Consider the following 57,671-nt stretch of genomic DNA (forward strand, 5'->3'; position numbering starts at 1 on the left):
TGAAACGCGGTAGCGGCGAAGATACTTGGCGGGCAACCGCCTGGGAAAATAGCTCGGTGCCAGGAGTCTTCTTTTTTATTGTTGCTACAGATTGCCCCCTATGATTCCTTTTGTTTATTTCTTATCAAGGGGGATAATTTTTATGGAGCTGTGGTGCGAGTAGCGGTAGCTAGGGGAGCTTGCTTTTGTGCTAGTTCTCGGAATAAGGCGTACATATCGCTAGCAAATTGTTTGGGGTTCCAGATGGGGGCTAGGGATTCTGGTTGTTGGGAGCGTTCTAGTTGTTGAGATATTGCTTTTCTAGCTTGGATGTCTTTGCCCAGCCAGATGGCTTTTTGGATGTATTCTTCCCAATTCCAGGCGATTCCGGCTTGCAAACCAACGTTGTGTAGTAAGGAATATCCCATGCGGGCGAAAGATTGCTGACCTACGTGGGTAATGACGGGAAGATGCAGCCAAAGGGCTTCTAGGGTATGGGTGGCACCGTTGTAGGGATAGGAGTCTAACAAGACATCGGCAATTTTATAAAGGAGACGGTGTTCTTCTTCGGTGCGAGTGCGGGGCATAAATTTGATTCGGTTGTAACTGATCCCATATTTTTCGCAGGTACGCCAATATATCTGCTGCATCATTTTGGTATCGCCAACGCGCGCTTTGTATAGAAGAATGCTGTTGGGAACTGCCTGCAGAATTTGGATTTGCGCTTCTACCATCTCGACGGAAAGTTTAAAACTAGGAGCAGCACATAAGTAGGCTACTTGCTCTTTTCCTATGCGCATGCCCCGACGGATGGTTTCTCGAGCGCCAGGGGCGCATTGCAATCCAGAAATAGCTGTGAAGGAGTTAGGCATTCGGATGATTTTTTCTATGTAATGTGGTTCTACACCGGGGGGATGGGTGAAGCGATCGCTTAGATAATAGTTACGATCGCAAATGTATGGGGCATCGTAGCCCAGCCAAGTAAGGCATACAGGAGCTGGTCGTGCTCGTAAAATCGCAATATGGGACAGTACGGTGAGAGAATCCAAATCTACCAGTACATCAATGCCATCCCGAGAGACTTGTTCGATAATTTCTTGAGCATCGGCATTGCCCTTAGAACGCTGGCTGCGGTAAAATTTCGTAGCTGCTTTCTCAAACAACGCCGTGCGGTCGTCAGCCTTCATTTCTCCAGTAACGTAGAGATAAATTTCTGTATGTAGCTGGGAAAGTTCTTGGAGAATATCAGCACTACACCAACCTACAGAGTGACGGCGGAAATGACGGGAAAGGAACCCAATGCGTAGGGGCCTGCGTTGGTCAAAGGTGGGATACACCCGCGGCGAATTTCCCAAAGCTGCTTGAATTTGCCGGTCGAGGTGCGCCCCATAGTAGTTGCCTACATACCGCGACAGCTTGCCGTTTTCAGCCACACCATCACGCAGGTGGTGCATGTCGAACAGGACATTGAGGTACACCTTGGTGAGTTCGTGAGGCTGTAGCTGGCTGCATTGCTGGTAAACGAGCGGTTCTAACTTTTGAAACTGAGCTGCTGCCACTTGACTCAATCCCGATTTGAGATGGGTTTTGATAAAAATTGCCTTGGCTAAAATTTCTCCCGTACCCGTGCATTCTTGGCAAGCTCGTTCAGCAGCTTCCCTGGCCTCGCTCAGATCTGATTTGCTTCCCAGTAATTCGCACAAGTCCCAATGAGCGATCGCTGCTTCTGGCTGCTGGTCAATTGCTTTTTTTAAATAGAAAATCCCCTCTTCTTTTTTGCCTAAATTTACCAAACGGGAAGCTAAATGGTAGTAAGACTTACCATCAAAAGCTTGAGGCTGGTGTTCGATCGCGCGTTTCCAAGCTGGAATCGCCTTATCCAGTCTTCCCTGTCGTTCCCAAACTTTCCCTAAATTCCAATATACCTCATGCAAATTGGGATTTAACCCCAGGGCTTTTTCATAATAAGCGATCGCGCGTTGCAGCTGATTGTGTTTGGATAGCAAACTGCCGATATTGGAAAAAGCTTCGGCAAAATCTGGTTGGTATTGCACTGCTTTCACATAAGCACGATACGCCGCTTCATCCTGACCGCGCGCCAGCAAACAATTCCCCAATAATTTATAAGCCAAAGCCGATTGTGGTTGGCATTGAATGGCACGATAGCAAGCTGCGATCGCTTGTGGGATATTTTTCTGTTGCAAGTATAATTTGGCCAAACACTCGTAACCCCGTTCGTTGTCCGGCTGGAGTTCCAAAGCACGCCGGTAGGACCGTTCTGCCGCCACATATGCTTCCACCTCCTGCCACAAATCCCCAGCATCCCTTGCCATTTGCGCCGCTTCCGATCCATTGCCCAACCGGAAATGCCATCGCTCCATATCCTCGTAGTATACCAACAAACGATCGACACTGCGCTGGCGATTTTTCTGAATTTCCTCACGCTCTCCTGGCGTAGATGGTCCTAAAACCAGTGCCTTTTGAAAATGTTGTACCGCTTCCAAAAGAGAACCGCGCGCGTGCAGAGCCAGTCCCAGATTGTTATAAAAAATAACCTTACCCGGCTCTAGCTCGATCGATTTTTCCAAAAGCGGAATCGCCGCCTTGAATTGACCGCGTTGGTACGCCACCACCCCCAGCCAATGTAGTGCTTCCGCGTTGTAAGGCTCGTGTTGGAGGAGATGTTTGTAGATTTTTTCGGCTGCCGATAGCTTACCCGAACGGAGGTATCGCAGTGCATTTTTTAAAGCGATTGAACTTGCCATATCTAACTTTAGCTGCTGGAACCAATAAAATGAGCGAAAAAAACCTCGATGATTTATCCTTGGGAAGAAACCAGTTCTTTGCGATCGCCTGTGGCCAATTGCGGACTGGTCACCGTTGGCGTTTTACCGCTTGCCACTTCCTCAATTAACTGTAAATGTTTGGGCAACAAAACAGCATGGGAATATTGCTCCACAATCGTTTGCCTTGCTTCCTCCCGGAGTTCGGCCATGCGGGTGGGATGATCCAAAACTTCACAAACCCGGTCAGCAATTTGCTTGGGAGAGAAGAAATCCACCAACAAACCATTTTCTCCATCGCGAATGACCTCTCGCACTGGTGCTGTATCGGACCCAACGACCAGACAGCCAGAAGCCATAGCTTCCATCATCGACCAAGACAAAACAAAAGGTCGCGTCAAATAAATATGCACATCCGACGCCTGCAAAACTTGCTTGTACAAGCCATAAGGGAGTGTCCCCACAAAATGAACCCGGGACATATCCAAGGGAATCTTCTCTAGCATGTGCTGCTTGTAGCTTTTACCGTTGGGAAGGGATTTGCCGTAGCAAACTCGTTCCGCCGCCACAATCACAACATGGCAATTGGGGCGTTTTTCCTGCAAGTAAGCAATGGACTCAATAAATTCCGGAAAACCGCGGTAGGGCTCCATCCCCCGCGATACATAAGTTACGATCTCATCTGCACCGGATAAATCCAAGTCCGGCAAAACCAATTTCGCTTCCCGGTTGGGTTGAAAATATTCCGTATCTACCCCATCGTGGAGAACCGTAATTTTATCTTGAAACTCCGTCGGAAACTGGGCCTTTTGCCAATAAGTTGGCGATAGCCCCCAATCGCTGCTGTACAAATCCAGCAACATGGGGGCATTTTTAGTACGAATGCGGCATAAATCGTCCGGTTTCAACGGGTCCGCCGGGTCGAAATCCGCATCTGCTCCCCGCGCGCGATAGAACCATTCAAAATAACACATCAAAGGCGTATCGGGAAACGCATCTTTCATAAACAGGGTCGGACCCCAACCCGAATGTCCGTAAACAAGGTCAGGAACGAATCCTTTGGCTTTTAGCTGTTCTGCGATGCGATAGACCGCCTGTCCGTAGAGAACCCCACTTTCCAAAGGACGAACGTAGTGGTGGGTACTGGGATGGGGATTGCGGCTGGGTTTGAATAGTGCCTTGGTAACGCCAGGAATTTTCCATTCCGGACGTTCGTTTTTGGTGCCAAAAACCACCTGGTTGTTGGGGTCTTTGCCTAAAGCCGCCGCTACGTGGCGGAATTGCGCGGGAAAATTCGGATGGAGAAATAAAACTCGCATGGTCGGTCTCGTTTGATTTGCGTCGTAAAAAAACTATCTGTCAGAATAAATAACTGGTTTGCGATCTTCTCAGAGCGATGGCATCAATCGACCTTTGGTGCTCGGCACACCCAAATGCAATCTCTGGGAACCAAGGTTGTATTTTTAACAAGTATCTCATACTGTAGGTGCGTTAGAAATTTTTCCATAATGGCATCGGTCATCACCGAAAAGGCAGTTCCTTGCCGCTTGCCGAGCAAATTGTTTTGCCATTCGCTGAGGAATTTGCGCCATCCCAACTCGCTCAAAACATTGGTATGGTGGAAAATACACAATCGCCGACCGCGCATAACCCGAGGAATCAGCGTCAGGTAGTTAAAAATATCCCGTGGTTCCAGATGCACCATGGTGTCGTAACAAAAGCAAACATCCACCGAGTGGGAATCGATGCCGGCTAGCGACAAACCATCGAGTTTGATATAGCGGACTCGGTCGTTTCCCAACCGCTTTTGGGTGGCTTGGAGCATTTGTGCTGAAATATCGGCACACAGGAGTTTTTGGCAAAATTTCAACAGCAAAGCCGCGGTTTTGCCGCCACCAACACCAATTTCGAGCACTATATCTTCTGGTTTGATATAGGGTTGAATCAGATGCTGCTCAATGAGTGTATTGTACGTTGCGATGGAATCGGCAGCGCCAGCACCTTTGCCTTGCCATTCATCGCCGATGTATTGTAGGTCTGGGTGCAGTTTCTGCCAAGATTTGGCATATCGGTTCCAAGCACCTTCGTAATCAATTCCTTTCCCCATAATGGCATCCTCAACGATTGGCAACTGTGACTTTCCAGCGGACATCTTTGTTCCTAATTTATATCGAAACGACGTTTTTGTTTATCCCCAAGAAAAATTTTTTTGTAAAAAAGCTTCTAGCCGTTGGTTGGGTTCTTTAAAATAACGTGCTAACGGTTGGCGAACTTGCCAACGCGCGAAGCGTTGGCATACGTTTTTAGGATATTCACCGCGATTGTAACGGGAACCTGTGGATATTTTACAGGTGGGAAGTTGCAAAAAAGAAAAAACGCGATCGAGGGTCGCTTGGGGATTTTGAAAAAACCTTTCGCTTTGGAGAATGCAAAATTGCGATCGCGGAAAATATTGCAGCCATCGCTGGATTTGTTCCAAATACAGACCGCGGGATAGGTAGCTATAATGCTGGTGGTTGTAGCTGGCATAATAGTGGCAGGCAATCATTTTTTCCACTTCTCCTTGCAAGCGTTGGGATTCCTGTGCGATCGCATCTGGTAGGGACAATTGTTCGAATCCCAAACGCACTTCGTGGTAGTATTGAGAGATGGCTCGTTCCACCGGATTGCGAAGCAAAACAATGAGTTTCATACGCGGATAACATTGAAAAACCCGTTCGGGAACCAAAGGATGAAATAAATAGTAAGGCGTTGCTTCCCCCGAAATGGTCTGCGCCGGGAAATGATTCGGCGGAAAAAAGGCCTCGTACCAATCTACACCCAAATGGAAAGCCAAATCGAAAAAATGAATTTCCTTCTCTTTTGCCGGTAGAATTTGGGGATGCTGTACCAGATATTGGTATAGAGAAGTCGTTCCCCCTTTTTGCGTACCAATAATTAAAAAATCGGGCATTGCCTACCAGATTTTGCCAAGCTTGCCTCTTATACCATGCCAAGTCCCTACCAGGCAAGCCCTTATAGATAAATATTTGCGATCGCTTTCAAAAAGCCACAGCAAAATTATAGTATGGAGTGCGTATTTACAGCGGCGAAGTATCGCCAAAAATACCAACCATTTTCCCGGCGCATATTGAATTGCCAAATATGTATGGTTGCGGCAAATATAATAGTGGCGCAAGGGAGGATAGTGTTGCAAAAAAATATCGCGCTTCAATAATTTTCGATGGATGGGATAGCCAAAGCAGTGGGTTAAAATAGCCTGGGGAACAATAAAATTGCGATAGCCGGCGCGAACCAACCGCCATCCGTAATCCATATCAATGCCATCAATAAACAAATCAGCGTTAGGGAGGGCAATTTTGGCAGCAGCTTGTAAATCGAGCAAACTCCCAGAAGTAATCGGCGCATCGCAGGGATAAGGTTTGGTAGAATGGATAGACCGGTGGCGGGGTAAAAAGCGATCGCGATCGAAATAAGCACCTTCAATGACCGTATTATTTCTCGGATCGATGGCAGTAGGCGCTACAATTCCAATAGAATAAAAACAACAATATTCTTGATAAACCTGTAGCAATTTTTCCAAACAGTCTGGTGCTGGAATGCTATCTTGATCCAACATCCATAAAAAATCGTATCCTTTCGCGATCGCCCATTGCAAACCCAAACACAATCCCCCACCCACCCCAATATTTTCCGGATGGTGAAAAATCGACATTTGCGAACCATCGGCATTGCCAACAATGGGAGTTTGGGAATTATCCACCACCAAAATATGTTCCACCGCCAGCGACTGTTGGCGAATGCCAGCAATACATGCCGCAACCGCCGCCGCATCCTCGTAAGCCGTAATATAAGCAGCAACGCGCATGCTTCGATATTGCTTAGCAAACCTTCCCAACATGTTTATACCGCTGCTTGGTAGTCGCTAGCCGTGATTTTCTGACCCAAAAAGCGAATTCCCAACACCCCATCCCTACGACAGGTGTATTGTTGGTTGGTAATATCGAATAAAAATAGATTCAAAATCTCAGGCAAAGCCGGTTCTATATTTGCTGTATCCATTACAGATAGCCAGCGATTTATATTTCCTTGGACGCTAACATGGAACATATTGGTAGCTTGCAACACCCGAAAGCCATTATCGGCAAACAAGCGATACAAATCTGCAAAAGCAAATCCCGGAAGATAGTGCTGGAAATTTTCCCATTCTTGCTGGCATAAATCTGGGTCTTGCTGTTCTTGTTTCGAGGCAAAAGGAACCGAGATGTACAAATATTTCCCTGGTTTTACCTTCGCTGCCATCTGTTGAAAAGCGCGTTCGTAATTTTGAATGTGTTCCAAACATTCAATCGACATGACCAGGTCGTATTCTGGTGTCGGATCGATTTGTAAAATATCCCGTTCGTAAAACTGTAAATTGGCAAAAGAATTGCGATTAACCTGGGATTCTGCTATAGAAATATCAGTGGCATCGATGCGAACCTGGGGAAGCCTGCCAGCCAAAAAAGATTCTTGATAAGCTTCCCCGCAGCCAACCGATAAAATTTTTTCTACGCCTTCTGTTTTCCCCAACCCATCGGCTAAATGGGCCAACCTCAAAAAATAAAGACCTTTCCGAGCAACACATTCCCAAAGAATGCGATGTAACTTTTCTTCTGTTTCTAGGTCGATAGATGGCTTGTGTTCTTTGTGGGGAAACAAAAACCCATCCAGTTGATAAGCAGTGGCTTGACGGTAGCAACAGGAAAAACAAATGGCTGCCGCTAGGGGGTCTTGATTTCGCCAACAAATATCGGTAAAATTATGATTTGTCCATAGAGTAATAGCATTTCCTGGCAAGCTATCGCTGGTAATATCAAACCAATAAATTTTATTGTTGCTATCTAAAATAGGGTCAAAATAAAAAGATTGCCAGCTATTATCAGCAAAGGAACGGGTAGATTGAGAAATCTGGCGTAATTTTTCCGTGCGATCGCGATTCCAAATGGTGACATAAACTGTGGCATCAATTTGCTGGCAATAGGTAGCCACCAACAGAGAGATTCCGTTGAGGCGATTGTTCGTTGCGCGGAATTTTTGCGACAGGTGAACTTGGGAAGTAATTTCTCCTACGTGGGTTTGGGTAGAATCTAAAATGGCCGATACGGAACTGTTAGCGTTTGACATAATTTTTGCGAGCAGTTTGAGTGTTACGAACGATGGTTTGAATAGCATCGCGCCACTGCCAAGCAGTATGCTGGAGGGTACGCTGGGAAAATACGTATTCCTTGGCTCGATTGGCTATGGTTTGGCGTTGGGAATGGTTTACCATCATGAAATCCAATGCCTCAACCCAGGCATCGGGATGGTTGTCAGTTAAATATCCAGTTTCCCAATGGCGTACAGTATTTTGATAGGCAGGAACGTTACTGCAAATACAGGGAATTCCCAAAGCACTGTAATCCAAAAATTTGATATCCGACTTACAATTGCTAAAAGGATTGTTTTCTAAAGGCGCGATCGCTAAATCCCAATGGAGATTTTGTTGCATCCAACGGACAAAATTGGGATACTCGCCGTGTTTTCCCACATCCAAAATTTGCCAAGGCATCCCCGCGAAGGCTTCCAGAACTGAAGACTCGGAAATCCCCCCCACCAACTGCAATTCCCAAGTATCTCGATGTTTGTACAAAACTTCCCGCAACGCCTGCAAAACCATCATCATATCCCCATCGTGGGTATAGGTTCCCATGTACCCCAAAACCAGCTTTTGGGAAGGATTTCTTGGCTGCGCCGCCGCTTTTTTGCCTAACAATTGTTCGTCAATAGCATTGGGAACCACAAAAACATTGGCATTCATTCCTAACAAACGCTGCTGGAGATTTTCCGTAGAAACCAACACCCCATCCGCTTCGCGAACCAGATAGCGGATCGTCATTTTTTGTTCTAGCGTCAATCCCTTTTGGGAAGGTCGGTGTTTGGGTAAATCAAGTAAATTATCATCGAGACTGTAAATCAAACAAGTATTATCGCGGCGGATTTGTTCCACCAAAGCCTCCACTTTTTCTAGAGAGACCGTTTGAGGTTGCCAAAGCCGTTCTACAATCGCAACATCGGCCGAACGATACTGAGTATCGTAGCTCAGCCGAAACGAATTCGCGATGCTGGGATGCTGCAGCGGTCGCAACAAGCGAATATGGGAGGTACTGTGGGGTTCGTGGGGGTGGGTATGTTCGTAGATAACGTGGACTTTCATGAAAATATCTGGCTGGTGGGGGTCAATACAATTCGCCAACAGTTGGTCGGGAATTAAACCATTTCTTCAGTGGTTGGTAAATGCAGAAACTTCTTCATTTTCAACCAGGAACTGCGCAGCCGCCAAAATTTGCTGCTTTTCATGGCAGCAATCATGGCTTGTTGGTGTAGTAATTCCGCTTGCAATTGGGTAATGGAATTCTGTAAGTGTTTGACTTGCTGTTCCGTGGCAGAAATTTGGCTGGATTCGCGTTTTCTGGCCCAACCCATGCGACCGCCGTGGGTAATGGCAAAATCGGTAAAATCGGGATGCTGTTTGACCAGCAATTCGTAGACCATTTCTACTTGGGGAGTATCCAATTCGCGATCGCTTAAATGGCCAAATTCTTCTCGCCAGTTGGGAATACAGCCACGCAAAACAAAATTCAAATCGTCAAAAACGATCCATCCCCCCGGTTTTAGCAATTTCGCCACCAACGCAAAAGCCAACCCATCGGTTTCCCATTGATGCGCGCCATCCAAAAAACAAAAATCAAAAATGGGAGTACAAATATTGTCTTGGGTCTGTTTGGCAATTAAATCGGCCAAATACCAATTGTATCCCAACGGTTCGATCGCCACTTCCAAGGTATCGCCAACTTGGGTATGTTCTTGCAAACGGTAGGGATTGACCGATTCGTATAGCTGGCGATCGCAAGCCACCACTTTGCCACCGCCATTCGCTGCCACCGCCGCCGCCATCACGCAGCTGGTGGTTCCGAAACCGCATCCCAATTCCAACCCCCAATGCAACTGATGGCTAGCAACAAACTCGTAAATATCGGCGATCGCATCTTCGGGAAGTAAAAAAATCGATTCCGGCCAAAAACCGCCAATTTCGTAACTTTGTAGCCGTTGCCAAATGGTTGCAAAATCCATAACCTATTCAAAATACAGGACCCAAGGCTGCAACGCAGTTCAATAGAAGACCATCCCAAATCAAAGCAACGCACATTTGTCAGTGCGGTGAATTGTACCACGTACCCAGCGATTTGCTAGCGAGCCACATAGAATTACGCGCCATCAAACAAAACCTCTAGCATATTGTACGCCGATCGCTGCGGGAAATACTGGCAAGCGTCTGCCATGGCTTGACGAACCAAACCATCGCGCAAATAGCGATCGCCAACCAAACGACTCACCGCCGCCACACAATCTTCGTGGGATTCGCTATCTACCACCAACCCATTTTCTCCATCGCGGACAAAACTCACCGAACCACCGCGGCGGGGAACCACAACAGCCGTTCCGCAAAGCATCGCTTCCAACGCCGTCACCCCCAAAGCTTGAAATTTAGAAAAATCCACAAAAATATCCGCTTCGTTCATCAAAGCAGCTACTTGGCGGCGTTTTAACATGCCAGCATGGCGCCAGGTAAAATCGTGGGGAAGTTCTTGGAAACGGGGGTCTTCCGAAAGGCAGCCAAACAAAACAATATCCACATCGCCACCAAAGCGACGGTCGATTTCCCGCAAGACTTCCATCGTAAACCGCGGATTGCGTCGTGGGGTACTGGGACGAATCATCGCTGCAATGCGTACTTTGGCCGATCCATGTCGAAGCAGGGAATTTTCCTGCCGCAGCTGTTGGAAAGGTCGCGGACGAAACAAGTCTACATTGGCGCTGGGACCAATTAACGCACAATCTACGCCGATATGTTTTTTTACCTCATCGCGATTCCACGGCGTTTTGGTAATGCGGACCAAATCCCGGTAGCGGGTGTAGGAATTCCAGGCGCGTTTGTATTCGGCAGACCCAGGAGAAAAGAAATAAGGCTCAAAATCCAGGATGTAATAAGCTTTCACCGTTTGATTGGGAAAGCGATCGAGTGCATCCATCCACTCCACAGAAGCATATAAAGTGGCAACCACTGCATCAAACTTGGGAAGAATCTTCCCCAACTCCTGCGGACCTTCCGCATAAACCACCGGAACCGGCAGGTCGGGATATCCCCGTTCAAAACCAGCTTGCATATGCGTCCAATTGGCAATTCTGGCGTCTACTCCCATTTCTTGCATGGCTTGCGCCGCTTGCAGGACCAAATTGCCACCACCGCCAGGTTCGGAAATTGGTAGTAAAAAGAGAACTCGCTTGCCTTCCCATTTCGCCATCCCTTTCTCGATGAGTTCCCGCTGTTGCCACAAATTGCGGACACGGACCCGGATGCCTTCTAACACCCGGTTTTCCCGGCATTGGCTAACGCCAAAGGTAATGAGGTCTTGACCGTGTTTGCTGGCTAAAAGGCGATCGGCATTTTCGCAGAGGCGGCGACGGCGATCGCTGGTGTAACTGCGCGCCTGGTGGTGGTAAACGTAGGCATCGTCAGCAACCGCCAATTGCCATCCCGCCTGACGGGTTCGTAGGCAATAATCGTTCTCTTCTCCATATCCGGCAGCAAAGGTTTCTTCGTCGAAAATGCCAATATCTTCAATTAGCCGTCGCCGAATCAACAAACAGAACCCATTGAGAAACGGAATGCGGGGGTACAACCGCGCCGATACCTGCGCGATCGCATTGGCTACTTCTGCAGTATCCATTCCCTCTGGCAGAAAATTATCGGCCCAATCGCCGCGTTCGTCAAAAATTTCCGGAACCGACTGCCAAGAAGCTTTATTGGAAAGCGGTCCCACCAAACCAATGGTAGGGTCGGATTCGGCACATTGAACCATGCGATCGAGCCAATTGGGTGTCACAATGGTATCGCTGTTCAACAGCAAAGCATAATCGCCGCTGGATTGTCGCAATCCCTGGTTGGCCGCTAGGGTGTAGCCGCGCGCGTTTTCATTGCGTAGTAGGGTGGCGTTTTGGGAAGTGGCAAAGCGTTCTAAATAGGTTTTGGTTTCCACCTTGCTGCCGTCGTCTACCAAAATTAGGTGGTATGGCATGGAGGTGTAGCGAATCACAGACGCCAAACACCGTTTGACATCTGCCAAAGCGTTGTGAACGCAAACAATAATATCTACCGTTGCTGTATGAGGTTGTAGTGGTGGTGGGTAGGGAACTTCCTCAAAAAAAGCTTGCGATTGGGAATCTGGTGGCGTTGTGGTTGCTGGTGTCGGCTGCGATTGGGGAATCGGTGGCATTCCCACTTCTACCGTTGGCGCTTTCAGGTAGTCGGGATTTCTGGTGAAGAGAAATTTCAGGCGGTTTTTCAAGCGAAACCAGGCATTGCGCAGCTGCCAAAACTTGCTGGTTTCCATGGCCGTGATGGTTAAATTGGCGCGATCGAGTTGCCATTGGGTGGTGGATAGTTCTTGTTGGGTTTTTTGTAGCTGCGATTGCCACTGAGATTGCGCTTGCGCCTGGTCTGCTTCTTGTTGCTGCAGTTTTTGTTCGTATTGCTGGCGAATTTCTTCGCGTTCTTGATGGAGTTTTTGGGATTTTTCGGCAAATTCTTGTTCTTTTTGCCAGAGTTTTTGCTGCCACTGGCGTTCGGTTTGCTGCAATTTGGCTTGCAGGGGTTCTACTTGCGATCGCAACTGTTGTAGCTGTGTTTGCGATCGCTGTAACTGTCGGGACAAATCTTCTTGTTTTTTTAGCGATCGCTCTAATTGTAATTCAATTTCACGGCGTTTTTCCTGTTCCGATAAATAGCGAAATTCTGCCTCTGCAAATACGTTGGCAAAATGCGCTGTATACAAACGCAAATGCTTTTGACTGATGTATCGAACCAGCTGGCGGCGGTTTTCTGGCAAGTTACAAGCACTCACCATAGAGTTGTGGCGGCAGCGATAGTCAAACAAAACTTCCGGAAGGCGATAAAACTGCCATTGGTTTTCCAAAGCTGACAGCCAAAAATCCCAATCTTCATATCCCAACTGTTTGGGAATATGGGGATCGTAACCACCACAGTCTTGCCAAACCCGCTTGCGAATCACTGCACAAGCATCGATTTGATTGCCATTGAGAATTTGACTTAAATCCACTTCGGGAAATTCCCAAGTTCCCGTTTTCTCGCCAAACAGTTCCGCATAGCCGTGAACCACACCCACTTGGGGATAGGTATCCAAAATTTCCGCACCTTTGGTAATATAATTGGCGCGAATGCGATTGTCCGCATCCAAAGGTAAAAAATAGCGACCCTGCGCTGCTTTTACACCTGTATTTCTCGCCGCTGCCAAACCAGCATTTTCTTGGTGTTCGATAACTCGATAGCCTCGTTCTTTTAAATAAGTAAGGGTCTTTTGGGTAAGTTCCTCTGTAGAAGCATCGTCAATAATAAGAATTTCGTAAATCGGTTGCTGGCAGGTTTCCACGCTGGCAATGGCCTCTAGAAGAAATTCCCCGTGGTTGTAACAGGGAATAATGACTGAAACGGCAATATCTGTTTTCTCGTCAGGGGTTTTGGCAATTTGGCTGTCTGGTTCTTCCCAGATTTGCGGCTGGTTCATAGCAACGTCTCCTCGAAATGCTTTCCTATTTTACCGGAAAAACCATCCCCATACCTGCTTTTTGAAATTGTGCCAACCTTGATAGACCGGCCAAAATTTGGAAGCTTGGATGGTGGCTAGTTGCGATCGCAATTGTTGGAGTTCCCACAGGTATTTTTGTTGTTGCTGCATCGATTGCAGGCTATCTCGATACATTTGCAAAACCAATTCCGCCGCCTCGCTATTTTCCGAGTTTGATAAATTACCCGAAAAACCGCTAGGCAAATCGGCAACACTATCCAAATTTGCCAAAAGTTGCAGGCTTTCCGGATACAAGCGTTCCAGCAAACCCACCAGAGGATGGTTTCTAGGTAACTGGCGAAACATTTGCGCGTCGAAAATAGAAGCAGCTTCTGGTTTGGCTTGCCAATGGGGGGGGGACGAAAATTGAAATTTCTCCCGCAATAATTGTACGAGTTTTTCTGGTTCCTCCCACAAACGATTGACATTGCATAAAATACAGCGGTGGGGATGGCGGCGATAAAAGTCCCACAGGTGGCGATTGTAATACTGCCAAATTTTTAGGGGATAGTCGGGGTTTTCTAAAAAAATGGGTGCGTTCAAACGGAAAATGGAATCCACCACATCCCAAGGATAGCGATAGACCAATATGTAATTGGTTTCTGGTAGCAATTCCTGCCAAAAATCAAGTAAAAGGGTGGTGCGCGGATCTTTCCATCCCCACCAGCGATGTTTCTGGCGTTTGCGGAGAAGTTCTTTGGCAGCTTCTGTATAGTTGGAAAATTTTTGGCGGTCTAATTGTTCGTTTTCTGTCCATCCCCAATCGACCCAACCGCCATCGTCTTGCGGACAGCAATCCGCTAATAGCGATCGCTGAAATTGCAAAAAATCAATATCTTCAAAATAGCCTTTGGCATTGTGTCGATCTGCCTGCCAAAATTCTTCCCCCAAATCGACTCCCAACGCCTGCAAAAAAGCTGCTGTCAGTGACGTACCGGAACGATGCATTCCCGCGATCGCAAGTGGTGGATGTAGCATTTCTATGTCTCCCACATTTCCTGCCACTGGGGTTTGGGAAAATTATATAAATGGGAGGACGTTTTTACCCGCGTTGGCGTTCCTTTGATTGCTACAAATGTAGCGCGATCGGCTTGTTTTTGCTGTCGCATAACTTCATATTTTGGTACCAAAGGTTGGTGGCATTCGTAAACAGATGTAAACCCAACGCGATCGCAAAAATTCAATAGCGAAGCGCGCGTTAGCCAGAAACTTTGCACGTTATCCAAAGAAGACCAAAGCACGTTTTTTCTTTCTTTCAAACTCGATTTAGGACTATGTTCGCTGTAAATACGTCCCCAATAAGTTTGCTGCTGGTACTGATAGGAAATTTCGGCATTCAAAGCAACATGGGTGTCCAAAATTACCAAACCGCGGCAAGCGTGAGCAATATTTTCCAAAAAAGAAAATACATCGGGAACGTCTAAATGGTAAAGAATTCCCAAACAAAGAATCACGTCAAAATAACCGTATTTTTCCGCAGAAAAATAGCGCACATCATCTTGACAAAAAGAGATATTTTTGGTACCCAAAACCTTTTTAGCAAACCGCGCCTTTTCCAAATTGGCTGAGCGCGCCTCAATTCCTACCACATCCGCCCCTTGCAAAGCCATTTCCAGTCCGTACAATCCTTCCAAACAAGCCAAATCCAACACCCGCAAATTTTCCCAAGAATTGGGCATCCAATCGGCAACAATTTGCAAAATTCGCTGTACCTTTACTTCCGACCCCACCAAACGATGGGAATCAATGGTGTACAAATCCTCTTGCAAACAAATATTGTGATTGGTCCATTCGCCAAAAGCATCAACAATCTCTTGCCGGCGACGTTCAATGTCATCGCGTTTCATAAAACCAACCTCAGCAGAAATCCAAAAGAATCAAAAATTGGGGAACAAAGCATTTACTTCACTTTCACGGAAAATCTTCGATACGTTAACCAAATTTGACATGGAAATCTCCGTCAAACGGGGAATGTTTTCCTCGCCAATGTTTTTAGGACTGGTGGGGCTAACGGCACTGCCTTCCCCTGTTAGGGCAGTTTAACCGTTAACGGCAGGGCGACCAACACCGAAAGCATTTGTAGGTACCATGACCTGAAAAACGTAGTCAGTTCGTTAAGATTTAAGCCGATCAGCTACCTGAAGCTGGAGGCATGAAACCCCCGTGCTTCAGCCGGGGGGGCTGACTTGATGGATTTTGGATGGAGATTTGTTCGCGGGAAGTCAGCTGCGGTTCGATCAGCAGATCCACAATACCGCTGCTGAAGGAGTCGTTGTTAGGAAGAACGCGAAACATCGCCACATCAATGCGCCGGTCCATATAGGTAAACTGACCATCGACCACGCCGGAAACCCCAGCATTGAGAAAATAAACCCCAGGATTGAGCACGCATTTAAAATGAAATTGTACCGTTAGCAAGGTACCCGCCTCGATATGGCTTTCGGTTTGCGAAGCCGTCACAAAAGAAGCGCCACCTAACTCCAATCCCCGTACGGTTTTGATTAGCATCCCCAAACGAACGTTGTTAGCCGACTTTTGAAAGCGAATGGCATAGGTGTAAATATAGTCGCGACGGCTAATCAGATTGTTAACCACCATCCCCTCGGGGGTCGTCACCTGGGGGTCGATAATGGTGGCACCGCGGGAAATATACGAAGTGGTGGAATCGGGAACCAAATTGGGGTCAAAAAACTCCTCCATCGCCGTTGCTTCGCTGGTTTCCCTGTCGTGACCGTTGCGACTGGTTTTTAACTCCAGCGCGGTGGAGGTCTCCTTTTGGGGGGTCAAAGCAGTCAGGGAAGATTGCTGACTATGGCAAATTTCCTGGCGCAGGAAGGGATATTGCTCGCTGGGTGCATAAATGAGCTTGTGGTATTTGTCCAAAACCACCTTGGGATGGTGGCGCAGCAGCAGTTCCCCGTGGTCCATCAAAACGGCTTCATCGCACAGTTCCAACACCTGGGAAGCGGAGTGGGAGACGAACAAAATAATGCCTCCCCTTTCCCGAATCTCGCGAATGCGTGCGAAACACTTGCGCTGGAAAGCTTCATCGCCAACGGAAAGTGCCTCATCGACCACCAGAATATCCGGTTCCACGTTAATGGCGACAGCAAACGCCAGCCGCATGAACATACCGCTGGAGTAAGTTTTTACCGGTCGGTCGATAAAATCGCCAATATCGGCAAAACCGGCAATATCGTTGAATTTGGCGTCGATTTGTGCGGGGGTGAGGCCGAGCAACTGGCCGTTAAAAAAAACGTTTTGCCGCCCGGTAAATTCTGGGTTAAAACCGCTTCCCAATTCTAGCAATGCGGAAATTTTTCCCCCTACCGAAACCTCTCCGGTGGTTGGCAGCAGGGTACCGGCAATAATTTGTAAGAGGGTACTTTTGCCAGATCCATTGCGTCCGACAATGCCGAGGGTTTCTCCCCAGGCGACTTCTAAATTAATGTTTTGTAGCGCCCAAAATTCTTCAGCACGGCTTTTTCCTGGCAGCAGGAGTTCCTTGAGGCGATCGACCGGATGGTGGTATCGCTTGAAGCACTTGCATACATTTTGGAGCGAAATGGCAATCTCACTCATTGGATTCGTGAAGGTGGTTTCGATAGGTGCTCTTCAGGCGTTCGGTGAAAGCAGGTTATAAGACATCGGCAAAGGCACCCCGCAGGCGACGGTAGCAGCTAAACCCGAGATAGGCAACGACCACGGAGACGGCGGCAGCTACCGACCAAGGCAACAGGTGCCGCACCTGTCCCACTAGGGTGAGGTCGCGATAGACTTGGGAAAAGGCGGCCATGGGGTTTAACAGCAATACCCACTGCTGCCACTGTTCGGGAATGAGGCTGACCGGATAGACGATGGGGGTGAGGTAAAACCACAGGCTCATGAGGACGTTGAGGGTTTGGGGAATGTCCCGCAAAAAGACGGTTAACCCGGCGGATAGATATCCCAAGCCTGCGGTGAAGAGAAAGTGGGGAATGGCGACTAGGGGTAACAACCAAATGGTGTGGGGGAGTTGTTGGGTCGCGATCGCGATTAAAAGCAGCAGCACCAACAATCCCATTAAGCTTTCAATAAATGTAGAGAAAATCGGTATGATGGGCAGCAGGGAGAGGGGAAAGACGACTTTTTTGACCAGATTGGGTTGGTTGACCACTGCACTGGTGGACTGTATGAAACCGGTGACAAAGGTGGTCCAAGGCAACAAACCGGCAAACAGCCACAACCCAAATCCCACGTTGGTTTGGGGGAGGTCTTCTAGATTGAGTTTTAGGTTGAGAACTACCGAAAATACGTAGGTGTAAATTAAAAGTTGGGCCAGTTGGTTGAGTAGCGGCCAGAAGTTGCCTAAAACCGATCCTTTGTATTTGGCTTCCAAATCCCGACGTACTAAGGTTTTTAACAAATCCAACTTAAAGCGCCATTGCGGATTCAAGGAAAACAGCCGGGATTTGACGTTGCTTCCTCGCGATCGCGTTTCTTTCAGAAAGCTCATTCAGTGGGTTGCTCCTCGTTCACTACCTACACACCGGGTTTGGTTTTCGGAAGACGGTCACACTGACAACAGGACCCCATGTCCCCGCAGCGATCGCGTCTAGCCGATCTTGGTCGTCCCGTGCCAGTGGCTACCACCAGCAGCACAATACGTTAAATTCTACTAATCTTAACCGATAAAGGAAATGGGGCTGGAAATTTTAGGTTTGCGGTTGTTTTGGCACCAAGGGGTGCAAGGCTTGTTGGATGGCTTGCCGTTGCTCGCTGTCGTATCCCCAGCGTTGGTAAAAGGAATGGTAGCTGCCAGTTTCGTCGGTGGCGCTTTGGTACATTTCGGCGGCGATTTGAGGAATTTGCGGTAGGGAGAGTTTTTGTAGCAGCTGTCGCGATCGCTTTTGTACCCGTTCGGATGCTGCGGCATGGCTCGACCCAAGTTCTTGATTGCTTTGGCGGCGGTGGGAAATGGCTGTGGCGGTGGACATGGCTAGGTTTTTGACCAAAATGTCCGCCACCCACTCGCTGCCGGATTGCAATCCCTGCAAAATACTATCGTCCGGTTGGTCGGCTATGGCGCGTTCGTCGGTGAGGTAGGCAACGAAAAAGCCTCTGGTACCTGCTTTGGTTTGTACCAGCCGCGCGATCGCTTCTCGTACTTCGCTATCGGTAAGATGGCTTTGTTCTTTTTGAGAAAGCAAGGATTGGGTACAAGCGATCGCATCTTCAAAGGATACGGATTCGGGAATGGAAGATACAAAAGAATGGGTCATGGCTCAACGGACCTTCAAAAACAAACCACTCTGTTCTCTGGAATCATCCTAGCAACAAGGACCGACAGTGCTTGAGCGATTTGGCAGGATCTGTCGGTTGTCTGGGGAAAACGGTTTTTCCTGCATGCTTGCTGCGCTACGGTAGAATTTGACCAACGTGGGTGGACGGTTGTCGGTAGTGCTAACCTGCGGTTGGTCCGCAACTGTACCATCCCCGAGCGACATTTTCCTTGACCTAGAAACAGGGACAATAGCAGAGGAAAGATGGGAAAAAACACGCAGCGAGCGATTCCCTGATGGCTAGACCCAAGTACTTGTAGCCAGTCCAAACGTCATTCTGTTACCTTTTCCTAAATTCTGGCGTCCTATTTGCCTCTCCAGGAACCATTCTGGAAATCGTTGTTGTCCGGTCAGCCCCACCTACCACCCCCAATGACCTGGTAGAATGAATTTTTACCATCTAAGTGGTTTGATTTTCCTATTCATAATTTTTAACGATCGATGTAGCTATTGTTGGTGAGAAAGTAAAGATTGGTAGCCAAAACACCAAAAACTCTGCCATTGGTGGTTTCACCAACCGACAACCAAGCAGCAATTGGGTTGTCCCCTTGCCACCCCAAATCCCCGATCGAGCCAGCATATTTCTAGGTACCATCCAAGTCTCCATGACGATCCATAAAGTTTAAAGTTTGAAAGAGTACATTCATGTCTATATTTGATTGGTTTGCAAATCGTAGGAAGTCGGCTCCCATCAGCCAGCAGCGGCAAGAACGCGAAATTGCAGATGGTTTGTGGACGAAATGTCCTGCCTGTGGGGTCTTAACCTATACCAAAGACCTGCGGAACAATCTACAGGTATGTGCGGAATGCAACCATCACATGCTGGTTCCCAGCCACGAACGCATTCAGCAATTGATCGATGCCAATAGCTGGGTTCCCCTGGACGAACATCTCAAACCCACCGATCCGCTCTACTTTCGCGATCGCAAAACCTACAGCGATCGCCTCAACGAATACCAAGAAAAAACCCAACTCGCTGATGCCGTACAGACGGGATGGGGACGTTTGGAGAACATTCCCGTGGCCTTGGGAGTTATGGAATTTCGCTTTCTCGGCGGTAGCATGGGGTCGGTGGTTGGTGAAAGACTCACCCGCTTGGTGGAACGCGCCACCCAAGAAGGACTCCCCCTCATCATTGTCTGTGCCTCTGGTGGTGCCAGAATGCAAGAAGGCATGCTGAGTTTGATGCAAATGGCCAAAATTTCTGGCGCTTTGCAGCAGCATCGCCAAGCCGGTTGTTTGTACATTCCCATCCTTACCCACCCCACCACGGGCGGCGTGACCGCTAGCTTTGCCATGCTGGGGGATATTATCCTCGCCGAACCCAAAGCCACCATTGGGTTTGCCGGACGTCGGGTGATCGAACAAACCATTCGCCAGAAACTCCCCGATAATTTCCAAACCGCCGAAGATCTCCTGGAACACGGATTTGTGGATTCCATTGTTCCCCGTACCCAGTTGAAGAAAACCCTGGCGCAATTGCTTAGCCTGCATCAACCCCAGCCAAGCAAGAATTATCTGGTTCCTCTACCGGAAAAAGTGGAGTTGGAAAGTTTGCAACAAGAACACACCTAAAATGCTTCCAGTTGGTACCAGCCACTGAGACCATCGAAATTTTCGGAGTATGAAATGGTTTTTGATGGTTTCTGGGATGTTTTCAAATTCTGGTAAACTTTCAACGGAGATAGCTGTCATGGGCATGGGGCCCCAGCTCGACTTTCCCTAGAATCCTGTTGCTTGGCAGTCAGGATCGGACAGTTGAAGCCAGGAGAAAAGATAGCCCCACTGCTCGCTGGTTCCCGTTTTTTCCCGAACCGAAAAACTGGATAGAAAATTCCTGGCAACGGCAGTTGGGAATCTAAGACCAAAGTCCCAACCGTTTCGACCAAGCGATCGGCAGCGATCGCGATATCAAAAAACGCGCCATTGGGCAAGAGAATTTTTGCTTATTTTGGTTGGTGCGAGGTCGCTATCTCCTACTTGTTTATTGCCTATTTTTTGATTTTGACTCTCCAGGAAAGCAGCAAATAAGCTTGCTTTAGCCAAGAGTTCCTTCAGTAAATGTTGTTGTCTGCAACCCTTTCGTTAATCCACGATATTTTTTGAGGATAAACCATGAAAAGATACATCGCTCTGGCGGTAGCCACTGTATTTTTCGCCTTCCACGTTCTGGTAGGCAGCGCCATAGCCATTGACCTAGATCCCGAGGTACGTACGGTCAAACTCAACCCAGAAGGGGAGAATATTACGCTGACCAACAAACAAGCAGAACGAGGGAAACGTTTGTTTAACGACGTTTGCGCTCAGTGCCACAACGGCGGGGAAACCAAAACCAATCCCAATGTGAATTTAAGCCAGAGCAGTTTGGAAAGAGCCAACCCTGCTCGCGACAATTTGGAAGCTTTGGTGGACTACATGAAAAACCCCACCACCTACGATGGTTTTGAAGAAATTCCCGAACTGCATCCCAACACCCAGCGTAGCGATTTGTATCCCGAAATGCGCAATCTGACGGAGTCGGAACTGCGCGATATTGCCGGTCATATCCTCATCCAACAGCAGGTTCTCGGTCCCCGGTGGGGTGGCGGGAAGGTTTACTTCTAACCTTTCCACGGGTAACTTCCCACTTCAACCTTCCGTGGGGGGAAATGGATTTTTCCCACCTATGTTTTCTAGGAACGGTTCTTCCGGGTATCTGATGGATCTCCCAAAACCTGCCATCGTTGCTTGTTGGCACTTTGTCTGGGGAAAGGTTCTTCAGTTTCCCTGAGACCGTTCCTAGTTTTTCCCTGTTGCCGTCAAGCATTGTTTTCCCAACGAGCCATATCGGTTGTATGTTTTTCCAAAAAATATCCGTTCCCACAGGCTGGTCAAGCGCGATCGCTGTCAAACTATCGATTTTCGTCGGTACAGCGGTTGCATTTTTTTTAACGGCTTTGCCAGCACAAGCCGCTTCTATAGACGCCTACGTTAAGCAATATTTGCGGGCTACCGCACCAGTGGAAATTCCCTACAATGCCCAGGGAGAAACTAGAGAATTTTCGCCCCAGGCGTTGTCTGACGGGAAAAAACTATTTGAAGAAAATTGTTTGAACTGCCACGTTGGTGGATCCACTCTCCCCAATCCCCGAGTTTCCCTTTCCTTAGAAGACTTACAAGGGGCTTCGCCACCGCGGGATAATATCGACAATTTGGTTGTTTACATGCGCCAACCTATGACCTATGACGGTCAGTATGCCAGCGACTGGTGCCGTAAAGTCCCCGATACTTGGATGTCGCGCCAGCAAGTAGAGAACCTGGCTGCTTTTATCCTACGAGCGGCCGAAAAAGCGCCGGGGTGGGGTGTTGATACCTTTGGAGATAGCCCTTTTTGAAAGTAGCCGCCCAAAATACCTTGTAGGAGCGAATTTGATTCGCTCCTGTTCCATAGCTGTTGCCAACCACACCGCCAAACCATCCCATGCCTATTGTTGTTGTAGGCTTGCGGGAAAAGAGATGGCTGGCAATTTAAGCAGAATCCTCGATTAATTGCTGCATTTGCGCTAACAAATTCTCTAGCTTCTGGAATAGTTCCTTCATGCCTTCGGGGTCTTGCGCGCGTGCTTTTTTTTCCAGTTCGGCAGCGGTATTCTGGATGGGAACTGCACCCACATTGGCACTGGCACCTTTTAATTGATGGGCCTCATCTTTGAGCTTCACAAACTCTTGCTGCTGAAAAGCTTCGCCAGCACCGTTTAGGTGAGTGCGGGCGTCTTCAAGGAAAATTTGCAGCAGTTCCGTTTCAAATTCGGAGTCGTTGTTGGCGAGTTGGTGCAGGCGTTCCCAATTAATGGGGGGTTCCTGGTTACCGCTGTCAGATGTTTGTGGTTGGTTACCGCCGTTGGTAGATTGCCACGACTCTGGCATGGTTTTTAACTCCAATAATTTTATCGTTTCTACAACACAGCCGATAAGAAGCCATTGTCCCTCTTATCCGGCTAACGTTTTCTTAAATAGAGATTCAGTAGACTGGAAGCTGTTGGATTTTTCCGAGCATCTTCCCGTTACAAAAATAACGAACGGGAGCTCTTATAGGCTAAATCATACAACCAGAACCACAAGCATATCTTAGAATCGGATAGGAATTTTATGAAGAATTAGCAAATACTATCTTAGTTCTTACAAAGAAAGATGACCAGAGCAATTGGTGCAATCAGCGGCACTTCCATGGACGGAATCGATGTGGTGCTGGCGGATATATGCACCGAACCTACTCAGGTACGCTTGACGTTGCTGGCAGCCCAAACTTGGGAATATCCTGCCTCTTTGCGATCGCAACTTTGGCAGGTAGCTCAGGGAGAACCCATTTCCCTACCAGACCTAGCTGCTTTGGACGATCGCGTTGCGGAAATCTTCGCACAGGCCGCCACCGAAATTCAAACGGGTTTTGCCCCCGCTGCCATTATCGGTTCCCACGGGCAAACTGTATATCACCAACCCCCCAAATCAGAAAACGGGGATAGCCGCTTGGGATACAGCATCCAATTGGGGCGGGGGGCCACCATTGCCCAAAAAACCGGTATTCCCACTGCCAGCAATTTTCGTGCTGCCGATATTCACGCCGGCGGTCACGGTGCGCCTTTGGTTCCCCGGGTAGATGCCTACCTGCTGGCAGACGAACGGCAAAGTCGCTGCATTCAAAATATTGGTGGGATTGGCAACGTTACCTACCTGCCACCTCGGGGAACGCTATCGGTGCGGCGGCATCCCAAAACCTTGGAGGGAGAATTTCCCGTTTCCGCCGCCCAACAAGATTGGGAACGCCAAATTGTGGGTTGGGATACCGGACCGGGCAATAGTTTGTTGGATATGGCAGCAGCGGAGCTTTCCGGGGGCGAGCAAACCTTCGACCGCAACGGCGAATGGGCAGCTGCTGGTACCCCTTGCCAGGATTTGGTTGACCGATGGCTGCAGCATCCCTTTTTCCAGCAACCACCGCCGAAATCGACGGGCAGGGAATTATTTGGGCGTTCGTTTTGGCAGACTGGTTTGGCAGATGCACGCGATCGCGGTTTGTCGGATGCCGATATTTTGGCAACGCTTACCGAACTCACGGCAGCCTCCATTGCCCACAGCTATGAAACCTTCTTACCCCAAATGCCGGATTTGGTTTTGCTGTGTGGGGGCGGCAGCCACAACGGCTATCTCCAACAGCGACTGTACGAACGCTTGCAGCCAGCCAATCCTACTGGCACACCCATTGAAGTTCGGAGAACAGACGAGTTGGGGGTCAGTGCCGATTTTAAAGAAGCGATCGCCTTTGCGGTCTTAGCCTGCTGGCACCAGCAAGGAATTCCCGGCAATCTGCCCTCAGTTACTGGTGCCCGAGACTATGTCTTGCTTGGCGATCTACATGGTTTTCCCAAATCCATGCCGTAAGTACGTCCGCACATAGCATAGAATGCTAGTAGTCGCAGGTCAAAACAGCCGGAGAATAGGGTGTGACGCATACGTTTCTTTTAGAACCAGGTCGATGGTTGCTAGAGGGGAACTGGCTGGAACGCAATGGCAGTCCCGTACAAGTGAAAGGCAAAACCCTGGTTGCTTGGACGCGGGAGGACTGGTTTACCATGGTCACCAAGCTGGTCTTCCCCGGTACCCAAAGAAATGAAATTACCTTTCAGTACCGCGGGCATTTGGATGTGGGAGAACGTCAGTATACGTTCGTCTTGCAGCATAGCGACCTCGGCCGCGTTGAAGGCGAAGGATGGATTGCGCCAGAGTCTATTTTGCAACGGTATTGGGTTTTGGGTGACAAACAGCGCCGCAGCGGTTTTGAAACCCTGACCCGAGTTGATGCTAGTTGCTACTATCTATCCAGTGCCGTGATGGCCGGTCACTACCTAACCAGTGCCATGGAAGCGCGTTTGGAACGTCAAGCTTGATGGTTATTGCTGGTCTGGTTCTAAAGTAGGGAAAAACAGTACCGGCTGAAAGCTCCGTCGCAGGACTTCTGCTGCTACGCTGGGGAGGGCAAAGCGCCAGTATTTGCCTAGTTTGTCGGATGAAATGGCGATCGCGCAAATGTTGGACATGCGTGCCAGTTCTAGCAGATCCACCACGGATTTGCCCAGGCGTACATCGGTGGTCACTTGCAAGCCTAAAGACGCCAACTCTTCTTTGACCTGGTCGATTTTTTCCCGTGCGGCTTCTTGCTGGGATTTTTGATATTCATCCAAAGCAATTGGTCCGCCGGTTTCGATGACCCAGCTCAACAGGCAAGTTTGGCACCCCCCCAAACCGCGATCGCGAAGGTGTTGTTGCAAATACTTGGTCAGTTGTTGCGAGGCGGCGCTATCGTTGTAGGGAAGCAGCAAATGGCGGTACAAGTGGCGGCAGCGCAGATCCAACTCTTCGTCGGTCAAAGCCGATACCAACGCTTCGGGTACGGTCAAAATGGGAATTTCCACGCGATCGGAAAGTTCCACCGTCGTACTGCCAAACAGACTTTCGGCGAGCATGCTGCGGTTGGAAGCGCCGACCATCAGCAGTTGGCTGCCGTGGTCGGCAGCGACTTTTAAAATGCAATCCACTGGTTCTCCGGAAACCACTTCACTCCTGACCTCGACCCCTTCAGGTATGTTTTCCCGGTCTACCTGCAATCTTTCCCGCGCCTCGTCCATACGTTTTTCATCCGGCTTGGGAATCATGGTTTTGGTGCGCAGGGGAACGCTGTGCATAAATACAATGCGATTGAACCCACATGCAGCCAAACTGGGAACAAATTTGGTGAGACGGTGGAGTCCATCTTCAAAATCGGTGCAAATTAAGCAGCTTTGAAACATGATTGAAACGCCAACCAAGCATCTAAACAGGAATTTTCTTTAATAGGACTATCCTACGCCAAACATAGCAAAGTGGGAAGCCATCCGACTTTTGGAAAAATGTGGCGTTTGATCCCGAGTGCGAATGGTTTTTACCGGGTGGATGTGGCTTGTTTCTCGGTAATGGAAGAATGCTTGGCTAAGGCGGCAGCAAAGAAGTTTTGGGGCAGTAACACCACAAATTGGCGAAATTTTGGCAAAAATTCTTTAGAAAGTCTTCACAGTTGGTGGTTTTCGGTGTCGTTTGTGTAGCGAGACTGGCGACGCCGAGTCATTTTTTTCATCCTATTCGTTCAAGGCAAGGACCGATCTCGCTTCTATCAGGTTACCAGTGCAATTAAGACGCCCCATCAACCCCGGCTAGCTTCTTTTGCAAGAACCAAGCAGGAGAGGGAGGTCGCCCATTGCGGCACGACTGGATTACTGGAAGTTCATACCAGAATCTTCAATGCCCCACTGGTGCTTCAGCAGTTCTTTATAGGTTGCCTCTCGAACCAGCATTTGCTCGTAGAGGTTGACCAAAAATTCTTGAGCCTGTTCGCGACTCATTTTGTCCACTTGGCTTTTAAACGACCATAGGTTGAACTGCTGCTCTAGGGAAAGTTCGATCGGTTGGTTCATTATGGACCTCCTTGGGGAAATGTACAATCCGAGTGCAGGGGTTCCCAACATCAAAAGTAGGAATTTCCCCGCTGTCGGCTGTATTTTTTACTTTACTTTCTAGGATTCCCAAACTCAGGTTGCGAGCTTGGGTGTCTTTGTAAAAAAATATAACAAACATTTGACAATTTGCCCACTGTTTATCTTGAAGACTGGATGGCAAGGGCACCCTGTCTGAATGCTTAGGGATTTTGTAACAGGTCGTTCTACCGGACAATGCTCGCTGCGAACAAATACCCACTGGCGATCGCTACTTACCGATAAAAATTTTCAATTGCTTCCCAAAAAAAAAGGAAACGGCTATCTCGGCCATTTCCCCACCTCCAAGCTTCCGGTTGTTCGACGCTCCCCACCACCAGGCAAGCAAGTCCTATTCGGGAACAGAAATAAAAATCACGGTGATATTATCGCTACCGCCGCGTTTTTTCGCCAGTTCGATGGCATCGGCGGCTCGTTTTTCACAGGAAGCCTCTCCCTGGAAACATTCAGCTAGTTCCGCATCGGTAATTTCTTCGGTCAAGCCATCGCTACACAACAACAAGCGATCGCCGACAGCCACCTCAAAAGACTCAACATCCACCTTCTCCAAATTTTCTCCCAAATCTTCGCGCCCCAAACACTTATACAAAACATGACGCAGGGGATGCTCGCGCGCTTGTTCCCAACTCAAACTCCCCGTTGCCAGCGCCCTAGCCACCAAGGTATGGTCCCGAGTCAGCTGTTGTAGCTGCCCCTGACGCCAGCGATACAAGCGAGAATCTCCTAAATTGGCCCACCACCACTGCTCCTCCCGTACCATCACCAAAACCGCCGTGGTGCCCATATCGGCTTTTTCGGGATTGTCCTGCTGTACTTGCAAAATGGCTTGATTGGCAGCGTTGAATCCTTGCCGAATCAACGTCGGCGTATCCGCTGGCGTGTCCCAATTTTCCCTAAAATAGGACTGAAATGCCTCTAGAGCCAAGCGGCTGGCTTCGTCGCCACTAGCATGACCCCCCATGCCATCCGCCACGATAAAAAATTTCCCTTGCGGATCCATATAGTAACCATCTTGGTTAACGCTACGGACAAGCCCCGTATCCGTGCGACCAGCAAATTCTGGTGTCATTCCACAGTACCTACCCATCAAACAGGTTTTCTTTCTCTTTTTTAATACACCTTCAAAAACGTATAGAACGCCATCTGTTGCTCGGATGCTGCTGCTAGCCAATACAAAACGTCTAGCTTACCACATCGAGAGCGCCCCTGGCGGCCGATGGCGATGGTTCCCGCCTAAAACATGCGATCGAACTTCTCGATGCGCTTAAGAACGCGGATGGCATTGATTCCCATGGCACCAGCCCCGCCAGCCACCGGCAGCGCCAACCACATCACCCAACCTTGACCGGCCACCAATAAAACAGTAGCAGAGATACTGAAAGCACCAGCAAGGGTGGAATAGCTGGTCACCATCTGCATATCTCCCAAACGTCGCAAGGCGCGGTCGGTCTCGATGGAGCGGACCCGCAAGCGCAAATCGCCCCGCTCCAGTTTTTCGATGGTATCGTCAATGCGGCGGGGCAATCCCAAGGCGGTACTGCTGACTTGGGCGGCTTGGCGGCCGAGTTCGTTAAAAATACTGTTGTTATCGCTGGAAGTTCCGTCGTTCATAATTTGCATGGCGAAAGGTCTGGCCACTTCCATGAAGTTGAAATCCGGGTCGAGACCTTTTCCAACGCCTTCTAGGGTGGAAAAAGCCCGCATGACAAAGGTAAAAGTGGCAGGAAAGCGGAAGGGTTGGTCGTAAGCAATTTCGTACAGGTCGTCGCTGATGGCGCTGACGGACTGTTCTTCAAAGGTTTGCTCCATCATCCGGTCTAAAATGTACTGGATGGAGCGACGCACCGGGCCCATATCGCCGGTGGGGGTTAAAGCACCCAGTTCGATGAGGGCTGCCACCACGCGATCGCTGTTTTTCTCAGCAATCCCAAAAAACAGCTCCATCATTTGCTCGCGGATGTCCGGGCGGATGCGCCCCATCATGCCAAAATCGTAGAAAATCAGCGATCCTTGGGGACTGACCGCAATGTTGCCCGGATGGGGATCGGCGTGGAAAAAGCCGTGGTTGAGCAACTGGCGCAGGTAAGCATCAGCTCCCAAAACCGCCAGACGCCGGCGATCGAGACCGGAAGCTTCCAGGGCTTCGTAGTTGCTAATTTTAATACCGGGGATGTATTCCAAGGTAAGGGTACGGCTGGAGGTATACCCCCAGTACACCCGCGGTACTTGCACCCAGTCTTGGTCGCGGAAGTTGCGCCGGAAGGTGTCGGCGTTGCGGCCTTCGTTGATATAATCGATTTCTTCGTAGAGGATGCGGTAGCATTCATCGTAAATGCCCAGCCAGTCTCTACCTTGGCCCCATTTGGGATGGTTTTGGAAGTACTGGACGACGGTTTTGGCAATGCTGAGGTCAATGTGAAACAGCTGCCGCAAGCCCGGACGCTGGACTTTGACCACCACTTCTTCACCGTTGCGCAGTTGGGCTTTGTGTACTTGTCCCAAACTGGCAGCGGCCATGGGAACGGGGTTGAAATACCGATAGAGCTGGGAAATGTTTTTGCCAAAGTCTTCTTGGACGATGGTTTCTACTTGCTCGAAGTCAAAGGCAGGGACCCGGTCTTGTAACTTCGAGAGTTCTTCTACGTAGTCGCTGGGAAAGAGATCGGAACGGGTGGAAAAAAGCTGCCCGAGCTTGATGAAGGTGGGTCCTAAATCCAGCAAGCTTTCCCGGATCCAAATGGCTTGGCGACGGCGTCTTCGAGCTTTTTTGGCCTCGGTAGCGCCTCCCAAGTAGGTCCAGTTTTTGTTGTTCCACCACAAACTAACCAGAAAGGCAAACACGAATCGCCATATGTGCAGGCGACGGTTGAATTTGGAGTAGTTGGGTTGGTTCCAACGGTACGTTTTGGTGACGTAGGTTTGGTTGTCAGCAGCCGATTGGCGATCGCTGGCAACCGGCTTTTTCGTGAGGGTCATAGACTCCACTTGGGGGGTAGCAACCGAATCATCTGAAACTGCAGACACGCTATTTCTTGGTCTTTGAGGGGGGGGATGGCATCGTACCATGGGTTGGTACTTGGGGAGATGGTGGGCACAGACGCGATCGCTCGCGCGCCGGTAACATTGGCAATGTTCTCTCCCCTATTGAGGATAATGAATTTTGGTACAGGTTTACTACCGAAAAATTGCCTAACTTCTGCGAGCGCGATAGTTTTGCAATTCCGTACGCAGTTGTGCCATTTCTGCGCGCAATTCGTCAATATTGGCTTGCAGATCTCCGCTGGAACCGTCGGATTGCAAGATATTGCCGTTGGTGGTTCCTTCTAGGGACGTTTCCGCTTCTTGGTGGGCCCGTTCCATGACGCGATCGGCAAACTGGCGCAGATTTTCCCGCTGTTCGGCGTCAAATTTCCCCACCTCGCTGAGAAGGTTGGTGATGTTTTTTTCCACTTCTTCGCTGATGCTTTCTGCCAAAGCTCTACCAATGAAGAAGGCTTGTAAAACGGGGTTATTCATAAAAAACTCCTGTTGTGTGCGAGCGTTCTAGGAGATTCCTGCGGTCAGGGCCGCTTCGCCCGATCGTTATGGGCGGTCAATTCCCGGGCTGGCGGGCAAAAAGGCATCTTTCCCCAAGCAATAGGCTGGTGTTTGGGTGGCCAATATCTGCTCTTACCCAACCAGCGATGCCAAAACTGTAAATTTTTGTATGTATCCGCAAGAAATTATAACGTGCGAGCGCTTTCGATCGCTGAGCTATCCTTGCTTGCCTTTTGGTTGGCTGGTGGGTGGCGGGCCTGTTAAAATTTTTATTGGTTTATACATAACCAAACAATTAAGGAGTTATAAAAATGGCACCAGCAACTTCCTATCCAGAACGGCTGCAACAAATTCAGTCCTACATGCAAAAACTAATGGGCGGTCAAGGGGAAGTCATGCAGGGCTTCTCCACCACCCACAAGGCCACTGCTAAAAGTGGTGCCCTCGATGCCAAAACCAAGGAACTCATTGCCCTGGCGATCGCCGTCGCGGAAAAATGCGACGACTGCATTGCCTTCCACACCCACGATGCCCTAAAAGCCGGGGCTTCGGAAGCAGAAATCATGGATGCGTTGGGGGTTGCCATTCTCATGGGTGGCGGACCGGCAGTGATGCATTCTACCCACGTTCTCCAAGCCATGGAAGAGTTCCAACAACAAAGCTAGACAGTTTTCCAGTTCGCGTACGCGAAGTTGCCCGCAGTTTGGAGACGCTGCGGGTTTTTTGCTGGCCGATGCGGCTACAGATCGATGGGGTCGCCACCGGCCGTAAATTCCACCTTTTGGATAGACCATTGGGGATTGTGGGTCATGGTTTGGCGCAAACTGCCGAACAAAGCCCGCTGTTCGCAGCTGGAGAGGGAAACAAACCGCCGTCTGGCATTGGGAGCTAGGCGCAGATCGACGGTGGCTTGCTGGCGTTGTGGGTCCACTTGTACCCGATAGCCGACCAAGGAAAAATCGCCGTCGTTCCAAGGTTGTAAGAGTTCTTGCAGGGTGGCTTCTAAGGATTGCTCTTGGGGAACCTGGATGGTTTGGGGAACCAAAGTTTGGCATTGGTTGTCCATTTGGTAAATGGTAACGGCCACCGGCGGTGCAGTGGTAGGTGGCGTGGGAGTAGGCGTGGGGGTCGTTTGGGGCAGAGAAGGGGAAGCTGGGGCAGGGTCTGGTGTGGGGGAAGAAGTCGGGGGAACGGAAGAGGGGGTCTCGGAGACGGGAAACTGACAGCTGGCCAAACAGGAGGCACTGGCGATCGCGATCGCGGCTAGATATTTTTTAAGATTTTCTTTCATTTTGCATGCCCCATAGCATTCATACCAAATCCAACATAGGGAAACCAAGATCTTTCTGTAGGGGTAGGCACGGGGGCACTACCACTACCCCTACATTTTGGTGGGTGTATGTACCTCGGATTTCGTGTCAGTAGGGGCGCAACGCGTGAGCGCCCCTGGGACCTTCTTCGGTCGCTAGCGGAGAAAATCCAGAAAAATCCTTTTGGTATCGCCGCGATCGTCTATGATGGGGTTGGCCCGTACTCAAAGCTGCGATCGTGACGGATTGGAATCGCCTGCACATTCTCTCCCTCGCTGACTTTCAACCGGCAGAATACGATGCTGTCTTGCAAACGGCGGCTAGTTTTCGGGATGTTCTCTCGCGCCAGGTAAAAAAAGTGCCCACGCTGCAAGGGCAAGTGGTCACCACTATGTTTTTCGAGCCTTCCACCCGGACTCGCAGCAGTTTCGAGCTAGCTGCCAAACGGCTGTCGGCAGATACCATGAATTTTTCCCCGGGAACCTCTTCTTTAAGCAAAGGAGAAACCATTTTTGATACGGCGAAAACCTATTGGGCTATGGGCAGCGATATTATGGTGGTACGCCACGGCGAAGCTGGGGTTCCCCACGCGATCGCGGCAGAAATGGAACGCTTGGGGGCACCGGTGCGGGTGTTGAACGCCGGCGACGGGCAGCACGAACATCCCTCGCAAGCGTTGTTGGATTTGTTTACCATTTGTTCGCTGCTCGATGAAGACCGCCCCCACATTGCTAGTTTGGCAGGGAAAAAAATTGCCATTGTGGGGGATATTTTGCACTCCCGGGTGGCACGTTCAAATATTTGGAGTTTGACTGCAGCAGGTGCTGATGTTTATCTAGCAGCTCCTCCTACTTTATTGCCGCCGGAATTTGCGCACCTGGCGGGCGATCGCTTGTTGGTGGGCTGGCAGTTGGAACCGGCTTTGGAAAAGGCCGATTTTGTCATGACCCTGCGGCTGCAAAAAGAACGCATGGAACAGCATTTACTCCCGAGCCTGCGGGAATACCACCAGCAGTTTGGTTTGACCCGCGAGCGCTTGCAGCTGTGCCAGCCCCATGTCAAAGTCCTGCATCCAGGACCGGTTAACCGCGGTGTGGAAATCAGCTCCGAGTTGATGGATGACCCGGATTTTAGCTTGATTTCCCAGCAAGTAACCAGCGGTGTTGCTGTACGCATGGCCTTGCTATATTTGATCGGTGGTGGGAAAGGAAATTCGTAGCATTGAGAGGGAAATTCTCTCCTATTCCCGGCCATTTTGGGGTGTAGCGCCGTTTCCCACCTTCACCAATGTTTTTGATTTCGGAAACCTTTTTGCCGCAGCCGTGTCATAGGGAAAGAGGAACGTTGATGAGCTAGAATTTCCATGAGCGATACTCTGCCTATATCCTGTTCCACGGCTGGGGTAACCGTTCCCCAAGAAGCAGTGCAGCCTCCCAAACAACTACCCAACGACGAGCTAGTTCGACGCTGCCAACAAGGATTGCGCCCCGAAAGGGCTGCCTTTGCTGAGTTAATGCGTCGCTACCAACCCCATGTGGAAAGAATTTTGTACCACCTAGCGCCGGAGTGGCAGGATCGTGCGGACTTGGCGCAGGAAGTTTGGCTGCGCGTTTATCGCCATGTCAAGCGATTGCAAGAACCGGGTAAATTTCGGGGGTGGCTGAGTCGGATTACCACCAATTTGTTTTACGACGAACTGCGCAAACGCAAGCGATTTCGCGAACCTTTGTCTTTGGATGCGCCGCGCCCCCTCGAGGATGGAGAAGTAGATTGGGAAGTAGCAGGAGATCATCCCAGTCCCGATGGCGATTTGGCTACGCGGGAGTTTTACGACCAACTACGCAGCGCGATCGCCCAACTGCCGGAAATTTTTCGCACCACCATCGTGTTGCGGGAAATTGAAGGGATGTCCTACGAAGAAATTGCTTCGATTACCGGTGTGTCTCTAGGAACGGTTAAGTCTCGCATTGCCAGAGCGCGCGCCCGCTTGCAAATGGAATTGCAAAAGTATTTAGAAGCTGAATAATTGCCCGCAATTGCGAAAAACCTCGTTGGCGGGGATTCGGTTTCACCCAAACTTGATTGTGGTCCGTAAGGACCGGCGTTTCTGGCGCGATCGCAATACTTTGAATTCCTTTACAATAAATTCAGTAATTTCCCCGTGGTTTTCTTTGGGTTTTTGACCCAAGCAATGTAGGTGGTGATTAGGACCATGACATCAAATTCTTGGTACGAGCCAGATTCGGCACAGGGGGGCCCGCAAGACCCGCAAGCGCAAACACCAGAGTGCAGCTACCGCTTTGAACTTTTAAATGCCTATCTAGATGGCGAAGCGAACGCCAGCGAACGCCAGCAGGTGGAACAGTGGCTGGCTTCCGACCGGAAATTGCGAGCGACCTACCGGCAATTGCTGCAATTGCGCCAGGGCATATCCAATTTGCCCATTCCAGAAGCATCTACCCAACCCACCGATTTGGTGGTGGAACAGGTTCTCCAACGGGCGAAACGTCGCCAGCAACGAACTTGGATTTGGGGAGGCGGCGCGATCGCGGCTTTGTTTATTGGGGTTGTATCCGGTCTATCTTTCTTTCCCCGCTCGCAAACCCCGCAGTTGGTACAAAGTCCAACGTTACCACCATCCACCAGCGTGCGCGAATCCGTCACTCTGGCTTTGAAGCGTCCGGTGGTGGAAATTCCCCAAATGTCGGTAGATCCCCATCGCCTCGACCGCCAGCAGAAGCCTACCAACGGCGATCGCTAAACCCAGCCAGCTTGCTTTGGCTGTAGCACTGCTAAGGAAGGAAGCGATCCCCACTTCTGACGCAACCGGATGCGAACCGCTATACTAGAGGAATATCTAAGCAAAGACCGAGATTGCCGTAAATTCCGATGCTTTATGTCCCTATTTGGACTTGTTGGGATAGCTTCCTGCATCAGCTGTTTGGCTGCCACAAGTACAACCCCTACCTCCGTGCTACCTAGTGTCAACACCGATGGCTTTGAGGCTCCAGTAGCCCCAGGTGGGGTGGCAGCCGATGCTTCCCAACCAGCTAGCGTGTTGGCGTGGTTGCCCATCTCTCCACTGGCGAGCAACCCCCAACCAAGCTATGGATCTTCTACGAGTGTCAAACAAATACAACCTATCCTACGAACGCTTCCCTGGCTGGCTTCTAGGGAACAAAAATTTTGTACCTCCGAACGCGGTCCTACCACGCCTGCCCCGCCAAAATTAGAGAAGGAAACCAGCAAACAAATCTTTCCCCAATCCTACAAACCAGAGAGCAAGGGTTTGTTTGGACGGTTATTGGGAATTTGGCAGCGTTTGACTGTGGGCAAGCGCAACGACTCGGATACCAACAGCATTCATAAATATCCGGTGGTGGTTTTGCAACGCCAGGGGTGGCAGCGGCAAACGCCGCCTTGGGTAGATGCGCAGGTACCTGGTTCCAGCCAGGAATATGCCACCCAAACCATCAGCAAGCACCAAAAAAGGACCGCTAGCAACTTCAAAAAAGTCACCCAATACCAGGTGTGGGTGCAAGGCTATTTACTGGCGGAGGTAACCAATCGGATTTACGCGCTGCAAATGGCGAGAAATTTGGAGTCGTTGCTACGTACCGAAGACTTGGACGGCACCCAAATCCAACCAGCGATTGTGCGTGGCGTTCCTGGGGCTACCTACGGCGATCGCATTCTCTTTTTGGTTACCGAAAACATTGCCAGCAGCAAACAGCGCAACAACGAACTGCTGGCTATCGAATGGGCAAACAAGCTACGCATTGCTCTTTCCACCTTGCCCCTATCTTTGGTGGAAGCACAAACCAAAATGCACGGCTTGGCGGCAACCGACCAACAAATTTCTGGGTTGGCTTCCTGGTATGGACCTTCTTTTCACGGTCGGCTGACGGCCACCGGCGAAACCTTTGACCAACAGGAACTCACCGCGGCCCATCCTTCTTTGCCGTTTAACACCTATCTCAAAGTCACCAACACCGAAAACGGTCGTTCTGCCATTGTCCGCATCAACGACCGCGGTCCTTACGTAGAGCCGCGAATACTGGATTTATCCTGGCAGGCTGCCCGCTGCTTGCAAAGCGAAGTGGCTGGTGTCGTTCCTGTGGAAGCCTCGCTGATGCAAAAGAGCGAATTGCCCTTCTTTTCGGCGCGTGCCTATACCGACTAGAGAAAGTAGCAGAGCATTTAGGCGTTATTTCCCAGACAGCGAATGGCTTCTAGCAATCCTTTCGCTTTGTTCAACGTTTCCTCGTACTCTTTTTGGGGGTCTGAGTCTGCTACTACCCCAGCTCCGGCTTGTACGGAAACCGTATACTCTCCTGTAGGACGCTGGCGGACCATCATGGTGCGGATGGTAATGGCGGTGTTGAGCTGCCCTTCAAAATCGTAGTAACCGTAGGCACCGGAATAGGGACCGCGGCGGCTGCCTTCCAGTTCGTAGATAATTTCCATGGCGCGAATTTTGGGGGCACCGCTGACTGTACCTGCGGGAAAACAGGCTTTCAGCAAATCCCAGGCGGTTTGACTGTCGTCCATTTCTCCCACCACGTTGCTGACGATATGCATAACGTGGGAGTATCGCTCTACCACCATTAACTCATCCACGCGGACGCTGCCTTTTTGGCAAACCCTTCCCAAATCGTTGCGTCCCAAATCCACCAACATGACGTGTTCGGCGCGTTCTTTGGGGTCGGCGAGCAGTTCGGTGGCGAGTTCTTCGTCTTCTGCGGTGGTTTGACCGCGGCGGCGGGTACCGGCAATGGGGCGCAGGGTAGCTACGTACTTATCATCGGCGGTTCTTTCTGCCTTCACCATAACTTCCGGACTGGAACCGATTAAATGCCAGTCGCCAAATTGGAAATAAGCCATGTAGGGAGACGGATTGATGAGGCGCAAAGACCGATAGAGGTGAAATGGTTCTCCTTGGTAGCTAGCATCCAGGCGCTGGGAAAGCACTACTTGAAAAATATCTCCCGCTTGAATGTCCTGTTTGGCGCGGCGGACCGATTCGCGAAACGCTGCGGCGGTGGTATTGCTAGTGTAGCTGGGAAGCGGCTGGTCGGCGGTTTGGTTGTTGGGTGGGGTCCACTGTAGGAAGGTATCCTGCGGGGAAAGGGGCGTTTGTAGCTTGTTGACCATGCGCGAAACTTGCGTCACTGCTCGGTCGTAGGCAGCTTTTAAGTCAGTGTTCTCATCGCGCAGGTCGGCATAGGCGATCGCCCAAATTTTGCGTTTGACTTGGTCGAAAACCAACAGGCGATCGACTTGAATCCAAATCCCGTCGGGCAGGTCTTGCTGTTGGGGGGGATAGACCGGTACCCGCGGTTCCATCCACCGAATCAGTTCGTAACCCCAATACCCGTACAACCCACCGATTCCCGGTGGCAGCTGCGGCAGCTTTACGGGATGATACGCTGCTAAACAATTGGCTAAAACGACAAACGGATCGCCGGAAAAGGTTTCCACCGTACCGTCGCGATCGATTTTTCGGGTGGTATCGCCCCGCGCTTCTAAAATCCACTGGGGGTCGCATCCCAGCAAGCTGTAGCGCCCCAGGCGTTCTCCCCCTTCTACCGACTCCAACAAAAAATTGTAGGGATGGCCGGCGCAAACTTTATACCAAGCGGAAACCGGCGTATCCAGGTCGGCGACCCATTCCCGATACACCGGTACAAAATTGCCTTGCTGGGCGAGTTGTACAAATTCCGAGAAATCCGGCAGAATCATAGGTTCACCAGAAAGTCGAAAAGAAGTAGAGGAGCGCTTCCAGCTACCACGACCTTTGCGATCGCTTGGCGGCCAGCAACGATCCCCTACTTCTCTCTCTATCTTATAGGTAAGAAAGCCAAATCCCGCTTAAACGTCAAAGGGTTGCTTGCCGCTAAATTTCAGCTTGGCAGGCTCGGGATTTTTCCCAATGGTGCGGTCCATTTTGCCTACATAAGGACGCCCTTCGTTGGCTTTTTCGGGGAAGGTGCCATCTTTGGGGTGTAGGTATTCGACTTCGCCGTTGGGATAAATGCGATAGATTTTATAATCTTGGATTTTGGGTTTAAATTTGGTACGCAATTGCGTTCCCAGAGCCAGGCACTGCTCTTTGCGAGCCAAATAGACAATGTTCTCGCCTTCGTTCATAATGGCAGCGCCACCGGTGGGCATTTCAAACACCTGTCTTTTGGGACTGGTCCAGGTAATCGCGTATTTTTCTTCTAGGTCAGCGTTGCTGAGCAGGCCACCGGTGCTGCCACCGAAAACGGGTGGTTGTCCTTGTAGCTCTGTCATATAAAACCTCCAAGCGTTTGCAAACCGTGTTTGTATTATGGCACCAAGGAATTTAATCCGGCTCGTTGCCCGGCTATCCCTATACGGAAAGCTGAAAGGCAGGACCCTCCCTATGGTTTTCATAGGGAAGACCAATCGCTTCTGTTAAACAAACTATAGGGATTTTTACGGTATCGTATCACCCTCCTGGTAAGTCACTAACGCATCTGTCAAAAACTGTTACATAATCGAGGGCGTTGTTTAAAGTTTGGCCCCGCGCTGGCGGGAGCTGCGTTTGGAGGAACGGGAGGATTTGGTGCTTTTGGTTTGGCTTGGGGATGGGGAAGACTCGGCGATCGTGCCATCGCTATCGGTGGTGGCTTGGGGGAGGGTGAAGTGAAACTGGCTGCCTTGGTCTTTGCCGGCGGATTCGGCCCAAATTTCTCCACCCAGGCGCTGTACGAGTTGGCGGCAGATCGCCAATCCCAATCCGGTTCCCCGGGTGGTACGCTGCAAAGCACCTTCTTCCTGATAAAAGCGATCGAAAATGGCTTCTAGGCGGTTGCGGTCGATGCCGCGGCCGGTATCGGCGACGGTGACTTGTACGAAGCGATCGCCTTTCACCTGGGCGGCAATACGCACGTTCCCAGAGGCATCAGTAAACTTACAGGCATTGTCCAACAGTTTGGAAAGCACCTCCACCAGCCACTCGCCATCCGCGTGTACCAAGGGCAAATTGTCGGATACCTGCATTTCCACTTGGGGCAGATCTTTATCTTGCTGTTGGTGGCGGGTACGAATGCTGCTGAGGGATAAATCGACACACTCGCGCAGGGAAACCGGTTCGATGTTCCATTCCACCCGGCCGCTTTCCAGACGCGAGAGGGTAATAAAATCGTAGACCAAATCCCGCATGCGTTCGGCGTCGGCTAAAGCGGAACTCACCATCACCTGTTGCAGGTCTGCTGGCATATCTGGTTCGGCGGAAAGACTTTCCAGACAAATTTGAATCGTAGAAAGCGGCGTTCGCAGTTCGTGACCGGTAATGGCAATCAGGTTGCTGCGGGTTTGTTCCAACGCCTCCAATTGTTGGTTGAGTTCGTCCAAACTGGCGTAGGCTTGGGCTTGGATGAGAGCAATGCCCACTTGAGCAGCGATCGCTTCGACCAAATCCACATCTTCCTTACGCCAAGGTTGGGGATGGGTTTCGCAGCTGCTGCAGTTGTGTACCTCTACCATTCCTAACAGCTGTCCTTGATAGAGCAACGGCACCATCAACCAACTGCTAATATCCCAGCGACGAACCAACTCTGGAATGGGCTGTTGGCTGTCGCCCTCCTTTAGCAAGCGTTGGTCGCTTTGCGTATCGGTGACGCATACTTTTTGCTGGGTTTGGACCACCTCCTGAAACAGGGGATTCTCCTGCAAGTTCCAAGTTTGACCGGCTAACGAATCCACATTGGCACCGAGATACTCGTATTGAATGGTGGCGTTGCTATCGGTGGATTTGCAGCGGTAAATCAAACAGCGGCAGCACTGCAAAGTTTGTCCTAATTCTTGAACCGCTACTTTCAAAATCGCTTCGGGATTGAGGGATTTGCGAATTGCATTGGTAATAGAATTCACCAGGCGCTGCTTGCGTTCCTGTGCGGATATGGAACGGTAGGCTTTGAGCAATTTATACTGACCGGCCTGCAAGTAGGTGACGAGGCGCTGGGCAAAAGGACCGGGGTCAATTTCCGTATACGGTGTGGCTTCACTATTTCCGCGAACGTTGCTAGCTTGGGAAATCCCATACTGCTGCTTGGTTTGTGCGATTTTCTCTTGCAACTCCGTACGGTAGGTAGCAATGCGATCGAGCAACAAAGCTGCCCCCGTTAGGCAAACTTGACGCTCGAAGGTCCAAATCCCTTCAAAACGCCTGGCGGTATCCACATCCAAAACCACTTCTTCTCCAGCTTCCACATCCGGCAGTGGGGTGGGGCGTTCGCTGCAAATTAGGCAGACAGAATACTGCTGACCAATGACAATGAGGTGCCATTCCTGGGTCAGTCGATCGCTGGGGTCGAAAGCAATGGTTTCGTAGTTATGAACTTCTTTGGTGAAGTCGCTGTTAAACTCCGTATCTGGAGCTGCCAGAACGTACACTTGGGGCGTCACTTGGGCAATGCGCCGGTATCGATGGGCCTCTTGACGGTAAAACCGTTCCCGCTGAAAACTGGCAATTACCAAAGGTTGCTCGTTCCCCGCCAAAACTTGATCTTCCATGGCATGGGAAAGTGCCGTTAGAGAAGATTTGAAGTAAATTTGCGGTCGCAACTGGGGAATGGTGCGCAGCAGATCTTCCAGAACCGAATTAGGAATGCTCATCAACTAGCTTACAGGCCGAATTACCAATATAGATTGAATTATCGATAAGATTTGCTCTAAAAACTATGCTACTAGGCGCTGAGGATGTTGTTCCGATCGCTGCTTGTGGGATAGAGCCACAGCCCATCCCATGCTTGCGTTCGTTTTTGGGATTTTTCCGGAGGCGAAAAAATTTACATTTCTTCACTTCATGCGCCCTCCATCGCTGCTAGGCAAGAATTGGCCCAAATTGGCGCGAAGAACGCCCACCGCTACAAACAAAAGACTCCTGTGCGTCCTCTTCCTAGTACAATAAAGGATGCACAAACAAAAAAGCAAAGCATCAATGCTTACCCTGGGTGTCAATATCGATCACGTGGCGACCATTCGACAGGCACGGAAAACGGTGGAACCGGATCCAGTGGCGGCCGCGGTTTTAGCAGAATTGGGCGGTGCCGACGGGATTACCACCCACCTGCGCGAAGACCGCCGCCACATTCAAGATCGCGATGTACGGAGTTTGCGCGAAACGGTCAGAACCCACTTAAATTTGGAAATGGCGGCAACTGACGAGATGGTTGCGATTGCTTTGGAGGTGAAGCCAGACTACGTTACCTTGGTGCCGGAAAAACGGGAAGAGGTCACTACCGAAGGCGGTTTGGATATTGCCGGGCAGCGATCGCATTTGGCGGAGGTGGTCGATCGCTTGCAAGGGGCGGGAATTCCCGTTAGTCTGTTTATCGATGCCGAACCAGCCCAAATCGAAGCCTCAGCGAAAACGGGTGCTCGATTCATCGAACTGCACACCGGTCGCTATGCCGAAGCCCAGACAGAGGCGCAACAACACAAAGAATGCCAAGTTCTTGCCCAAGGATGCGCACAAGCCCGGGATTTGGGATTGCGGGTCAATGCCGGTCACGGTCTCACCTACCAAAACGTACGTCCGGTGGCTTGTCTGGAAGGGATGGAAGAACTTAATATTGGTCATACGATCGTCGCTCGAGCGGTTTTGGTCGGTTTGGAACGTGCCGTGCGTGAAATGAAACAAGCAATGCGAGGGGAACTATGACCAGGTACTACTACGTATTAGCCAGCGAGCATTTTTTGCTGGAAGAAGAACCTCTAGCAGAGGTGTTAGAAGAGCGCACCCAATACTATGAAAGAAAAGGCAAGGAAATTGATTTCTGGCTGGTGCGCCAACCGGCCTTTCTGGAAGCGCCGGAAATGAAGTCGGTGAAACAACAGTGCCCCCAACCGGCAGCGGCAGTCATTACCACCGATATAAACTTTCGCAATTGGTTGAAATTGCGTTTGGAATACGTGGTGAAGGGAGAATTTGAAGCGCCTTCGGAAACGATTCCAGATCCTTTGGCATCTTTGACGACGGCTTAGCATTTGTCAATGGTGGGGGTGGCTATGTTCGATCGAAGGGTGTGGCGACGGCTGATTTGGGGGTCTGGCATAGCGATCGCGATTTGGGTGGGTTCTACCGGTCACCGCGCGCGATCGCAACCGTCTTTTTGCCAGCCTCCCCCATCGGGGGCATATTTGCTGTTGGTGGATAGCAATACCCCCGCCGACCAACAGCGCGTCAGTGATTTGTTACCGCCAACTTTACAAACCAATATTTGTAGCTATCAAAATACTACGGTTACTCGGGTAGGGAGCTTTCCCAACCAAGCTATTGCCAATGCCTGGGCTGATTATATCAGCAACACGTTAGGATTAGAGTCGCTGGTGGTGGCACCGGGAACGCAGCTAGCACCTGCCCAAGTGGGAAATGGTTCGCAAACCAATAATGCCACCTATGCGGTTCTGGTCAATTTTTTCAATCGCCCGGAAATTGCTCGGCAGCTACAAGATATTTTGGGATCGGATCGAGATATTGGTTTGGTAGCTTACGCGCAAGAGCATTATTTGCTGGTAGAAACTACCGACCAATTGGAAGCCGCCAATGAAATCATGCGCCAGCTTAGCGATCGCGGTTTTTGGGTTGCGATCGTAGACAATCGCCGGGTGAGGGTACTGACCGAGCGCGTGCAAGTTACGCCAGAAAGTTCTCGGTGAGTTTTTACAGAAATCGTTGGGGGAAGGAAGCAAGTAGCTCTGGTTAGGATCGCGCTTGGCGAGGCACCTCCACAAAAACGCTCCGACTCTGTTTTGAAACCCACATATCGCAGGTTGAATAGGTTCACCTTGTACCCAGGTGCCGGCTTGGTCTTTTAGAAAGGAAAGAAAAAGGCGAAAATTTTTCCCAATATCTCCCCAAATATGGTATTTTATATATAGACACTTTTAGATAATGGGAATAGACGCAATTTTTAAATTGAGCCTACTAATTCCATTATTAAAATTATATGTCAATCCCCTGCCAAAATCAATCCCCAATCACCAAAAAATTCATTTTTCCCATGCCATCCTGGAATTTGGAAGCCAAAATCTACTGAGAATAGATATTAACCTGGCAAATGAGGATTGAAAGAACTGCAGAAAATGGTATCGATGTTGCTGTAGCAGGAACTAGCCGTTCTGACAAACTTACACAAACTTAACCCAATCGGTTAAACTTGACGTTAACTTCCTGTTTCTTTCCCACAAGGAGCTTTTCCTAGATGCGACGGCGCAACCTAGTCCACAGGCTTATACCATTTCTTGTTTTTTTTTCAAGTCTTCTTTTCGGTCCTTACTACTAACACGGGCGTAAGTAGAAGTCCCAGAAACATCCTTATTTTTCACCCAAGAATTCCGACACATCAAACCGACGATGGTTTCCTTCAGTTCGGACTGCTTTAATCCGTCCTTCAAATTCCCATTTACGAATATGGTTCTTGTCGAAACACCTAAGAGTTCTGCTGCCTCAGAAACCGGAACTAGATGGCATATATATCACTTAAGTTGGTTTACTTGGGGACGTATAATCTACATTATCCAAGATTTTGTTTTCGTCTCGCAGCGCTTAGGAACAACTCAAACCAGCATCTGCAGGGGTATTGTATTCCAACGGTAAAAAGACCAAACCATACTGCAACCTCTCACAGAGGGCAATACGCACCATTTCTCGCGGGGGATTTTCTCGGTTGTGGTTGGTGGGGTCAAAAGCCACCACACCGGTAGCACCTTGAATTTCAAAGCTTGGGTCTGAGAGGGTTTGTTGGAAAGTTTGACGTAGCTGCTGGATATCGCCACCGGAACCGGAAAGCGATCGCAACCCAGCAATCGTAGCGCGGGCAGCATCGTAAGCCATGGCAGTGCGCCAGCTGAGAAATCTGGTTCCCCACAACTGGTTAGCACCATCACAGAACGCTTGCCCGCCGGGGGTTTGGCAGCCAGTAGTATAGTGCCAGGGTGCATAAGTCACGAACGTTTCCAAAGTATTCATAGAAGCGTCTTGCAATTCCCGCAGGGTTTCGGGATTGTATAAAGCACTGGAACCCGCTATCCACAACTGACCCTGGTTGGCTTCGATAACATCAATGGCATTGCGTAGGGAAGCTGCCGACGTGCCCCCGTCGGGTACCAAAACTATCCCCTCGCTGCCTTGCTGTTGTGCCTGGGAAATGGCTGCTTGCGCGTCGAATCCAGGTTGGGAAAGATTGTTTGCCGAAATTTGCGTTACCGTGCCCCCATATTGGGGGAACAGGGTTTGAAAATTGCTTTGGAAAGATTGGCTGTAATCGCTGTTGAAACTATACAAAATAGCTGCCCGCCGGGCGTTGCTCACCAACTGCTCGCTAAAGAAATCCACATTGGCTTGATTGTTGCCCACAGTACGGAAGAAAAAGCAGGAATCTCCTTGTTCGGCACAAAATTCCGATAAGTTATCGGAGGTACTGCTGGCGGAAATCACCGGTACTTGTTGCTCTTGGTAAACCGGCAGTGCCGCTTGGGTGGTTTCGCTGGTGTAGTGACCGAGAACCGCGACCACATTTTCACTGGCTGCCAAACGCCGGGCAACTTTCTCCGCTTCGCTAAGGCTGTTGGCATCGTCGGCGATGAGAACTTGCAATCCTTTCCCGTTAATTTGGGGGTTGGATTCGTTGGCTTCGTGCTGTGCTTGGGCAACCCCGCGCAAAATGGCGGCGGCTTTGTTGCGATCGCCAGGCACCCTTGCTGGCACCACTACGGCGATGGTATAGACCTCCGCATTCGGATTGGCTAATAAATTCGCATTTTGATAGTAAATCCGCGCCTCTGGATTGTTGGCATTTGCTTGTAAAACCTGGGCAAACAACTTCCTCGCTCTTGAGTAATCGCCTTCCGCAAACGCCCCGATCGCTTGCTGTTCTTGACGGGAAACATCGCTTTGACTTTTCAACAAAAGCGTGTCACCACCGCTGACTTTGCCTTGCAGCTGCTGTGCCGTTTGCCCGTCGCCGTTGCCACCGCCAGCATTGCCAGAGGGGGCATTGCCTGAGGTAGGCGTGGGTTGATTTCCCATGAGGGCACGAAAATCGCCACCAAAGCGGCTTTTCACGATCCAGTAGACGCCTCCCAGAATCACCGCTGTAATTAGCAAAGCTCCCACCAATACCTTGGTTTCCTTATTTCCTCCAGACATAAAATTCAAATAAAAACAACAAGAAAGCTACGTTTAGGGTATCACAGGTTACGATACTGCCTGGGATTCCGGCAGCCCACCTTTCATTTTGCCCAACCAATCAATCAAATTTTCTAACTGGTCTTTGGGGGGAAGCACGCCCAACCCCCGCACCACAATTTTGTTGGGCGTATACACAAAACGGGATTGTAAGTTGGCGGGCAAATTTTCCTGCAACAGCTTCCAAGCCGGTTCTTCCATAGGCGTATCCAGCACCAAATTTTGCTTGCCTTCCGGGCGAATGCGAGAAATTCCTAATTGTTTGGCTAGCAATTTCAATTCCATAATCCGCAATAATTGCTGGGTGGCAGTGGGAATTTCCCCATAGCGATCGCGCCAGGAACGCGCCACCTGTTCCAACTCTTCCGGTGTCGTCGCCGCCGCTGCCTCCCGATAGGCACTCATCTTGGATTCCGTATCCCGAATATAATCGGCGGGAATAAACGCCGTCAGCTTCAAATCGATTTGGGTATCGTCAACTTTGGGAATTTCCTGCCCTTGGATTTGCTGAATGCACTCTTGCAGCATTTCCACATACAAGTCAAACCCAATGGCTTCCATGTGACCGGATTGTTCTGCCCCTAGTAAATTGCCCACGCCGCGAATTTCCATATCCCGCATCGCTAGTTGGTAGCCAGACCCCAATTGGGTAAACTCCTGAATCGCTTTCAAACGTGCCTTGGCTTTATCCGATAGTTGTTTTTTGGGATTCCAAAACAGCCACGCATGTGCCTGCACCCCGGAACGACCCACCCGACCGCGCAATTGGTATAGCTGAGATAAACCAAACCGGTGGGCATCTTCGATGGAAATGGTGTTGACCCGGGGAATATCCAATCCCGATTCGATAATTGTGGTGCAAACCAAAATATCGGCTTCCCCGGCACTAAACGCCAGCATTGTAGCTTCCAACTCCGCCGGATCCATTTGACCGTGGGCGATCGCAATTCGTGCGTTGGGCACCATTTCCCGCACCCGCGCCGAAGCCTCTTCAATGCCTTCCACCCGGGGCACCACATAAAAAATCTGACCACCACGGTCTAACTCCTGTCGCAATGCCGTGCGTACCACTTCCGACTCGTAGGGTGCCAAATGGGTTTTGATGGGGCGACGTGACGGTGGCGGTGTAGAAATAACGCTCATTTCTCGAATCCCCGAAAGCGCCATATACAAAGTTCGGGGAATGGGGGTAGCGGTGAGGGTCAGCACGTCAACCTGGGTTTTCATGGATTTAATTTTTTCTTTTTGATTCACCCCAAACCGCTGTTCCTCGTCAACCACCAGCAAACCCAAATTTTGGAATTTCACGCTTTTGTTTAAAAGTTGGTGGGTACCAATGACCACATCCAACTCACCCGTTGCCAGCCGTTTGAGGAGATGTTTCTTTTCCTGGGTGGTGCGGAAACGGTTCAGCAATCCCACTTCAATGGGATAGGGGGCAAAGCGTTCTTTGATGGTGTGATAGTGCTGTTGGGTCAAAATGGTGGTGGGGGCGAGGAAAGCCACCTGTTTGCCAGCGGTAATGGCTTTAAAGATGGCACGGATGGCGACTTCGGTTTTGCCAAATCCCACATCTCCGCAAACCAAACGATCCATGGGGCGATCGCTTTCCAAATCCCGTTTGACATCCTGAATGGCTTTGAGTTGGTCGGGGGTTTCTTGATAAGGAAAAGAATCTTCCAACTCTTGCTGCCAGGGCATATCTTCAGGATAGGCGATCCCTGTTTGTTCGGAACGTTGGGCGTAGAGTTTCAATAAATCCACCGCCAGCTTTTTGACGGTTTTGCGGACTTTGTTTTTGGTTTTCTCCCAAGCTTTTCCCGATAATTTATTTAACTGCGGCGGTTTGTCGTTAACGGAACGATAGCGGGATAAACTGCCCAACTGGTCGGCGGGAATTCGCAGCAAACCGTCTTCGTATTTCACCACCAGATATTCCCGATTTTCCAGCGATTCTAATTTTAAAAACTTGCCAATGCCGTGGTGGCGGTGAACTACGTAATCTCCCGGTCGTAGCTGGTTGGGGTCGATTTGTTTGGAAGCGGCGCGGCGGCGCTTGCGGATATAGGTAGGCGTGGCGAGGGTATGCTGCCCGAAAAATTCCCGGTCGGTGACCAGCATCAACCGATAGGTAGGCAGGATAAACCCTTCCATTTCCGCCAAACCGCTGTATTTTAAAGCAATGGGCGTATGTTGCACCTGCAAGCGTTCCACTGCCCGATGGTCGTTGGGATTGGGCAAAAATTGGGCGGGGCAATCGTGTTCTTGCAGCAGGGCAACGGAACGGGAGGGTTGGGCGGAAATCAGGAAAATTTGATGGTTTTGGCGTTCTTGGCTGAGGGTATCGGCTAATTTGGCAAATTGGTGGGGTAAGGTGGGAACGGCACGGGATGCGAGGTTGGTTTCGGGGATGCCGTCGGTTTTGATAGACGCGATCGCGAGTTCGGATAGATAAATCCGCTGGAATGGGGCGGTGGTTTCTAACGCTTCGTGGAAGTTCTGGTGGCGGCGTTGGTAATGAGTGCCTTGGCTGGATAGTTGTTGGTAGTGCTCTTCAGCGTGGTCGTACCACTGTTGGTTGTGTGCTTGGCACTGGTCGGGTTCGTCAATGGCAACCAGGGTATTTTCCGGGAAATAATCCACCAGGGAACTGGTAAATCCATCCACAACCACCGATGCCAGATATTGAAAGTCTGTGGGTGTCAGCACCAAATTCCCCACTGGTTGGGCTTCGGCGAAGGTGCGTTGGCTGACGGGGTCGAACTCGCGGATTGTTTCCAATTCGTCGCCAAACCAATCCAAACGCAAGGGCACTTCGGCGGCAACGGGAAAAATATCGACGATATCGCCGCGACGACTCCACTGCCCTTCGGTTTCCACTTGGGCGACCCGTTGGTATCCTAGCTGTGCCAGTTGTTGGTCGAGGGTTTTGCGATCGAGGTTGGTGCCGGGTTGCAGGTGCAAGCAACTGCGGGCAAAGTTTTCTGGGGGAGGTAGGTGTGGCTGTAAGGCTCTTTCAGTGGTCACGATCGCAATGGCGGCAGTTTGGGAGGTTGGGGTTCTTTCTACCAAATCCACCAATACTTGCATTTGCCCCCAGGTGAGTTCTGTATCGGGATGTCGTTCTTCGTAGGGGGAGGCTTCGGAGGTGGGGTAGAAATGAACGGTTTGCCACCCCATGGCTTCTAACTGTGCCGACCAACGCCCTGCTTCTTCCAGGGTAGCGGCGATCGCGAGTAGGTGTTGGTTGGTGGCACCGCAAAAGGCAGAAGAGACTAAGCCTTTGACCAAACGAGAAACCCCGCTCAGTTTGAGCTGTTGGTGGTCTGTTAGTTTGGCTAGCAGTTCGCTGGTCAGCTGCGATCGCTCGATAAATCGAACAACAGGAGAAAATGCATTCATAAACGAAGTTGACGTAAACGAACGGGCAAATCGATGGAGATCGAAGATGGTGGCTTTGGGTTGGGCGGTCAAGCCAGCACTCGATCCGATTTGGCTGGGGAGAATACGGAGAAAATCTTTGTGAAGATGCGGTTTGATTCTCTTTACAATTTTGCCACTATTGGCTGGTTGTTGCTGTACGAAGTCTCGCTGGCATTTTTAAAATAGAACCAAAGAAAATGTTTTTCTCCTGTAGGTGGGGCTATCCCCCCCGATGGAGGGGGTTGGTCGCTGCTTACCAAATCCCGATCGCGCCTTTGACGATGGTTTGACGCCCTTATTTATTTGGAAAGAATGCTAGCTATGTGGGAATTGCTTTTTATTTTGGTTTTGGGATTCATGCCTCCGTTGCTGTCTTTGTGGGTGACCTACAAAACCCGAGAACGCTTGCTGGAGCGGGTTCGGATTGCCCAAGATACCGCCCCTCCCTGGCGCGGTAACAGCCAAGCGGCTTTCCCAACCCCCTACCTTGCTTCGTCGCTGCACTATCAATCTGGTATTGGCTACGTCATTGGCGACACTTCCTGTGCTTTCAATGCGCGATCGCCCCATTTGCGCTGTGCGGTGAATCCCAGCGGACCTTGTACGGATTGTCGTTTTTACGAACCTATTGACAAATGGAACAACCAGGATGAATAAAGAATATTTGCCTGGTTGCTGTGGTTTTCTCTGTCTAGGATGGGGATTTTCCTTCGATTTCTTCAAACCATTTTTCCCACGTTTCGTAATTTTTCTTGGCGTCTTGCACTACGGGAGAGGCAATTAATAAATTAAACGCCAGCCAGCTAACCAACGACATGGGAAAACGCAACGGTCTGGCAATATCTAAAAATAAAACTACGCGATATCCATCGGTTTGGTTCCAGGCTTCGTGGTAAAACGTATCGTCAAAAATTAAACTTTTTCCTTCTTCCCAATGGGCAACTTCGTTATTGACTTGGATACCACATTTTTCTTTGGGTTCCGGTACGATAACCCCCAAATGGTAGCGAATTAAATTTTTTAGTTTCCCCCGGTGTTTGGGAATGTGTTTGCCAGGGGCTAAAATCGAGAAAAATGCTACTTTTAATCCCGGAATATCTTCGAGGAGTTTGGCGGTTTGCGGGCAGCGATCGCAGTTTTTGGTGGCTTTCATGCCAAAGGCATAAAAAAAGTAGGTTTTCCAGAGGTCGTTGTTGCTGATGCGACGCTGGCGTTGGGAAATATCCTGGTAGTTGGGAAGTTTGTCTACATACTGAAGCACCTGTTCTGCTTCCTGGCGAATCACCTGCCAGTTGTCTTCTAACTTTTGTGCCCAGGGGAATTGGTCTTTGTCAAAAAAAACGCTATCTCCCACTCGGGAGTGCTGCGCCACCAATTCTTCTAATTTTTGGAAAGCACGACTTTGATAGATACTCATGGTTCTGGCGAAAAGGCTAGGAAATAGGGCGTTACCAATAAAACCGTTTTGGTTTTCCGACGAGGCAATCTTACCACGAACCTGCTCTCGTTATTGATATTGGTTGCATCCCAGGGGCTATCTGTTTAAAGACCCTATTTCCTATTTGTCTTTGTCAATACTATCGGCTCTTGGTCTAGCCATTACTACGGGAACCTGGCTGTTCCCAAGCCCCGTCGCTTTAGCGCGGGGTCAGTGACCCTCTTTGGCGAAAGCCGCAATCACCTGCCAACTACAGGAGATTTTCCAGTTCGGCGCGCAGGGAGGGTAAATCCCCCACTTTCGCTACCAAAAGGTTTTCTGCCCCCGCATCATCCAAACGTGCTTTCCAAAAGGATACTTGTTCGGGATTTTGCATCCAATAGTTAATGGTTGCCTGTCGCACCAGGTTCATATCCCAGTCTTTTCCTTGGGAAATATTATCAATGGTTCTCAGGAAAGCATCAAGAGAACATTCATAACTGCCAATATATTCGATTCCTGTTTTTTTATTCTTTCTTAATGACTGTTGCTCGTTGAAAAAGTGCAACACTGAAGAGATGCCAATCATTTCAAAAATATATTTCATGGCTTTCTCCTAAAACCATCCCAGATCGCAGTATCAAAGTGTCTACTTGTCCATCATTCTACCATTACACTGGTTGGACATTGTATAGAAAGGTACAAGCAACTCTACTAGAAAATGGTGCCAAAAAAATGCACGCGATCTCTATATTTTCCGAAAAAATTAAACTTTTATTTATATTTTTTATAGCTTGCGCACTTTTTTGGGATGGCAATGAAAGGAGCTAGATTACCTGGGGGCGCTGGAGAAATTTGGTCAAATTTGATAAAATTTGATACATGAGAATTTACGGCAATCGCAAATTAAAAACCATTCCCGGACAACAAGTACGTCCCACCGCTGCTAAAGTTAGAGAAGCTGTGTTTAACATCTGGCAAGATCGGGTTGTGGGATGTTGCTGGTTGGATTTGTGCGCTGGAAACGGTTCCATGGGGGCAGAAGCTTTGTGTCGTGGCGCTCGATGGGTGGTAGGCATTGAAAAATGGGGCAAGGCTTGCCAAACGGTGAAGCAAAACTGGCAACAGGTAGCGCCTGCGGGCAGCCAATTTGAGGTAATTCGGGGCAATGTGGTAGCGAAGTTGCCGCAACTGGCAGGAACCTCCTTTGACCTAATCTATTTCGATCCTCCCTATCGAGAAAATTTATACCAGCCGGTTTTACAAGCGATCGCTACTCACCACCTCCTCGCTGCCGGTGGAGAACTCGCCGTGGAGAGCGATGGCGAGCTAAGCTTTGGTGGTTGGTTGCCGGAAACGTTGGCGGTTTGCCGGCAAAGAGTGTACGGAGATACCACGGTCAGCTTTTTCCAACCGGTCGCGATGGGAAAGGAGGCTTGAGGGGAAGCCATCTTCCCCTCCCAACGGAACATTTAGCGTTCCAGAGGATTGTCGCGTTGGTAGTCTTGGTAGGCTTTGACAAACAAACCGGCTAGGGTAATCAAAATCAAGCCCAAAACAATACCGGATAGAAGAGGTTCTACCATAGATACTCCTTAAGAAACCAATGGCTGCAACATATATGTAGTCCGTTTGCCATTGTAGCAAGGTTTGGTCGCTCGGAAGCGCCGTCTCTCCCTCGTCCCAGATCGAGTTGCCAGCAAATAGATATTGCCTAGCCAGCAGTAAAGATTTTAAACTATCTTGTAAATAATAAAGTTTTTTGTAGATCCCTTTATTAATGCAAATTTGTTTTGAATAAACCATCGATCCAAACCGAGACGGAAAACCAGTTGCCTGCAACGGTCGCGATCGCTTTAATCGTGGTCGGTGCGATCGCTGTAATCGTGTTTGGCATTTACCAGATTCAAACCTCCGATCCTTATATAGAGAGCGTTCTAGCCACCGAGGGCGACCCCATGCGCGGTCATGCCATCTTTCAAATGAACTGTGCTGGCTGCCACGGTTGGCGCAAAGACGGTCGTGTGGGGCCTAGTTTGGAGGGCGTTTCCGAACGCAAATCCGACAAGGAGATTATCCACCAAGTCATCAGCGGCGAAACACCCCCCATGCCTCAATTTCAACCCAAACCCCAAGATATGGCCGATTTATTAAGTTATTTAAAGAAACAATAAGCAATTTGGCAATCTGATGAAATTTTCATAACATTCGCCCCTGGTTGCTATCCACCAGTTTGAAACTGTTGGGCGCAAAACCGAGCATAGCGACCCTGCAACCGTAGCAATTCCTCGTGATTGCCCGATTCCACAATTTTCCCTTTTTCCAAAACCAAAATGCGATCGCTGCGCAACACAGTTGCCAAACGATGGGCAATAATAAACACCGTACGGGATTGGTGATGGGAATCTTCCCCGCCAGCAATCAACCGTTCCAAAGCTTGCTGTACCAACGCTTCCGACTCCGAATCCAACGAAGAAGTGGCTTCGTCAAGAATTAAAATGCGCGGATCGAGCAACACCGCCCTAGCAATAGCAATGCGCTGTCGCTGACCCCCCGATAAATTGGCACCGCGTTCTCCCACCCAGGTATAGTAACCATTAGGCAGCTGACAAATAAAATTGTGGGCATTGGCAACTTTCGCCGCCTCCTTCACTTCCTCCAGAGAACGCTCTGGCTGGGAAAAAGCGATATTATCCGCGATCGTACCAGAAAACAGAATCGTATCCTGGGGCACAATCCCAATTTGACGGCGGAGACTGCCGAGGGTGACATCGCGAATATCGATGCCATCCACCAAAATCTGACCCTCCGTGGGGTCGTAAAACCGGCTAAGCAAACTCATCGCCGTACTTTTGCCAGCGCCACTCATCCCTACCAAAGCAATAATTTCCCCCGGCAATGCCAATAAATTCAGGTCTTCCAAAACCCACGCCTGGTTGCCGTTGCTGTGGGGATAGGCAAAATACACGTGATTGTATTCCACTTTCCCAGAGAGGGTTGGTAGTTCCATGGCATGGGGTTTTTCCACCACCGAAGCCGGCACCGCCAGCAGTTCAAAAATCCGGTCTACCGACGCTTCCCCCTGTTTAAACTCGTTGTAGTTGTTGGTGGTAATGGAAATGGGGTCGATGAGCAATGCCACCGCTGCTACGTAGCTCACAAAATCGCTGGCGGTGAGGTTGTTTTGGGCAATTTGCCATCCTCCCAAGAAAAATAGAAAAATGACGCTCACCGCTTCCAGAAAGCCCACTACGACAAATTGAAAGGCTTTGAGCTGTTCGGTGATATATTTGGTACGGCGGTTGCGTTCTGCTTCTTGGGCAAACCGAGAAAGTTGGTACTGTTGGGCATTAAATCCTTGAATGACCGAAATACCGTTGAAGGATTCCGTTAGCAATGCGGAGAGATTGGAAATGCGGTTTTGGCTGCGGCGGGCAAAATTGAGTAGCTGGTTGCCAAAATATCCGATGAGAGTTGCCATGAGGGGGGCAACAACGAGGGTAGCGACGGTTAGCTGCCAGTTGATATAGAACATATATCCCAAAACCACCACCAGTTGCAGGATGGAAGGGATAAATTGATGGAACACTTTGTTGATGACTTCGCCGATGCGGTCGATGTCTTCGGTGAGGCGGTAGGAGAGGTCGCCGGTTTGGGTTTGGGAAAAGTAGCTGAGGCTGAGTTGGGAAAGATGGGCGTAGGTTTTCAGGCGCAGGTCAAAGGCGATCGCGAGGGCAGCTTTGGCCATTAAAGCATCTTGCCCGTATTGTACCGCACCCCGTACTAAAAAAATTATAGCTGCCAAACCGGCCAATTGCGCGATCGCGGTAATATCGCCAGCGCCAATATAAGAGGCCATTCGCCCGGCGAGGGAAGCCAAAATCGGCCAAAATATGGTAAAAGCCAGGGTACAGGCAAAGGCTTGGGCAATGGTTTTTCTTTGGGTTTTCAGATAGGGAAGCAGTTGGAAATAGTTGGTTGCCCCGAAACGTTTTTTCATCAGCGATCGCGCAACATGGATTTCGCAAACGATATCGAATTCATGTTTCCCATCTTCCCATATCTAGCTGCGATCGCTCCATTCTCCCTACCTTCCTCATTCTCTCCATCTCTCAATTTCCCTATCTAACAACTCTTGCTCTGGTTCTTCGTCTTCTCGATCCTCTTCCTCTTTTTCCTCGTTCTCAGTTTCTTCCAGCAACTCCTTCACCCGATTTTGAACTTCCGCATGGGATTCGACACCTTCATAGGCATAGCGGTTGTAACCGTAGCGAAGAATCAAGCTTTCCAGATAGCGAACCCGATTTCCCGTGTCTGGGTGGGTGGAAAAGAACGTCGGCGGCGACCCTTTGGAAGCTTTCAGTTCGTAAAGCGTTGCCATCACATCCCGCAAACCATCCGCCGCGTATTTGGTATTGGCAAGCAAACGAGTACCGAAAATATCCGCTTGTCGTTCTTGGTCGCGGCTGTAGTCGAGTGCCAGTAAGTTAGAAACGATATTGCCAAAGGGAACAAATCGAGCAACGCCGGAAATCAAGTTATTTCGGGTGGCTTGTTGGAAACCGTGAGACAAAACTGTGTGAGCGAGTTCGTGCGCCAGCAAACCGGCTAGTTCCGCCTCGGAGTCAGTTTCTAAAATAGCGCCAGCGTTGATGAAGATTTTACCGCCGGGAAGGGCAAAGGCGTTGAGATCTTTATTTGATATAACATGGAATTCATATTCAAAATCCCGCCCCGTGTAAGTAGCTAGCTCCTCTCCCATGTTTTGTACGTAACTGGTTACTTTTTCATCTTCTACCATGGGCAAGTTATCGCGGATAGCTTTGCTGGCACGACGACCCAATGCTTCTTCTCCCCGCAGCAGCAGCAATGTGCTATCCACCGCTGGTAAGGCGGCAAAAGGGCTACCGGTGACGGCAACGGAGAGGGCACCTGTAATGGCTGTCGCGATCGCGTTTCCGGTCAGTTCGTCACGCAAGTCGCTACGGAAGTTTTTATAGTGAACTTCGGCTAGTTGTTTAAATTCTTCAGCTTGTGGGTGTTCGGGATAAAGCAGGGCAAACTGTCTGGCGGCAATGGAAGCATCCAACCAACGTTCGTTTTCGGCAAAGGTTTTGACGGTGGCTTTGACCAGTTGCGGTTGGTCGGAATACTCCTGCATGGCTTGTTCTAAGACCAAAGCCGCTTCTTCGGGGCGTTCGTATTTTTTGAGTGCTTCGGCGTAGCGAATGTGACCGGGAATAAATTCGGGTACTTCTTTGACAAGTAATTCTAGCGGTACGAGAATTTTGGTTTGAAGGTTTTGTTCCCAACCGGCTTTGGCTTGCCGCCAGTAGACTTTGCCGGCGGGGGAGAGTTTTTCTGGGTCGCTGTAGGGTTCGGGTCGGTCGGTATAATTTTCCGCTTCTTCAGCAAAGGCTGGCTTGACTTCTCGATAGATTTTTTCGGCGGCTTCGGTATTGCCAGCTAGATACAAGCGATCGGCTTCTGCCAATCTGGAAAAGTGCGGTGGCGAAGCGGCTTCTAAGGAGTCGCTTTCTGAGTCTGTTTCCGAAGTGTCTTCCGGTTCCTCCTCTGGCGTTGGGGAAGCTTCTGGTTCGCTAGAGGATGAGGATTGATTTTGCTGTTGGTTTTCTTCTGTGGTAGCTGAGGAGGATTCGTCGGATTCGGAACTGGTTTCTGTTGTCGATGGTTCCGCGATCGCTACGGGAATCGCCATTTCTAGAGACAGAAGGCTGCCAAATGTGATTGCTAGAGAAGTACGTATAAGTTTCATAGTCGCCACACCGCAACTTGGATTAATTCTATTGTATCCAGACGCATCGACTCGTGTGGAAGTTGCTTTTTGGAACTGGGATGTGCGTCTATTGCGGAATTTACGGAGTTGGAAGTGGTATTTTGGTTATCGCGATCGCATTTTCTTAAGGTTTTTGTCACCAAGGGCGTATTTCTGCGATCGGAGACGCTTGGCGATCGCAGAATTGCAAATGCTAGGTAGAACCAACGAATCGTTCGCTTTCCAATGGATGTTATCGATGGTAAAGCCAACCGAAATTTACTCACTTCTTTGCTGAAACCAAGAAGTTGGGCGAATTTATATTTTTATAGTATGGTTGGTTGGTGACGTTTCCCATTAATTTGCGATGAGCTTGCAACGGTTTCTAGCAACTTTTTTGGCAGGATTGCTGGTTGGTTTTGCGATCGCGATGCCAGGCGCATCTGCTGGCAGTTCCTTAGATATTTCTTCTACCAACGTAGCTCAAACCAATTTTTTCCAGCAAACTTCCAGAAGCGATCGCGGTTCTTCTGGCAATCCACAACAGAAAAGCGATCGGAGTAGCCGCAGCAAATCTAAATTAGATAATTTGCCAGCTTGCGCATCTACCGACTGCAATTGCTCGGATTTTCGCACCCAACAACAAGCACAGCGGGTTTTAGAAGCATTTTCCGGCGATCCCCACCGCCTCGATGGCGATAAAGACGGCGTTGCTTGCGAACGTTTGCCATAAAATTAAATTTCGTGGTTTCGCTCTCGATCGCTTCATGGAAAATGGAACTTGAAACTTTAGAAAAACACGATGTTATTTTTGTTTCCCAAAACAACAAATATGCCTATACTGTGGAATTGATGCGTCGTTGGGTAGCTGGCGAGTTTCCCACACGAGCAATAGACGTAGGCTTGGTAGCCCCGTCTCTTTAGAGCGGGGCGGAAAAGCCTGTGAGCGACTTTAGTCGCCTAGTGCCTATCATGATGCGGATCGTTCATATTCTACTATAATTAGCTTATGGCTAAAACATATACGGCTCAAATTAATCGGTTGCCAGATGACGCTGAACTCAGCGCAGCATTAGAGTACCTGTGCAGAGAATCCAACAAGCTCTATAACTGCACGACGTATCTCGCTCGCCAGCTTTATTTTAAGGCGGGCAAGTTCTCTAATGGTCGGTGGCTGTCTACCCAGATGAAGCGCAACCCCCACATGAAAGCGTTGTATACCAGTGCAGCGCAACAGACCTGTATTAGCGTTGGCGAAGCATTTAAGGGGTTCAAGGAACTTCTAGATTTGTGGGATCGGGGAGAGCTGGAGAAAAAGCCAAAGGTACCCAATTACCGCAAGTCTGACGGACTGTTTCAGATCTCGTACCCCAAGAAGTGGCTAAGACTTACTGCTAAAGGAGTTAGGGTGCCAATGGGAACCGCCTGTCAGGTTTGGTTTCAGCTCCCTGAAATCTTCATCCCTTTCCCAACTAACCTAGATTGGTCTGATGTTAAAGAACTTCAGATCGTCCCCCGTGCTGGTTATTTCGATGCGGTATGGATCGGCAAAGGGCAACCAGTTTCAGACTATGCGTTAGACCCTAACCGAGTGCTGTCAATTGATCATGGGCTCGATAACTGGCTGACCTGCGTTGACTCTCAAGCTGATAGCTTTATTATTGACGGCAAGCACGTTAAGGCTCTTAACCAGTGGTATAACAAGCGTGTTGCCACGATTAAAGAGGGGAAGGATAAAGACTTCTGGTGTAGTCTGCTCGACCGTATCACAGGTAAGCGTAACCGCCAAATGCGAGACGCAGTAAACAAAGCGGCTCGAACCGTTATCAACTACTGTCTTGAGAACGGTGTAGGTACGTTGGTTTTTGGCTGGAACAAGGGTCAAAAGAACGGCTCAAATATGGGTCGAAAGAATAATCAAAAGTTTGTTCAAGTACCGACTGCTCGGCTAAAGAAGCGTATCGAACAGATGTGTGAACTCTACGGTATTGAGTTCATAGAGCAAGAGGAAAGTTGTACCTCAAGAGCCAGTGCGTTAGACCTAGATGAGATCCCCGTTTACGGTGAAAAACCCGAAGGTTGGGAGTCATCAGGGAAGCGTGTAAAGCGTGGTCTGTATCAGTCCGCAGATGGTACTGTGGTAAACGCGGATTGTAATGGAGCCTATAATATAGGTCGTAAAGCGCAAGTAATCGGAATGCAATGCAAACCGACTAGAGGGCAATTGACTAGCCCTAGGCGTCTGTTTCTCTGGAGTCGTCCCGTCTCTAGGGTAGCAGAAGTGCTGAAACTCGTGAAATTTACCGAGGAATCCCCGTCTCTTTAGAGCGGGGAGTAGTCAACAAACCACAAATAGGACTGATATTGCGTGGGATGATGGCAAAACTGACAGGCAAGCGACTGGCAGGTATAGCGATGGGGATAAGTTTGTTGTTGGCGGTTTCCCCAGAAGCCAAACCCGTCACTGTGAAACCGGAAAAAATAATCATTACCGGTAGTTGCTTGTGGCAAAATTTCCTTTGTTCTCCCGCCAAGCGAACCATCGTTGTTTTGGAATTGCCAGAACCCATCCAAAACCTACAACTGCTGCCGATAGATTTGCCATCGGAAAACAGCG

Annotated in this window: 51 protein-coding genes (1 of these 51 running past the window's edge); 20 read left to right on the forward strand and 31 right to left on the reverse strand. The window is 49.7% G+C overall.

The features are described 5' to 3' along the window. Nucleotides 1–140: 140 nt before the first annotated feature. The 14 genes from AS151_RS13560 to AS151_RS13625 form a co-directional block, all read right to left on the reverse strand. The gene (locus tag AS151_RS13560; protein ID WP_084639584.1) at nucleotides 141–2,744 is read right to left on the reverse strand and encodes a tetratricopeptide repeat protein; all 2,604 of its coding nucleotides are present in this window, start codon (nucleotides 2,742–2,744) and stop codon (nucleotides 141–143) included. Nucleotides 2,745–2,797: 53 nt separating this feature from the next. After that, on the reverse strand, nucleotides 2,798–4,081 hold the full coding sequence (locus tag AS151_RS13565; protein ID WP_071517593.1) for a glycosyltransferase family 4 protein: 1,284 nt from the start codon (nucleotides 4,079–4,081) through the stop codon (nucleotides 2,798–2,800). An 83-nt stretch (nucleotides 4,082–4,164) separates the two neighbouring features. Then, a complete protein-coding gene (locus AS151_RS13570) occupies nucleotides 4,165–4,893 on the reverse strand; it encodes a class I SAM-dependent methyltransferase (protein WP_244533013.1) in 729 nt (242 codons plus the stop codon). 57 nt (nucleotides 4,894–4,950) lie between these two features. Further along, nucleotides 4,951–5,715 carry a sulfotransferase domain-containing protein gene (locus AS151_RS13575; protein WP_071517594.1) on the reverse strand — a complete coding sequence of 255 codons (765 nt, stop codon included), beginning with the start codon at nucleotides 5,713–5,715 and terminating at the stop codon, nucleotides 4,951–4,953. A gap of 3 nt (nucleotides 5,716–5,718) precedes the next feature. Continuing rightward, the gene (locus tag AS151_RS13580) at nucleotides 5,719–6,630 is read right to left on the reverse strand and encodes a glycosyltransferase (protein ID WP_084639594.1); all 912 of its coding nucleotides are present in this window, start codon (nucleotides 6,628–6,630) and stop codon (nucleotides 5,719–5,721) included. Between the two features lie 35 nt (nucleotides 6,631–6,665). Continuing rightward, nucleotides 6,666–7,928 (reverse strand): class I SAM-dependent methyltransferase, encoded by a 1,263-nt coding sequence (locus tag AS151_RS13585; protein WP_071517596.1) that lies wholly within the window; start codon nucleotides 7,926–7,928, stop codon nucleotides 6,666–6,668. After that, the gene (locus tag AS151_RS13590; RefSeq protein WP_139240660.1) at nucleotides 7,915–9,036 is read right to left on the reverse strand and encodes a glycosyltransferase; all 1,122 of its coding nucleotides are present in this window, start codon (nucleotides 9,034–9,036) and stop codon (nucleotides 7,915–7,917) included. Before AS151_RS13590 ends, AS151_RS13585 begins: the two co-directional genes overlap by 14 nt. Nucleotides 9,037–9,050: 14 nt before the next feature. Further along, nucleotides 9,051–9,914: a class I SAM-dependent methyltransferase gene (locus AS151_RS13595; protein WP_071517598.1), complete on the reverse strand. Its 864-nt coding sequence runs from the start codon at nucleotides 9,912–9,914 to the stop codon at nucleotides 9,051–9,053. A gap of 134 nt (nucleotides 9,915–10,048) precedes the next feature. After that, complete coding sequence (locus AS151_RS13600; protein ID WP_071517599.1) at nucleotides 10,049–13,426, reverse strand: glycosyltransferase; 3,378 nt, start codon at nucleotides 13,424–13,426, stop codon at nucleotides 10,049–10,051. 30 nt (nucleotides 13,427–13,456) lie between these two features. After that, complete coding sequence (locus AS151_RS13605) at nucleotides 13,457–14,464, reverse strand: sulfotransferase (protein WP_071517600.1); 1,008 nt, start codon at nucleotides 14,462–14,464, stop codon at nucleotides 13,457–13,459. A gap of 2 nt (nucleotides 14,465–14,466) precedes the next feature. Next, nucleotides 14,467–15,333 carry a methyltransferase domain-containing protein gene (locus tag AS151_RS13610; protein WP_071517601.1) on the reverse strand — a complete coding sequence of 289 codons (867 nt, stop codon included), beginning with the start codon at nucleotides 15,331–15,333 and terminating at the stop codon, nucleotides 14,467–14,469. A 283-nt stretch (nucleotides 15,334–15,616) separates the two neighbouring features. After that, a complete protein-coding gene (locus AS151_RS13615; RefSeq protein WP_071517602.1) occupies nucleotides 15,617–17,068 on the reverse strand; it encodes an ABC transporter ATP-binding protein in 1,452 nt (483 codons plus the stop codon). Between the two features lie 55 nt (nucleotides 17,069–17,123). Further along, on the reverse strand, nucleotides 17,124–17,981 hold the full coding sequence (locus tag AS151_RS13620; protein ID WP_084639586.1) for an ABC transporter permease: 858 nt from the start codon (nucleotides 17,979–17,981) through the stop codon (nucleotides 17,124–17,126). 199 nt (nucleotides 17,982–18,180) lie between these two features. Continuing rightward, on the reverse strand, nucleotides 18,181–18,747 hold the full coding sequence (locus AS151_RS13625; RefSeq protein ID WP_071517603.1) for a hypothetical protein: 567 nt from the start codon (nucleotides 18,745–18,747) through the stop codon (nucleotides 18,181–18,183). 705 nt (nucleotides 18,748–19,452) lie between these two features. Here AS151_RS13625 and accD point away from each other — a divergent pair. From accD to psbV2, 3 genes are all read left to right on the forward strand, one after another. Beyond that, on the forward strand, nucleotides 19,453–20,382 hold the full coding sequence (gene accD / locus AS151_RS13630) for an acetyl-CoA carboxylase, carboxyltransferase subunit beta (protein ID WP_071517604.1): 930 nt from the start codon (nucleotides 19,453–19,455) through the stop codon (nucleotides 20,380–20,382). A gap of 540 nt (nucleotides 20,383–20,922) precedes the next feature. Then, nucleotides 20,923–21,411 carry a photosystem II cytochrome c-550 gene (psbV, locus tag AS151_RS13640; RefSeq protein ID WP_071517606.1) on the forward strand — a complete coding sequence of 163 codons (489 nt, stop codon included), beginning with the start codon at nucleotides 20,923–20,925 and terminating at the stop codon, nucleotides 21,409–21,411. A 230-nt stretch (nucleotides 21,412–21,641) separates the two neighbouring features. After that, nucleotides 21,642–22,181: a photosystem II cytochrome PsbV2 gene (gene psbV2 / locus AS151_RS13645; RefSeq protein WP_071517607.1), complete on the forward strand. Its 540-nt coding sequence runs from the start codon at nucleotides 21,642–21,644 to the stop codon at nucleotides 22,179–22,181. Nucleotides 22,182–22,314: 133 nt separating this feature from the next. On the opposite strand, the gene AS151_RS13650 is transcribed toward psbV2, so the two are convergent. Continuing rightward, complete coding sequence (locus tag AS151_RS13650) at nucleotides 22,315–22,713, reverse strand: Hpt domain-containing protein (RefSeq protein WP_084639587.1); 399 nt, start codon at nucleotides 22,711–22,713, stop codon at nucleotides 22,315–22,317. A gap of 264 nt (nucleotides 22,714–22,977) precedes the next feature. On the opposite strand from AS151_RS13650, the gene AS151_RS13655 reads away from it, so the two are divergent. Further along, nucleotides 22,978–24,225 carry an anhydro-N-acetylmuramic acid kinase gene (locus AS151_RS13655; RefSeq protein ID WP_071517608.1) on the forward strand — a complete coding sequence of 416 codons (1,248 nt, stop codon included), beginning with the start codon at nucleotides 22,978–22,980 and terminating at the stop codon, nucleotides 24,223–24,225. 62 nt (nucleotides 24,226–24,287) lie between these two features. Then, complete coding sequence (locus AS151_RS13660; RefSeq protein ID WP_071517609.1) at nucleotides 24,288–24,731, forward strand: hypothetical protein; 444 nt, start codon at nucleotides 24,288–24,290, stop codon at nucleotides 24,729–24,731. Nucleotides 24,732–24,734: 3 nt separating this feature from the next. On the opposite strand, the gene AS151_RS13665 is transcribed toward AS151_RS13660, so the two are convergent. From AS151_RS13665 to AS151_RS13690, 5 genes are all read right to left on the reverse strand, one after another. Next, nucleotides 24,735–25,631 carry a universal stress protein gene (locus AS151_RS13665; RefSeq protein ID WP_071517610.1) on the reverse strand — a complete coding sequence of 299 codons (897 nt, stop codon included), beginning with the start codon at nucleotides 25,629–25,631 and terminating at the stop codon, nucleotides 24,735–24,737. Between the two features lie 459 nt (nucleotides 25,632–26,090). After that, entirely contained in the window at nucleotides 26,091–26,291 is a 201-nt protein-coding gene (locus tag AS151_RS13675) for an NblA/ycf18 family protein (protein ID WP_071517612.1), read from the reverse strand. Between the two features lie 409 nt (nucleotides 26,292–26,700). Then, on the reverse strand, nucleotides 26,701–27,438 hold the full coding sequence (locus AS151_RS13680; protein WP_071517613.1) for a PP2C family serine/threonine-protein phosphatase: 738 nt from the start codon (nucleotides 27,436–27,438) through the stop codon (nucleotides 26,701–26,703). A 164-nt stretch (nucleotides 27,439–27,602) separates the two neighbouring features. Beyond that, entirely contained in the window at nucleotides 27,603–29,345 is a 1,743-nt protein-coding gene (locus AS151_RS13685) for an AarF/ABC1/UbiB kinase family protein (protein WP_084639595.1), read from the reverse strand. Nucleotides 29,346–29,558: 213 nt separating this feature from the next. Beyond that, nucleotides 29,559–29,885, reverse strand: coding sequence for a DUF6825 family protein (locus tag AS151_RS13690; protein WP_071517615.1), 327 nt, complete (start codon nucleotides 29,883–29,885; stop codon nucleotides 29,559–29,561). Nucleotides 29,886–30,217: 332 nt separating this feature from the next. On the opposite strand from AS151_RS13690, the gene AS151_RS13695 reads away from it, so the two are divergent. Beyond that, the gene (locus AS151_RS13695) at nucleotides 30,218–30,571 is read left to right on the forward strand and encodes a carboxymuconolactone decarboxylase family protein (RefSeq protein ID WP_071517616.1); all 354 of its coding nucleotides are present in this window, start codon (nucleotides 30,218–30,220) and stop codon (nucleotides 30,569–30,571) included. 74 nt (nucleotides 30,572–30,645) lie between these two features. Here the strand turns inward: AS151_RS13695 and AS151_RS13700 are convergent, their stop codons facing one another. Next, a complete protein-coding gene (locus tag AS151_RS13700; RefSeq protein WP_071517617.1) occupies nucleotides 30,646–31,197 on the reverse strand; it encodes a GerMN domain-containing protein in 552 nt (183 codons plus the stop codon). Between the two features lie 254 nt (nucleotides 31,198–31,451). On the opposite strand from AS151_RS13700, the gene AS151_RS13705 reads away from it, so the two are divergent. The 4 genes from AS151_RS13705 (at nucleotide 31,452) to AS151_RS22840 (ending at nucleotide 35,399) form a co-directional block, all read left to right on the forward strand. Further along, complete coding sequence (locus AS151_RS13705; RefSeq protein ID WP_071517618.1) at nucleotides 31,452–32,435, forward strand: aspartate carbamoyltransferase catalytic subunit; 984 nt, start codon at nucleotides 31,452–31,454, stop codon at nucleotides 32,433–32,435. A 144-nt stretch (nucleotides 32,436–32,579) separates the two neighbouring features. After that, complete coding sequence (locus AS151_RS13710; RefSeq protein ID WP_071517619.1) at nucleotides 32,580–33,242, forward strand: sigma-70 family RNA polymerase sigma factor; 663 nt, start codon at nucleotides 32,580–32,582, stop codon at nucleotides 33,240–33,242. A gap of 186 nt (nucleotides 33,243–33,428) precedes the next feature. Then, complete coding sequence (locus AS151_RS13715; RefSeq protein WP_071517620.1) at nucleotides 33,429–33,977, forward strand: hypothetical protein; 549 nt, start codon at nucleotides 33,429–33,431, stop codon at nucleotides 33,975–33,977. Between the two features lie 180 nt (nucleotides 33,978–34,157). After that, nucleotides 34,158–35,399, forward strand: coding sequence for a septal ring lytic transglycosylase RlpA family protein (locus AS151_RS22840; protein WP_170861403.1), 1,242 nt, complete (start codon nucleotides 34,158–34,160; stop codon nucleotides 35,397–35,399). Between the two features lie 17 nt (nucleotides 35,400–35,416). Here AS151_RS22840 and trpE read toward each other — a convergent pair whose 3' ends face one another. From trpE to AS151_RS13735, 3 genes are all read right to left on the reverse strand, one after another. Further along, complete coding sequence (trpE, locus tag AS151_RS13725; protein ID WP_071517622.1) at nucleotides 35,417–36,958, reverse strand: anthranilate synthase component I; 1,542 nt, start codon at nucleotides 36,956–36,958, stop codon at nucleotides 35,417–35,419. Nucleotides 36,959–37,087: 129 nt separating this feature from the next. Beyond that, nucleotides 37,088–37,513, reverse strand: coding sequence for a photosystem I reaction center subunit II PsaD (locus tag AS151_RS13730; protein ID WP_071517623.1), 426 nt, complete (start codon nucleotides 37,511–37,513; stop codon nucleotides 37,088–37,090). 240 nt (nucleotides 37,514–37,753) lie between these two features. Beyond that, nucleotides 37,754–39,862, reverse strand: coding sequence for a DICT sensory domain-containing protein (locus AS151_RS13735; RefSeq protein ID WP_071517624.1), 2,109 nt, complete (start codon nucleotides 39,860–39,862; stop codon nucleotides 37,754–37,756). Nucleotides 39,863–40,187: 325 nt separating this feature from the next. On the opposite strand from AS151_RS13735, the gene AS151_RS13740 reads away from it, so the two are divergent. The 3 genes from AS151_RS13740 to AS151_RS13750 are packed head-to-tail and all read left to right on the forward strand — an operon-like array spanning nucleotide 40,188 to nucleotide 41,908. Continuing rightward, nucleotides 40,188–40,910: a pyridoxine 5'-phosphate synthase gene (locus AS151_RS13740; RefSeq protein ID WP_071517625.1), complete on the forward strand. Its 723-nt coding sequence runs from the start codon at nucleotides 40,188–40,190 to the stop codon at nucleotides 40,908–40,910. Continuing rightward, nucleotides 40,907–41,233 carry an MgPME-cyclase complex family protein gene (locus AS151_RS13745; protein WP_071517626.1) on the forward strand — a complete coding sequence of 109 codons (327 nt, stop codon included), beginning with the start codon at nucleotides 40,907–40,909 and terminating at the stop codon, nucleotides 41,231–41,233. Before AS151_RS13740 ends, AS151_RS13745 begins: the two co-directional genes overlap by 4 nt. 24 nt (nucleotides 41,234–41,257) lie before the next feature. Further along, nucleotides 41,258–41,908: a hypothetical protein gene (locus tag AS151_RS13750; protein ID WP_071517653.1), complete on the forward strand. Its 651-nt coding sequence runs from the start codon at nucleotides 41,258–41,260 to the stop codon at nucleotides 41,906–41,908. 889 nt (nucleotides 41,909–42,797) lie between these two features. Here AS151_RS13750 and AS151_RS13755 read toward each other — a convergent pair. Both AS151_RS13755 and mfd read right to left on the reverse strand, forming a co-directional pair. After that, a complete protein-coding gene (locus AS151_RS13755; protein ID WP_084639590.1) occupies nucleotides 42,798–44,399 on the reverse strand; it encodes an ABC transporter substrate-binding protein in 1,602 nt (533 codons plus the stop codon). A 48-nt stretch (nucleotides 44,400–44,447) separates the two neighbouring features. Beyond that, nucleotides 44,448–47,840 (reverse strand): transcription-repair coupling factor, encoded by a 3,393-nt coding sequence (gene mfd / locus AS151_RS13760; protein ID WP_071517628.1) that lies wholly within the window; start codon nucleotides 47,838–47,840, stop codon nucleotides 44,448–44,450. Between the two features lie 33 nt (nucleotides 47,841–47,873). On the opposite strand from mfd, the gene AS151_RS22190 reads away from it, so the two are divergent. Next, the gene (locus tag AS151_RS22190; protein WP_170861404.1) at nucleotides 47,874–48,047 is read left to right on the forward strand and encodes a hypothetical protein; all 174 of its coding nucleotides are present in this window, start codon (nucleotides 47,874–47,876) and stop codon (nucleotides 48,045–48,047) included. Nucleotides 48,048–48,173: 126 nt separating this feature from the next. Further along, nucleotides 48,174–48,518 (forward strand): DUF6464 family protein, encoded by a 345-nt coding sequence (locus AS151_RS13765; RefSeq protein WP_244533014.1) that lies wholly within the window; start codon nucleotides 48,174–48,176, stop codon nucleotides 48,516–48,518. A gap of 34 nt (nucleotides 48,519–48,552) precedes the next feature. On the opposite strand, the gene AS151_RS13770 is transcribed toward AS151_RS13765, so the two are convergent. After that, nucleotides 48,553–49,278: an aspartyl/asparaginyl beta-hydroxylase domain-containing protein gene (locus AS151_RS13770; protein ID WP_071517630.1), complete on the reverse strand. Its 726-nt coding sequence runs from the start codon at nucleotides 49,276–49,278 to the stop codon at nucleotides 48,553–48,555. A gap of 271 nt (nucleotides 49,279–49,549) precedes the next feature. Then, complete coding sequence (locus AS151_RS13775; protein WP_071517631.1) at nucleotides 49,550–49,885, reverse strand: hypothetical protein; 336 nt, start codon at nucleotides 49,883–49,885, stop codon at nucleotides 49,550–49,552. Between the two features lie 275 nt (nucleotides 49,886–50,160). Between AS151_RS13775 and rsmD the strand changes: the two genes are divergently transcribed. After that, nucleotides 50,161–50,718, forward strand: a complete 558-nt coding sequence (rsmD, locus tag AS151_RS13780) for a 16S rRNA (guanine(966)-N(2))-methyltransferase RsmD (RefSeq protein WP_071517632.1) — start codon at nucleotides 50,161–50,163, stop codon at nucleotides 50,716–50,718. Between the two features lie 32 nt (nucleotides 50,719–50,750). On the opposite strand, the gene petG is transcribed toward rsmD, so the two are convergent. Next, on the reverse strand, nucleotides 50,751–50,864 hold the full coding sequence (gene petG / locus AS151_RS13785) for a cytochrome b6-f complex subunit PetG (RefSeq protein WP_071517633.1): 114 nt from the start codon (nucleotides 50,862–50,864) through the stop codon (nucleotides 50,751–50,753). A 207-nt stretch (nucleotides 50,865–51,071) separates the two neighbouring features. Here petG and AS151_RS13790 point away from each other — a divergent pair, with 207 nt between their 5' ends. Beyond that, the gene (locus AS151_RS13790) at nucleotides 51,072–51,452 is read left to right on the forward strand and encodes a cytochrome c (RefSeq protein WP_084639591.1); all 381 of its coding nucleotides are present in this window, start codon (nucleotides 51,072–51,074) and stop codon (nucleotides 51,450–51,452) included. 47 nt (nucleotides 51,453–51,499) lie between these two features. Here the strand turns inward: AS151_RS13790 and AS151_RS13795 are convergent, their stop codons facing one another. Both AS151_RS13795 and AS151_RS13800 read right to left on the reverse strand, forming a co-directional pair. Continuing rightward, nucleotides 51,500–53,278, reverse strand: coding sequence for an ABC transporter ATP-binding protein (locus AS151_RS13795; protein ID WP_071517634.1), 1,779 nt, complete (start codon nucleotides 53,276–53,278; stop codon nucleotides 51,500–51,502). A gap of 96 nt (nucleotides 53,279–53,374) precedes the next feature. Further along, complete coding sequence (locus AS151_RS13800) at nucleotides 53,375–55,054, reverse strand: M48 family metallopeptidase (RefSeq protein ID WP_071517635.1); 1,680 nt, start codon at nucleotides 55,052–55,054, stop codon at nucleotides 53,375–53,377. Between the two features lie 367 nt (nucleotides 55,055–55,421). Here AS151_RS13800 and AS151_RS13805 point away from each other — a divergent pair, with 367 nt between their 5' ends. The 3 genes from AS151_RS13805 to AS151_RS13815 all read left to right on the forward strand — a co-directional run. Continuing rightward, nucleotides 55,422–55,787 (forward strand): excalibur calcium-binding domain-containing protein, encoded by a 366-nt coding sequence (locus AS151_RS13805; RefSeq protein ID WP_071517636.1) that lies wholly within the window; start codon nucleotides 55,422–55,424, stop codon nucleotides 55,785–55,787. Between the two features lie 276 nt (nucleotides 55,788–56,063). Further along, complete coding sequence (locus AS151_RS13810; protein WP_071517637.1) at nucleotides 56,064–57,380, forward strand: RNA-guided endonuclease TnpB family protein; 1,317 nt, start codon at nucleotides 56,064–56,066, stop codon at nucleotides 57,378–57,380. A gap of 47 nt (nucleotides 57,381–57,427) precedes the next feature. Further along, on the forward strand, nucleotides 57,428–57,671 hold the 5' portion of the coding sequence (locus tag AS151_RS13815; protein ID WP_170861406.1) for a hypothetical protein. It continues 116 nt past the right edge of the window; 244 of the gene's 360 nt are visible here — the first part of the coding sequence; the start codon lies at nucleotides 57,428–57,430; its stop codon lies off the right edge, out of view.

The sequence above is a fragment of the Geitlerinema sp. PCC 9228 genome (assembly GCF_001870905.1).
Taxonomy (GTDB): Bacteria; Cyanobacteriota; Cyanobacteriia; order Cyanobacteriales; family PCC-9228; genus PCC-9228.

Coding starts and splice junctions, on each gene's coding strand:
- AS151_RS13560 (WP_084639584.1), bottom strand. CDS start 2,744: ATGGCAAGTTCAATCGCTTTAAAAAATGCACTGCGATACCTCCGTTCG.
- AS151_RS13565 (WP_071517593.1), bottom strand. CDS start 4,081: ATGCGAGTTTTATTTCTCCATCCGAATTTTCCCGCGCAATTCCGCCAC.
- AS151_RS13575 (WP_071517594.1), bottom strand. CDS start 5,715: ATGCCCGATTTTTTAATTATTGGTACGCAAAAAGGGGGAACGACTTCT.
- AS151_RS13580 (WP_084639594.1), bottom strand. CDS start 6,630: ATGCGCGTTGCTGCTTATATTACGGCTTACGAGGATGCGGCGGCGGTT.
- AS151_RS13585 (WP_071517596.1), bottom strand. CDS start 7,928: ATGTCAAACGCTAACAGTTCCGTATCGGCCATTTTAGATTCTACCCAA.
- AS151_RS13595 (WP_071517598.1), bottom strand. CDS start 9,914: ATGGATTTTGCAACCATTTGGCAACGGCTACAAAGTTACGAAATTGGC.
- AS151_RS13600 (WP_071517599.1), bottom strand. CDS start 13,426: ATGAACCAGCCGCAAATCTGGGAAGAACCAGACAGCCAAATTGCCAAA.
- AS151_RS13605 (WP_071517600.1), bottom strand. CDS start 14,464: ATGCTACATCCACCACTTGCGATCGCGGGAATGCATCGTTCCGGTACG.
- AS151_RS13610 (WP_071517601.1), bottom strand. CDS start 15,333: ATGAAACGCGATGACATTGAACGTCGCCGGCAAGAGATTGTTGATGCT.
- AS151_RS13615 (WP_071517602.1), bottom strand. CDS start 17,068: ATGAGTGAGATTGCCATTTCGCTCCAAAATGTATGCAAGTGCTTCAAG.
- AS151_RS13620 (WP_084639586.1), bottom strand. CDS start 17,981: ATGAGCTTTCTGAAAGAAACGCGATCGCGAGGAAGCAACGTCAAATCC.
- AS151_RS13625 (WP_071517603.1), bottom strand. CDS start 18,747: ATGACCCATTCTTTTGTATCTTCCATTCCCGAATCCGTATCCTTTGAA.
- accD (WP_071517604.1), top strand. CDS start 19,453: ATGTCTATATTTGATTGGTTTGCAAATCGTAGGAAGTCGGCTCCCATC.
- psbV (WP_071517606.1), top strand. CDS start 20,923: ATGAAAAGATACATCGCTCTGGCGGTAGCCACTGTATTTTTCGCCTTC.
- psbV2 (WP_071517607.1), top strand. CDS start 21,642: ATGTTTTTCCAAAAAATATCCGTTCCCACAGGCTGGTCAAGCGCGATC.
- AS151_RS13650 (WP_084639587.1), bottom strand. CDS start 22,713: ATGCCAGAGTCGTGGCAATCTACCAACGGCGGTAACCAACCACAAACA.
- AS151_RS13655 (WP_071517608.1), top strand. CDS start 22,978: ATGACCAGAGCAATTGGTGCAATCAGCGGCACTTCCATGGACGGAATC.
- AS151_RS13665 (WP_071517610.1), bottom strand. CDS start 25,631: ATGTTTCAAAGCTGCTTAATTTGCACCGATTTTGAAGATGGACTCCAC.
- AS151_RS13675 (WP_071517612.1), bottom strand. CDS start 26,291: ATGAACCAACCGATCGAACTTTCCCTAGAGCAGCAGTTCAACCTATGG.
- AS151_RS13680 (WP_071517613.1), bottom strand. CDS start 27,438: ATGACACCAGAATTTGCTGGTCGCACGGATACGGGGCTTGTCCGTAGC.
- AS151_RS13685 (WP_084639595.1), bottom strand. CDS start 29,345: ATGACCCTCACGAAAAAGCCGGTTGCCAGCGATCGCCAATCGGCTGCT.
- AS151_RS13690 (WP_071517615.1), bottom strand. CDS start 29,885: ATGAATAACCCCGTTTTACAAGCCTTCTTCATTGGTAGAGCTTTGGCA.
- AS151_RS13695 (WP_071517616.1), top strand. CDS start 30,218: ATGGCACCAGCAACTTCCTATCCAGAACGGCTGCAACAAATTCAGTCC.
- AS151_RS13700 (WP_071517617.1), bottom strand. CDS start 31,197: ATGAAAGAAAATCTTAAAAAATATCTAGCCGCGATCGCGATCGCCAGT.
- AS151_RS13710 (WP_071517619.1), top strand. CDS start 32,580: ATGAGCGATACTCTGCCTATATCCTGTTCCACGGCTGGGGTAACCGTT.
- AS151_RS13715 (WP_071517620.1), top strand. CDS start 33,429: ATGACATCAAATTCTTGGTACGAGCCAGATTCGGCACAGGGGGGCCCG.
- trpE (WP_071517622.1), bottom strand. CDS start 36,958: ATGATTCTGCCGGATTTCTCGGAATTTGTACAACTCGCCCAGCAAGGC.
- AS151_RS13730 (WP_071517623.1), bottom strand. CDS start 37,513: ATGACAGAGCTACAAGGACAACCACCCGTTTTCGGTGGCAGCACCGGT.
- AS151_RS13735 (WP_071517624.1), bottom strand. CDS start 39,862: ATGAGCATTCCTAATTCGGTTCTGGAAGATCTGCTGCGCACCATTCCC.
- AS151_RS13740 (WP_071517625.1), top strand. CDS start 40,188: ATGCTTACCCTGGGTGTCAATATCGATCACGTGGCGACCATTCGACAG.
- AS151_RS13745 (WP_071517626.1), top strand. CDS start 40,907: ATGACCAGGTACTACTACGTATTAGCCAGCGAGCATTTTTTGCTGGAA.
- AS151_RS13750 (WP_071517653.1), top strand. CDS start 41,258: ATGTTCGATCGAAGGGTGTGGCGACGGCTGATTTGGGGGTCTGGCATA.
- AS151_RS13755 (WP_084639590.1), bottom strand. CDS start 44,399: ATGTCTGGAGGAAATAAGGAAACCAAGGTATTGGTGGGAGCTTTGCTA.
- mfd (WP_071517628.1), bottom strand. CDS start 47,840: ATGAATGCATTTTCTCCTGTTGTTCGATTTATCGAGCGATCGCAGCTG.
- AS151_RS22190 (WP_170861404.1), top strand. CDS start 47,874: ATGGAGATCGAAGATGGTGGCTTTGGGTTGGGCGGTCAAGCCAGCACT.
- AS151_RS13765 (WP_244533014.1), top strand. CDS start 48,174: ATGCTAGCTATGTGGGAATTGCTTTTTATTTTGGTTTTGGGATTCATG.
- AS151_RS13770 (WP_071517630.1), bottom strand. CDS start 49,278: ATGAGTATCTATCAAAGTCGTGCTTTCCAAAAATTAGAAGAATTGGTG.
- AS151_RS13775 (WP_071517631.1), bottom strand. CDS start 49,885: ATGAAATATATTTTTGAAATGATTGGCATCTCTTCAGTGTTGCACTTT.
- rsmD (WP_071517632.1), top strand. CDS start 50,161: ATGAGAATTTACGGCAATCGCAAATTAAAAACCATTCCCGGACAACAA.
- petG (WP_071517633.1), bottom strand. CDS start 50,864: ATGGTAGAACCTCTTCTATCCGGTATTGTTTTGGGCTTGATTTTGATT.
- AS151_RS13795 (WP_071517634.1), bottom strand. CDS start 53,278: ATGAAAAAACGTTTCGGGGCAACCAACTATTTCCAACTGCTTCCCTAT.
- AS151_RS13800 (WP_071517635.1), bottom strand. CDS start 55,054: ATGAAACTTATACGTACTTCTCTAGCAATCACATTTGGCAGCCTTCTG.
- AS151_RS13805 (WP_071517636.1), top strand. CDS start 55,422: ATGAGCTTGCAACGGTTTCTAGCAACTTTTTTGGCAGGATTGCTGGTT.
- AS151_RS13810 (WP_071517637.1), top strand. CDS start 56,064: ATGGCTAAAACATATACGGCTCAAATTAATCGGTTGCCAGATGACGCT.